Raw genomic sequence first — 57,671 nt, 5'->3', positions numbered from 1 at the left:
GAAGCCATGGGCGAGCGTCAGGTCAGTGTCGGGCGCAGCACCTATGAGTTGTCGCCGTTGTTCCTGGTGATGGCCACGCAAAACCCGATCGAGCAGGAAGGCACCTACCCGCTGCCCGAAGCGCAGCTGGACCGTTTCCTGATGCACGTGAAAATCGGGTTTCCGGACGCTGCGGTCGAACGCCGCATCCTGCAACAGGCCCGCGGCGAAGCCTTGCACGGCGAAACCAAGCCCGAGCGACGGGTCAGCCAGCAGGCGATCTTCGCCGCACGCAAGGAGATTCTCGGCCTGTACATGGCCGACGCCGTGGAGGAATACCTGGTGCAACTGGTCATGGCCACGCGCACCCCGGCCAAGTTCGACCCGGAGATGGCCGAATGGATCGCCTACGGCGCCAGCCCGCGCGGCTCGATTGCCTTGGACCGTTGCGCCCGGGCCCACGCCTGGCTGGCCGGTCGCGACTTCGTCAGCCCCGAAGACATCCAGGCCGTACTGTTCGATGTGTTGCGCCACCGCATCATTCTGTCTTTTGAAGCCGAAGCCGCCGGGATCGACCAGGACCGGGTGGTTCAGCGGATTCTCGACGCCGTAGCCGTCGCTTGACCCCGATGACTGCCATCCTGCCGACCGAACCGGGCATCCGTGTCAGCCTAGCCGAGCTGATCGAGATGCGCCATCGAGTGCGTGAAGTGCAACTGTTCTCCACGCCGAGCCAGCGCAGCCCGCTGATCGGCCTGCACCATTCGAAACTGCGTGGCCGTGGCGTGGATTTCGATCAGGTGCGGGTCTATCAGGCCGGCGACGACGTGCGCAGCATCGATTGGCGCGTCACCGCCCGCACTCAGGAACCTCACACCAAACTGTTCCACGAAGAACGCGAGCGACCGATTTTCATCATGGTCGAGCAAAGCCGTCGGCTGTTTTTCGGTTCAGGGCTGATGTTCAAATCGGTACTCGCCGCCCAGGCCGCGAGCCTGATCGGTTGGGCGGCGCTGGGCCATAACGACCGGGTCGGCGGCCTGGTGTTCGGCGACAAAGAGCACTACGAGATCAAGCCACGGCGCAGCAAGCAGAGCCTGTTGCAGTTGCTCAACCGCCTGGTGCGGGTCAATCAGTCGTTGCACACCGAAAGCGAGCCGGACCGCGACGCTTTCAACATCGCCCTGCGCCGTGCCCGGGAAGTCCTGCGTCCTGGCAGTCTGGTGATCGTGATCTGCGACGAACGCGCCCTGACCGAGGGCGCCGAACAACAGCTGAGCCTGTTGTCGCGCCATTGCGACCTGTTGCTGCTGCCGGTGTCCGACCCGCTTGATCATGCCCTGCCCGCCGCCGGGCTGTTGCGCTTCGCACAACGGGGGGCGCAACTGGAACTCGACACCCTCAATTTCGACCTGCGCCAGACTTACCGCGCCCAGGCCGAGGCACGCGTCGCGCGCTGGGAACTGCTGGCGCAGAAACTGCGGGTGCTGCTGATGCCGTTAAGCACGCAGAGCGAGATGGTCGAACAACTGCGCGAGTACCTGAACCCAGAACGTCCCGGAAAACGCCGATGAGCAGCCTCGAACAACTGCAACCGCTGATTTCGCCGCCACCGATCGAATTCTGGCCACCGGCGCCGGGTTGGTGGTTATTGCTTCTACTACTGCCCGTGTTCGGTTTCGGCATGTGGCAATTACGACGATTTCTTCCCCACAAGCGCCCCGTCGTGCGCGCCGAACAACCGCTGGACCCGGTACGCGTCGCGGCCCTGGCCGAGCTCGCACTGATGCCCAAGCCCTACGATGGCGCGCCGGCCGGTGCCTGGTTGCAGCAACTCAACGGTTTGCTCAAGCGCCTGTGCCGCAACCACTATCCGTACAGCCAGAGCCACACCCTCAACGGGCGCAAATGGCTGGCCTTTCTCGACAACCGCTGCCCGGCCGCGGGACTGACCCGCTGGATGGTGCTGGTCGAAGGCGCCTACAAACCTGAATGCAAGCTCGACGACAAGGCCATCGCCGGCCTGACTCAAGCGGTCGACACCTGGATTCGCAAGCATGTTTGAGTTCGCCTGGCCGTGGATGTTCGCCCTGCTCCCGCTTCCCTGGCTGTTGCGCGTGGTGCTGCCGGTGGCGGACAGTGGCGAGCCGGCGCTCAAAGTCAGCTTCCTCAGTGACCTCGAAGGCCTGACCCGGCGCCGCGCCCGAGCCAACCTGCCGGCCTGGCGCCAACAAGCGCCGTTCATTTTCTTGTGGTCGTTGTTGTTGATCGCCGCGGCGCGCCCGCAATGGCTCGGCGAGCCGCTGCCGATTGCCGCCAGCGGCCGCGATCTGCTGGTCGCGGTGGACGTGTCCGGCTCCATGGACTTTCCCGACATGCGCTGGCAGGACGACGAGGTCAGCCGTCTGACATTGGTCCAGCATTTGCTCGGCGACTTCCTCGAACGTCGCGAAGGCGACCGGGTCGGTCTGATCCTGTTTGGCAGCCGGGCTTACCTGCAAGCACCGCTGACCTTTGACCGGCGCACCGTGCGGGTCTGGCTCGACGAAGCGCGAATCGGCATCGCCGGCAAGAACACCGCGATCGGCGATGCCATTGGCCTGGCCCTGAAGCGGCTGCGCATGCGCCCGGCGCACAGTCGCGTGCTGATTCTGGTCACCGACGGCGCCAATAATGGCGGCGAAATCAACCCGCTGACGGCGGCGCGGCTGGCGGCAACCGAAGGGGTGAAAATCTACCCCATCGGCATCGGTGCCGATCCGGAGGACAGTGGCACCCTCGGCTTTCTCGGGATCAACCCGAGCCTGGACCTCGACGAGCCGTCCTTGAAAGCCATCGCCGAAGCCACAGGCGGCCAGTACTTCCGGGCCCGCGACGGCAAGGAGTTGCAGGCGATCAAGGACATTCTCGACACACTCGAGCCGGTGATGCAACAACCCACCCAGGCGCGTCCGGCCCAGGCCTTGTATCACTGGCCGCTGGCAATGGCGTTACTGCTGAGCATGCTGCTGGTGGTCCGCGAGCGCTGGCCGGACAACCCCTTGCAGCGCCTGTTTACCAAGGAGATGTTCTTGCAATCGCAACGGCCCGACTGGCGCCGGCGGCTCAAGCGCCTACGCCTGCGGAGGCGCCGATGAGTGCGCTCTGGCCCTTTTGGTTCCGCCCCTGGTGGCTGCTGCTGTTGCCGGTACTCGGCTGGCTGCTGTGGCAACTCTGGCACCGACAGAAACGTGCCGGGCGCTGGCAGATGATTCTGCCGCCGGCGTTTCATGCGGCATTGCTCAGTGGTGGCAGCGGTCGCGACAGCAAACTGCCATGGATCGCCCTGGGCGTGGCGTGGATGCTGACCATTCTGGCGTTGCTGGGACCGGGTTGGGAGCGTGTCGAGCAAGCCAGTCAGAAGCCGGCCGATCCGCTGGTGGTGATCCTGGAACTGACCCCCGAAATGCTCGCCACCGACGTGACGCCGAACCGCCTGGAACAGGCGCGGCGCAAGCTGTTCGACTTGCTGCAACACCGCAGCGATGCCCAGACGGCCATCGTCGTCTACGCCGGTAGCGCCCACACCTTGGTGCCGCTGTCGGATGACCTGTCCACCAGCCGCAACCTGCTGGATGCGCTCAAGCCGTCGCTGATGCCCCAGGCCGGCCATCGCGCCGATCTGGCGGTGGCCAAGGCCCTTGCCCTGCTGGATCAGGGCGCCCTTGGCGAGGGTCGGATCCTGCTCATCGGTTCGACCCTGACCGAACAGGAACGTCAAGGTATCCGTCAGGCGCTGGATGGCAAATCGACGCAGTTCCTGATGCTCGGCATCGGCACCGCCGAAGGGGCGCCGATCACGCAGGAGGACGGCAGTTTCCTCAAGGACGATCAGGGCGCGATTCTGGTGCCGCATCTGGACGAACCCAGCCTGAAAGCCTTTGCCAATGCACTGGACGGACGCTATCGCCACGCGCGCCTGGACGATGCCGACCTGCGTGCGCTAGGGCTGTTCGACGGCCCGCGCACACTGATCAATGACGGCCAGACTGTGCGCCTCGACTCCTGGGCCGATCAGGGCTACTGGCTATTATTGCCGCTGTTGCTGCTGGCAGCCTGCGCCGGTCGCCGCGGCTGGCTGCTCTGCCTGCCGCTGCTGTTGCTGCTGCCGCAACCCGGCTACGCCTTCGACTTCGAAGACCTGTGGCGCCGGCCCGATCAGCAGGGTATGCACCTGCTCAACCAGAAGCGCCCGGCCGAGGCTGCGCAGCATTTCGCCGACCCGCAATGGCAGGGCGTGGCGCTGTATGAGGCCGGCGACTACGGTGGCGCCGCTCAGCGGTTCGCCGCAGGCAACGACGCCCACGCCCACTACAATCGTGGCAATGCCCTGGCCAGGAGCGGTGAGCTGGAAGCGGCGCTGGATGCTTACGAACAGGCGCTCGAACGTCAGCCGGATTTACGCCCGGCGTTGACCAACAAGGCGCTGGTGGAACAGTTGATCAAGCAGAAAAACACCCCGCCGCAGGTAGAGCCGGAGCAAAACCCGGGCGACGAAAACCAGGCCAACCCGCAAGAACCACCGCCCGGCGCGGTCACTCAACCGTCGAGCAACGGCGAGCCGCAAACCGACGCCCAACAGGCCACGACAGATGCCGGGCAGCCGCCCGCAACGCCGCCGAAACCGGGCACCAACGAAGTCCCGGGCAGTGAGCTGGGGGATGAACAACACACCAGGCCGCCCTTGCGCCCGGCCACTGCCAGCATCGATGGCGAGCAGCGCCAGGCGTTGGAGCAATGGCTGCGCAAGATCCCGGATGACCCGGGTGAATTGCTCAGACGCAAATTCTGGTACGAACAGCAACAACATCAGGATCAGGGAAAAACTCGATGACCCGCTTCACCCTCTCCATGCTCGCCTTGCTGCCCGCCCTGTTGCTCTGCACCATCAGGGCCCAGGCCGTGGAGTTGGTCACCAGTGTGGATCGCAGTCGCCTGAACTCCGGCGAGACGGTCGAACTGACCCTGGAAACCACCGACGTCACGCAGTTCGGCAAGCCTGACCTGACGCCGCTGGAGCCACTGTTCGAAGTGCGCGGCACCCGTCAGGTCAATCAGTCCACCACCCTTGACGGCGACAACCGTGCGACCACCCGGTGGATCATCACCCTGCTGCCTCGGCAGAACGGCAGCGTGGAGATTCCGGTGCTGCAACTGGGTGAGGCGCAGAGCCAGCCGATCACCCTGCAAGTAGTCGAGAGCGAAACCCAGGACAGCAGCAAACCACGGGGCCCGGTGTTCATCGACGCCAGCCTCGACCAACACAGCGTGTACGTACAGGCCCAGGCGATCCTGACCCTGCGTATCTACCATTCGGTGTCGCTGTACGATGACAGCAGCCTGCCGCCCTTGCAGATCGCCGATGTACGCATCGAGCAACTGGGCGAGTCGCGCACCTTTGAGAAAGACATCAATGGCCTGCGCCACGGCGTGATCGAAATGCGCTACGCGATCTACCCGCAACACAGTGGTGAACTGATCATTCCGGCGCAGATCTTCAATGCCGCCCTGGTGGACGCCAGGCCGCCTCAGGACGCCACCTCCCAAGCCCCGAAATCCGGCAGACTGATGCGCGTCAGCTCCTCCGAGATCATGCTGACGGTCAAGGCCAAGCCGAGCGCTTACCCGGCCGATGTGCCCTGGCTGCCGGCTCGAAGCCTGAGCCTGAGCGAAAGCTGGAACCCGCCACCGGATCACGCTCAGGTGGGCGATTCGCTGACCCGCCGTCTGACCGTGAAGGCCGAGGGCCTGGCCAGTTCGCAATTGCCGCCGTTGCCCCTCACCGATGTCAACGGCTTGCGGCGCTATCCGGATCAGCCGGTGCTGGGCAACCAGAACAGCGAACGGGGCCTGATCGGCAGTCGCGAAGACCGCGAAGCCCTTGTGCCGACCCGTAGCGGCGCCATCGAGCTGCCTGCGGTGGAAGTGACCTGGTGGAACACCTTCGAGGATCACCTGGAACACAGCAGCCTGCCGGCCCAGACCCTGCAAGTGGCGAACAATCCTGGCCTGATGGTCGATACCCCGACCGGCGCTTCGCCAGCCATTTCCGCCGTCGACAGCGCAACCCTCTGGCGCTGGAAACTCAGCTCCCTGATCCTCGCCTGCACCACCCTCCTGGGCTTCGGTCTCTGGTGGCGCGCCCGCTGGCAACCGGCGATCCTGCGTGCCGCGCAGACCGGCCCGAGCCCGCGTACGGTGCTCGACGAGCTCAAGCGTGCCTGTCAGGCCAACTCCCCCCACGCCACTCGCCAGGCCCTCGACGCCTGGGCCCGACAACAACCGGAAACCCTCGCCGAAATGGCCGCTCGCTTCGTACCGCTGTCCAATGCCCTCGACGGGCTCAACGGCGCGCTCTATAGCGAAACCGGCCAGTATTGGCAAGGTGAGGAACTGTGGCGGGCGATCAAGGCGATCCCGATTGCCGATCGGGTGCAGGCTCCGGTGGGCGACAGTGGGTTGCCGCCGCTTTATCCGAAGTAAGATTTGCCCTGGAGCCAAGTGCGGAGCAATCACTCTGAGAATGAATGCTCCGTTGAGGCGATCAAGGATGCTTGACCCAAAGCACCTCGCTTGACTCCAGCCCCGGCGCCCAGTCGGCCGTGTACGACGTGTGTTTTTGCAAACAACGCCAGATACCGCCGTTATGACTCACGAGTTCATTGGTTTCATACAAGGCATTGAGCTTCCATGCCGGATGACCACCACCAGCGCCTTGAGTGCTGACGATCAAGACATTACTGGCTGACGACAGCCTGTCATTCACATCGCGCGCTTTCACCGTATACCTGAACTCCGTATCTGGAGTCAGGCCCGTGTCCTCAAAGGCTGTTTGGTTTGCGCTTACCGATTTTATTTGCTTTTCGTCCCGGAAAATCAAGTAGTCCACAATCGGCGCGTTACCGACGGAGCGACCCCACATCAGGCTGATGCTGTGCTCTGTCGACCCCATGCTGTGCAGGTCCGTCGGAGCGGTAGGCCCTTCCCCGCCCTCTGGCAACGTATGCACTTGAACTGGCCGGCTTGGCGCCGAGGCAGTGCCGCGATCATCGATGGCGCAGATGGCGTAGTTGTACTGGGTATCTGGCTCCACGCTGTTATCGGACCAAATGAGAAGCGGCGCATCAACCTGCACCAACAGGGCCCCGTTACGCGTAATACGGTAGGAGGCAATAGGGCGTGGACCCGTTGCCGCGTTCCATTTTAGCGACACCTGCTTGTCGGTGACGTTTTCAGCGGTAAGTCCGGTCGGCGGCTCGGGACGTTCACCTCCTCCGTCGTGGGGCAGAAAATTCAGGTCCACAACCTGATAGAACGCCATCGAAGTGTTGGCCACCTCCCAAACGGCCAGCATCACGTGGTAACCCTCACGCGTGGGCAGCGGAACCGGATGCGTGGTCGGTTTAGGGGGCATCATTTCTTCGCCATAAGACCAATGCGGTTGCAGATTGATCTGCACCGTGTAAAACGGCGCTGCTTCGAACTGATCGCGCGACAGGACCTTGTCAGGATCCCACCCCTCTTTCGTCAGGAAATAATTCCAGCGCCGGGTTTTGTGCCTGGCGCTGTAATCCCATGAAATATCCAGTGTTTCGCCGCTTCGTACATCGTGTTTTGTCCAGTGGCTACCTGGCGCATCCAGCTGTGCGCCGGTGAGTTGACCGGCACTGGCAATTTTGCCGTCAGGCGGTGGCGCGACACTTTTGTCGTCGTCTTTGGCGAAAGCATCTGTCAGCCCCCCCAAGATATGCGGAAAAAACTTCCCGGACTCGCGTTGATTCAGAGCCCCTTCATCCAGCCTGCCCGCCTCCCATTCAAACCACGCCCTGGACGCCGGTGAAAAGACATGACCATGACGTGGAGTGTTGCTTCTACTGGCAATGTTTGAATGACGCTGTGACATGATGTTTCTCCATTTTAAGTGAGCCATTGATTCCTGCGCCGTAATGGCGAAGCTCAGGAATCATTTAAGCAGCGGGCTCACCGCCACGGATACTGTCAAAACTGTCAGTTCGCATGACCGTTCGTAGGTTTTTCTCTAGTTGTGGAGGTGGAACTCGGCGTCAAGATGAATGGCCTGTAAAAAAGCGCTGTCGTGAGAGACCACGATCAATGCCCCTTGGTACTGATCAAGCATCTGTTCCAGTGCGATTCGACTGGGCAGGTCCAAATGGTTGTCCGGTTCGTCCAGCAACAGCAATTGCGGTGGCCGCTGTGCATACAACTGCGCGGTAACTGCACCACGACGTAAACCCGCCCTTCGCGGCGGACGATGCCGCCGGGGGGCCGTTGTTTGCCCGTAAGAAGCCGGCCAAGCAAGGACTTGCCACAGCCATTGGCACCTACGATGCCGGTGGCCCTGGCGCTGAAAATGCGGGATCGATCCACTCCATGGTTTGCACGGTGATGTCCGGGTGGCTGGCCAGCCATTCGAACTCGTCGATGAATACAAAACCTTGCCGCTTGTAGAAATTCGTAGCGCGTGCGTTGGAGGGAGAGACGCCCAGAACCATGCGTTCGAAGCCAAGTGACAAGGCGCGCGCCCTGAGCACCTCGACGAGGCGCTGGGCAACACCACCGCCCCGTAGTTCATGCTTGACCCACATACCGATCAGGTTGAAACGCCGCTGCCGATCAATGCCACCGCCGATCATCCCGACCGGCAGTTCCTGGTCGATGGCCAACCAGAAATACGGTGCCTGTTGCGCCGAGGCGAGGCTCCTCCAGCGCTCATCGCTGTAGTTGACAGCGTCCGCATGACTGACGCCGAAAGCGATGGGCGAATCGGACAACGCCTGCAGTCGGATCGACTTCAAATACTCCCAGTCCTGGATATCGGTTTCACGGATCATCATTCCGGCCACCTCCGAATGCAGCATGCTTGAACTCGGCTGCCATTTGGCTCTACGAGCCGATAATGGCAATACCAGATCGATGCTGAACATTACTAAATGCTGCCAACGAGCACCACCACTCTCCCGCCCACCAACTCGTGTTTTTATTCACAAAAAAAGGGATTGAACACTATTGGTCATACCGGATTGGGGCTGGAGTAATCGCAGGTGCCAAAGGTGAGCATAACGTGATGATTCAACAGAAAAAAAGAGCGGTCTAAAAGTATTAAGGTTAAACGCCAAATTGACTCGAGACCGGCTAATGGGCGCCTCGTTTTTTCGTTCTTTTAATGCAAACTTTTGACGTCCCAAGCGCACCTATCAGTTCTGCTAGTACCCAACCATTGCGAAACCTTCAATACTGAGCGCCTGCAATTCGGGCCTTCGGAGCAACCACCCGTGAAATCGCCGCGCGAAACCGTACTCTGCCAATACCGCTACGACCCCCTTGATCGACTGATCAGTCACGCCCTGCCATTTACCCCCGAGCGCCAGCGCTTTTACTGCAAAAGCAGGCTGGCCTCCGAGATACAGGGCGCGATGGGCTTTTCGATTGTCCAGCATGGCGATAAGCTGTTGGCGCAACAGCGAAGTGAGGGTGATGCGCCCGATTCCACGCTGCTGGCCACCGATCAGCAGCGTTCGGTGATGCAGTCGCTCAAGGCTGCTCATCCACCTCAGCCCATCGCCTATTCGCCCTATGGTCATCGCCCTGTTGAAAGCGGATTACTCAGCCTGCTCGGTTTCAACGGCGAACGGCCGGATCCGGTGACTGGACATTATTTGCTGGGAAATGGCTATCGGGCGTTTAATCCAGTGCTAATGCGTTTTAACAGCCCTGACAGTTTGAGTCCGTTTGATAAGGGCGGATTAAATGCGTACGTGTACTGTTTGGGCGATCCGATAAACAGACACGACCCAAATGGACAGTATTCGTTTTTCTCTCTTGTAAAATCTCTCGTAACCCGGAAAGTAACGTACAAAAGCTCCTCTTATATCGACCAAACTATAGTAAAAAGCGCAAACCCACTAAAAATAATAAAAGGCCTAAAACTTAAAGACAAATTAAAATTTAAAACCCGTGAAATAGAAAAACTGAAGAGCATCGAGCGCAAAGATAGAAGCGCACAATTCTTAAAAGATTATGAAATATCAAACGCCCCACGCGCAGATGAAAAAGAATACGCTCCACATGAAAGATTTTTGAGAAGCAAAAACGGAAAACTCATATTAGATCGGTTAACCAACCAGAACAGAACGCCTATAGAGCTAGACTACCTTGAATACGAAAAAATAAAACTTTATCGGGACCCACTCCCAGGAATACCCTCCTTTCTAGCACACAGGTATTTACATACTTTGCAGGATATACGCCCCCCAGAGTTATCCCTGCGCAGATCGGAAATAAGGAAGATCTTAGACGACATCGAAACCATCAGCCCTGGTTATTTCTTCTATAAAATCGAATGATGCAGTGCTCCCGATTTCCGTCAGGAGCTCATCATAGTACCTCCCATTGCCAGCGTCGAAAAAGTCTACCTCTACGCAAAACCGGTAGACTTTCGGAAGCCCATTGGTAGCCAGCCTGGCGGCGCTGATCAGACTGAATATCATGGTCGCGATGTTTCACCCGTGCCCTTTTTTCCTGAATCGCCACTGTAACCGCGTCAAAGAGTAGTATTGGGAGCGCAAACGGCTTGTGCCAGAAACCAGCGAGCAGTGGACATCGTGCCGATGCAGATCCGGTGGGTGACCGCAGTTTGCTGCAGCTTTATCCAAATTGACGCCTAGTTGCCGAGATGGAACTCGGCGTCCAGATGAATGGCCTGTAAAAAAGCGCTGTCGTGAGAGACCACGATCAATGCCCCTTGGTACTGATCAAGCATCTGTTCCAGTGCGATTCGACTGGGCAGGTCCAAATGGTTGTCCGGTTCGTCCAGCAACAGCAATTGCGGGGGTCGCTGTGCATATAGCTGCGCAGCCAAGGCTATTTTCAGGCGTTCGCCACCGCTTAACTGGCAAGTTTTGAGCATCGCACGGTCCGCATCAATCCCCATCTGCGCCAACCGGGTTCGCGCCTCGGCTTCGGGCAATTGCGGATTGCTCTCGTAGAGCCATTGCACCGCCGTGCGCTCGGGGTGCTGCAATCCGGCGTGTTGATCCAGCCAGCCGACCTGGCAACTGCGTATGAGCTCGCCTTCGCGCACCGGCAGGTGGCCGGCGATTACCTGCAGCAGGGTCGACTTGCCGCTGCCGTTGGCACCCAGGATCGCCATGCGCATCGGCCCCGTCAGCGTCAGGTTGATCGGCAACCTGTGACCGAACGGCAGCACGACGTCGTTGAGTTGCACTATCAGCTTGCCATGGGGCACCGCGCTTTCCGGGGACAGCATCATGCGTTGAATGTCCGGCGCACACCGCGCCCAGGCCTCGGCAATACGTTGTTGTTGCTGCTCCCGGGCCAGCTGTTGATTGAGGCGCAGTTTCCCCTGGCTGTTTTCACTGCGTTCTTTCTGGGCGTTGGTGATCAGCTTGGTCTGATTGCTGTCGCGGGCCTGACGGTCGCCGCGGGCATTACGCCGTTGCTGACGCTCCATCTGCACGATCCTCTCGCGTTGTTCGCGCCTGGCCTGTGCCCGCTCACCTTGCAATGCTGACTGGAACGACTGCTGCTCCTGCTCGCGCGCCGCCGCATACTGACTGTAGTTGCCGCCATAGGCCGCCAACCCCAGGGGCGAAAGCTCGACGATTTCGTTCATATGCTCCAGAAGGCCCCGGTCGTGGCTGATCAACACCAGGCCGTTGGGCCAGCGATCGATCTGCTGCGCGAGCTTGAGTTGCTGATCAATATCGAGGTGGTTGCTGGGCTCATCGAGAATGAGCCAGTCGGCCCGGGACAACCACGCCCCCAGCAGCGCCACCCGCTGCCGCTCGCCACCACTGAGGGTGTCGGTGCGCGAGTCGGCATTCAAATGGCCCAGACCGATCTGCTCCAGCTCTGCCTCAAGGCGTGTGGCGCAATCCCACTGGTCGACCGCCAGCGCATGGTCCTCATCGTCGACGCTACCCTGGGCAATGCGATCCAGTGCCGCCAGAACAGGTTCGACGCCAGCCAGCGCGGCAACGCTGGGATAGCGCTCGGGTTCCAGTAACTGCGCCACGGCGTAAACCTGCCCTTCGCGACGCACGGTGCCACTGGTGGGCCGTTGTTCGCCCGTCAGAAGCCGGCCAAGCAAGGACTTGCCGCAGCCATTGGCGCCCACGATGCCGGTGGCCCTGGTGCTGAAGGTGTGGTTCAAGTCATCGAACAGAACGCGCCCGTCGGGCAGGTTAAGGACACTTGATCAAGTTGAAGTAATTGTTGGGTCATGACGCGTCCTTAAACATTCAAACTCCCTGATGGTGTGCAACAGCATCCGCCTCGTCATCTCGGACTGCTGTCTACCATACTGCGACCTCACACGATCGATAGGCAATTTTTCAAAGCTTTCAGCATCCCCGGTCTTTTGCCATTAAACTCTCTGCCCTTTAGCCGCCATCATTTTCCTCGCGGCCATTACCTTATTTCCTACGGAGTACGCCTTGCGTCTGTTCCACACCTCCGACTGGCACCTTGGACAAAACCTGCACGGCCAGGACCGCGATTTCGAACACGGTTGTTTCCTCGACTGGCTGCTGCGCCAGCTCAAGCTGGATCAGCCCGATGTACTGCTGATCGCCGGCGATATCTTCGACACGGTCAACCCGCCGGTCAAAGCCCAGGAACGCCTGTACGATTTCATCGTCAGCGCCCACGAGCAGCAGCCGAAGCTGACCATCGTGATGATCGCCGGCAACCACGATTCCGGCTCGCGCATTGAACTGCCCGCGCCGTTGATGCGCCGTTTGCGCACCCATGCCCTCGGTCGGGTGCTGTGGCTGGACGATGGTCAACTCGACGCCGAGCGGCTGCTGCTGCCCTTGCCGGATGCCAAGGGCAAAACCGTCGCCTGGTGCCTGGCGTTGCCGTTCCTGCGCCCGGCGGAAGTCACCGGCGCGCATTTGGGTGACAACTACCTGCGTGGTATCGGCCAGGTTCACGAATGGCTGATCGAAGCCGCCAATGCCAAGCGCAAACCGGGCCAGGCGCTGATTGCCATCAGCCATGCGCACATGGCCGGCGGTTCGGTGTCGGAAGACTCCGAGCGCAGCCTGATCATCGGTAATGCCGAAGCGCTGCCCGCCAGCCTGTTCGGGCCGAGCATCAGCTACGTCGCCCTCGGGCATTTGCACAAGCCGCAGAAGGTCAACGGTGAAGAGCGCATTCGCTACAGCGGTTCGCCGATCCCGCTGTCGTTTTCCGAGATCGGTTATCAGCATCAGGTTCTCGACGTCATCCTCGACGGCGAAACCCTGGTCAGCGTCGAACCGAAACTGATTCCCCGCGCGGTGAATCTGCAGCGCATCGGGCCGGCGCCTTTGGCCGATATCTTGCTGCAACTGGCCGACCTGCCGGACATCGACCTGCTGGCCGACGTTCAGCGCCAGCCTTGGCTGGAAGTGCGGGTGTGTCTGGATGAGCCGCAACCCGACCTGCGCCATCAAGTCGAAAGCGCCCTGCATGGCAAAGCCGTGCGCCTGGTGCGCATCGCCGCGCAATACGCCGGCAACGGCAGCCGCGATGGCGTCGATGACGGCACGACGCTGGTCGAACTGGATCAGCTCACGCCCCAGCAATTGTTCAGCCGCGCGTGGCAGGACAGCTACGGCAGCGAGGTCGATGAGCAAACGCTGAACGACTTTGCCCAGTTGCTGCAGGACGTGCAGATGGAGAGCGAGCAACCATGAAAATTCTCGCGATCCGCCTGAAGAACCTCGCCTCGCTGGCCGGTCCGTTCGAGATCGACTTCACCGCTGAACCGCTGGCCAGCGCCGGTCTGTTCGCGATTACCGGCCCCACTGGCGCCGGTAAAAGTACCCTGCTCGATGCGTTGTGCCTGGCATTGTTCGGCGCTGTGCCGCGCTTGAGCAATGCACAGACATCGGCCAAAACGCCGGACGCCGATGGCGAAATCGGCACCGGCGACCCGCGCACCTTGCTGCGTCGCGGCACCGGTGAAGGGTATGCCGAAGTGGATTTCGTCGGCATAGACGGCCGACGTTACCGGGCACGCTGGGAAGCCAATCGCGCTCGGGAAAAAGCCGGCGGCAAACTGCAAGCCAGTCGCCAAAGCTTGCGCGATATCGATCAGGATCAGCTGCTGGCCAGCCAGAAAGTCGAATTCAAAATCCAGCTTGAATCGGTGCTGGGCCTGAATTTCGAGCAGTTCACCCGGGCGGTGCTGCTCGCCCAAAGCGAGTTCAGTGCCTTCCTCAAGGCGAACGACAACGAACGCAGCGAGCTCCTGGAAAAACTCACCGACACGGCGCTCTACACCCGTCTGGGTCGCCGCGCCTTCGACAAAACCAAGGAAGCCCGCGAAACCCACAAGCTGCTGCAGGACCAGGCCACCGGGGTCACGCCGCTGGCGCCGCAAGCCCGGGCGGAGCTGGATGAGCGATTCAACCAGGCGCAACAGCAACTCAAGACGCAGCAGGCGCAACTCAAACAGCTTGAGTTGCAACACACCTGGCTCAAGGACCTGCGTCAGTTGCAGGACGCGCAACACAGCGCCACCGAACAACTGACCGGCGCCCAACAGCATTGGCACAGTCTGGCGGGCGAACGCCTGAAATTGATGCGGCTGGAGCAACTGGCGCCGCAACGGCATCAGTTCGCGCGCAAGGCCGAACTCACCGCCCGTCTTACGCCGCTGGCCGCGCAGATCGAGCAGTACAGCCGCCAGCAAGCCGAGCTGAGTGAGCAGCAGGCGCAACTCGAACTCAGCCTTGCGGCGGCGCAGACCGCGCTGATCGAAGCCCAACGCCAGCACAGCGCCAGCGCACCGCTGCTGCGCCAGGCTTTTGAAGAGCAAAGCACCCTCGCCCGCCTGAATAAGGAAGCCGCTCAGAGTGCAGACCTCAAGCAACAGGCGGAACAGGCCTGCACGCAAGGGCAGCAAAGGATCCAGGGCCTGCTTGAGCAACAACAGCAGGTGGCCGCACGTCTGCAGCGAATCGCCGGAGAGCTTGAACAAAGCACCCATCTGGCACCGCTGAGCGAGGCCTGGAACGCCTATCGCGACCGTCTGCAGCAGCTGATGCTGGTGGGCAATCGCCTGAACCAGGGCCAGGCCGAACTGGCCGCCCTGGAACAGAACGCCACCCGCGCCGCCGAGGAACTGGCAGCGCAAAAGCAGCATCTGGAAGTGCTGTACAAAGAAGTGGGCGCCGAGCCGGAAGCCGTGGCGGAACAGATCCAGCTGCTCGGCAATCTGCTGCAGGACAACCGCAAGCAACTGCGGGCGTTTGAAGAACTGACACGACTGTGGGCCAGCCAGCAGGAACTCGACAAGCGCGGCGCCGAGCTGCAACAGCGCCAGTCGACCGCGCAGCAGGAACGCGAGCGCCTGACCCAGGACGGCGTGAACACCAAAAACCAATTGACGGTCGCCGAACAGACCCTGACCGTCACCCGCGAACTGTTGGAACGCCAGCGTCTGGCCCGCAGTGCCAGTGTCGAAGAACTGCGCGAGCAGCTGCAGGACGACCAGCCTTGCCCGGTGTGCGGCAGCCTTGAGCATCCCTACCATCAGCCTGAAGCCTTGTTGCAGAGTCTCGGTCGGCACGATGAAAGCGAACAGGCCACCGCCCAGAAAGCGGTCGACCTGCTCAAGGAAAAACTGACTGACCTGCGCGCTGAAGTCGGCGGCCTGATCGCTCAGCAAAGGGAATTTCTGCAGCAGCAGGAGCACCTCACCGCGCAGCAACAGCGCCTGACGCCCAGCCTCGAAGCGCATCCGCTCTCGACACCGTTGCTGGCCCAGGACAGGCTCAAACGCGATGCCTGGCTCGCCCGGCAAAACACTCAGCTGAACCAAAGCATCAGCCAGGACGAACAGCGCCAATCCGCCCTGCTCACCCTGCAACAGAATGCCGCGCGCCTGCAACAGCAGTTGCGCAGCGCCGAAACGGCGAGCCAGCAGGCAACCCAGCACCTGGCCAACCAACAACGTGAATTGAACAGTGATCGCCAGCGTCTGGACGAAGAGCTGACGGCATTCGGCACCCTGCTCCCGGCCGAGACCCTGGACGCCTTGCGTAACGAACCTGCCGCCACCTTCATGCAGCTCGACCGACAGATCGCCCAGCGTCTGCAGCAACTCGACCAGCAACGCGATGAACTCGGCGAGCAGCAACAGCGCCAACAAACCCTGGAGAAAGAGCAGGATCGCCAGCAGACCCGTGCCCAGCAACTGGAAGCTGCCCGACAACAATTTACCGCCCTCGCCGAGCAGCAACAGGCGTGCCAGCAGCAACTGACGCAATTACTGGGCGCGCACAGCGGCGCCGAACAATGGCAGTTGCAACTGGATCAGGCCGTGGAACAGGCGCGCACTGGCGAAGCAACGGCCAATCAGCAACTGCAAAACGTGCGCACGGGGCTGGTGCAACTGGCCGCCGAGCTCAAGGCACAGCAGGAACGCCTGCTCGCGCTGGAAACCGAAGATCGGGATTTAAGCGGCAAGATCGCCGACTGGCGCGCCCTGCACCCGGAACTGGATGAAGGCGGCCTGGAACACCTGCTGAGCGTCGACGACCAGCAGGTCAGCGAACTGCGCCAGCAACTGCAACAAAGCGAAAAAGCCATCGAGCAGGCCAGCGTCCTGTTGCAGGAGCGCGATCAGCGGCTGCTCGATCATCAGGCGCAGCACAACGGCAATCTCGACGCCGAGCAACTGGTCACGGCGCTTGCCGAACTGCAAAGCCTGTCGGCCGCCAGCGAACACCAGTGCGCCGAACTGCGTGCCGAACAGGCCGAGGATCAACGCCGACAGAACGCCAATCAGGCCCTGGCGCAGCAGATCGCCGACGCCTACACCGAATATCAGCGCTGGGCCCGCTTGAATGCACTGATCGGCTCGGCCACCGGCGACACCTTCCGCAAAATCGCCCAGGCCTACAACCTCGACCTGCTGGTGCATCATGCCAACGTCCAATTGCGCCAGCTGGTGCGGCGCTATCGCCTGAAACGCGGCGGCAGCATGCTGGGATTGCTGGTGATGGACACCGAGATGGGCGACGAACTGCGTTCGGTGCATTCGTTGTCCGGCGGCGAGACGTTCCTGGTATCGCTGGCACTGGCATTGGGCCTGGCATCGATGGCCTCGAGCACGCTGAAAATCGAATCGCTGTTCATCGATGAAGGCTTCGGCAGTCTCGATCCGGAATCCCTGCAACTGGCCATGGACGCCCTTGACGGCTTGCAGGCCCAGGGGCGCAAGGTCGCGGTGATTTCCCACGTCCAGGAAATGCATGAGCGCATTCCGGTGCAGATTCAAGTCCGGCGCCAGGGCAACGGCCTGAGTACCCTGGAGGTGAAATGAATACCCTGTATTCGTTCCGCCGTTGCCCCTACGCCATGCGGGCGCGCATGGCCCTGCGCTACTGCGGGGTTGCCGTGGACATCGTCGAGGTCAGCTTGAAGGCCAAACCCGCCGAAATGCTCGCGTTGTCGAGCAAAGGCACGGTGCCGGTGCTGAGTGTCGACGGTCAAGTGATCGATGAAAGCCTGTCGATCATGCGCTGGGCGCTGGCACAGAACGATCCGCAGGATTGGTTGCTCAAGGATGATCCTGTCGGGCAGCATTGCATCGTTGAGTTGATCGAAGAGAACGATCAGGTGTTCAAGCTGCACCTGAATCGCTACAAATACGCCGAGCGTTATCCCGAGCAGCCGATGGCGATCTATCGCGCCGAGGGTGAAGTGTTTTTGCGCCAGCTCGATGAGCTGCTGCAGGGCCGTGAGTATTTGCTGGCGAACCATCCCAGTCTGGCGGATGTGGCGCTGATGCCCTTCGTGAGGCAATTCGCCCATGTCGATCGCGAGTGGTTCGCACAGACGCCCTATGGGCGCTTGCAGGCCTGGCTGCAGCGGTTTATCGAATCAGACCTGTTCACATCAATCATGAAGAAATAACCAACCCCTGTAGGAGCGAGGCTTGCCCGCGAAGGCGTCCTCAAGTACGCCAAAAGCTTCGCGGGCAAGCCTCGCTCCTACAGGGGATGGGGGGGTGTCTGGAATATTCAGGCCAACACCGAGCACATCTGCAGCGCCGAGCAATCCACATGGAAGGGTCCAAAAAATCCTTCCTGACGCTTGATCGGCGGATTGCCCGCCAGCAACCCCAAGGCCTTCGCGGTCTCGATGTTGCGCGCCAGGTTGTGATTGGCTTCAATGGCCCGCGCCACCGCCCCCGCCGAACCTTGTCCGATCCCCAGCAGGGAAGATCCATTGGTCATGAACGCCAAAAAGGCGATGACCCAAAGCCTGTAGCCTTTCATGCTCCGGCGATCCCCGCGAGTTCAGCCTGATCGACCATCGCCTTTTGCGAATGGTATTCAAACTGGATACCGGGATGAGCGACTTGAATCGGCGCTTCAGGGGATTGACGCGACTGCGGTGAAAGGCTGACAACCAGCACCATGGCCAGGTAAAGACCGATCGCCACATAGGCGCCGCGTTTGGCAGAAGTGAGGATTGTGTGGGTCATGATGTTCTCCGCAAGCCTGTTTCGATGCCCACAGAATCGATCAAACAAACCCTGATAACCACTCAGGGTTATCCATAGTGACCATCAGCCTGGTTGATCATTAAGCCCGTCTATTTCGGTCTTTGATAAAAGCTATCAGGCGCTCGCGAGCAGCTTCTGGCTCGTCTTGAACGGGCCGGACAGGCAAAAGAATGGGGAAATGGAAAACAGACAATGAGGCGGCCCAAAACGCGTTATGCAGGAGCGACATCACTTCATGGCCTTTCGACTTGGGCGGTCGATCGGCAAGTGACTTCGCTCCTGCATAAAGTGTGCAGGGCTCGGCTTTCAGTGTTGGCTTTTGTGATCCAGGGCGGCGTAGAAGGTGGCACTCTGTTGCAGGTATTTCTGGGTGTAGCTCTGGGCGTGGGATTTTTTGTCGCTGATTTCAACGTTGGCGCTGGCGGGCAGCGCCACGGTGGCGGAGATAGCGGATGCGGCGATGACGGAGAAGAGATTGAAGTTCATGGCGGTAGTCCTCGAAGTCGGTTGGCTTGCCTGCCCGGTGGGGCCGTGGAGCAAACTTAACCTTCGAGGTTGGCGCCTTGAAATCTTTTGTAGCATTAGCAGATATCAGCGTCATTAATAGAACGATGCAGGCCCCATCAACCGGGGCCTGCGGCCTATTGACGCACCAGGAACTCGAGGTCGCTCGGGGCATCCATCGGCAGTTTCTGCACGGTTCTGCCCAGCAGACCGGTCTTGGCATCGCGCTCGACGACGACAATCTGGTTGCTCTTCTGGTTGGCGATCAACAGGAACTTGCCACTCGGATCGAGGCTGAACTCGCGCGGATGATCGCCTTCCACGGAGCGGCGCTGCAGCTCCTTGAGGTGGCCAGTCGCAGGTTCGATGGCGAACACCAGCAACTGATTGGCGGTGCCACGGTTGCTGACGTAGAGGTACTTGCCATCGGCCGAAGCATGCAGCGCCGCCGCGGCCTTGTCGGACACGGGCTGGCCCGCCGCCAGGTCGACCATCTGCGTCTGTTCCAGCCGGCCGTCCCGGTAATCGAACACCGCCACCTGCGCGCTCATTTCCATAGTCAACCACGCGTGTTTGCCATCGGCGCTGAACAGCAGGTGCCGTGGCCCGCTGCCGGGTGGCAACTGGACCGAGGCCGGTTTGGCCGCGGTCAACGGCAGGTCCGGATTGGCCTTGGGGTCGAAGCGATAGACAAAAATCCGGTCCGCCCCCAGGTCATTGGAAAATACATAGCGGCCATCCGGCGATGAGACCGTCGAATGCACATGGGCCGACATCTGCCGCTCGGGATTGACCCGGCTGGCGGGATGACTGCTCATTTGCACCACGGGCTGGAGCTTGCCGTCGGCATCCACCGGCAACACCGCCAGGGTGCCGCCCGGATCTTCGGCCACCGAATAATTGCTGACCAGCAGGTGACTGGCTTCACCGCTGAGGCTCGAATGCGTCGGCTCGTTGCCCAGGCTCTGCACCTGATTGATCAGGCTCAGCTCATGGGTCGTGGGATCGATCGCATAACTGCTGACCCGCCCTACCGGATCCGCCTGCCCCGGGCCGTTTTCATTGACCACGAACAACCGGCGTTGATCCCTGGACAGGGTCAGCCAGGACGGGTTTTCGCTGCTGACCACTTGCAAGGGTCTGGCGTCGATCTGCCCGGTCGAACTGTCGAACTTCAGGCGATAAATCCCTTGGCTCCGGGCGGCGGTGTAAGAACCGACCAGCAACTGATAATCATCAGCCGCCGCCGTCTGAACGCCCATCGCGCCAACGCTGCCGGCGATCAACAGCGGCCAGAGATTACGCATCTTCATGCGTTTCGTCCTCGTCGTCACCACCACCGATCGCATCCATCAGTACCAGCCGGTGCTCGCCGGAATCACCGGTAATGATCCAACTCTTCAAAGTGGGGTCGAAGGTCGCGGCCTGGATCTGGGCCATGCTGAACGCCCAGCGCTTGGCCGCGCGGCCGTCCATGCATTCGATGTGCAGGTTGTCGTCTTCATCGAGGGAGAAATCGAAGGCGTGCAGCCCGTCGATTTCCAGCATGTCGCACTGTTCGAGGGCGTTGAGCAAGGTGTCGGTTACGGCAGTCATGGCAGTCAATCTTTGAAGGGGAAAGTCGCAATGATAGCTCAATGCGGGAGCGGGCCTGTGCCAGTCACTCAACCCACGAACAACACCGAACAACTGTGGTAATGGGTCAACCCTTGTAATATTTGCGGTATCCCAATACTGCACGCGCGACGACGAAATGCGATTTCCTGTGCCGGACCGCTCAGTGGTCTGCTAGCCCGGCAGCCACGAAGGCACCGGATTCAACAGGAAAAAGGATTTCGTCATGCCCGCCGCCAATACCCTCGCGTTACCCACTTCCCTGAGCCCATTGCCCGCCCAGGCCGTTCATGAACGTTTCGCCCATCGCCCGGCGCTGTTTTCAGTGGTTTTCAATGCATTGCGCAGCCAAATCCTGGAACGCTATCCAACCCTGGAAATGGACCTGCGCGCTGTCAAGCTGGCCAGTCCCAGCCCATCGGGAGGCTGGACATTCCAGCTATTGAGCAATGTCGCGGTTAATCATGTCCTGAACCCGCAGCTGCTGGATTGGAGCCCACAACGGGAATTGCCGTTCTACCTGACACAAAAAATCCCCAGCCGCCTGAAGAGCCAGGCCCCGCCCTACATCATCGACATGCAGGTCATCGCCGAAATCATCGATGCGCTGCCATCAACGATCCACATCTACTTCCAGCAGGCACTGGCCGACTATTGGAGCGAAGTCGACGCCCAGGGCGGCAGTCGCTGGCAATGGCTGGGCGAGTTCCTCAACGGCCAGATGACGGCCGCTGCCGCGTCGCGCCCGAACCTGACCCAGACACAACGGGACATGCTGTCGCTCGTCGCCGCCTGGCCGGAACGGCTCAAGCGTCTGTCCCGATCCACGCCGACCACCTATGCCTATTTCATCGAGACCACGCTCACCAGGGACGGGCAGCAAGCGCGCCTTCTGACCCCCGATCTGCTGCTGATCCGCGACAAACAGGTGCTGCTGTACAGCGTGGCCGGGGCTATCGAGTCGTTTGAGTCCATCGATGCCTTCGGCGATGCCTGGGGAGCGAGGATGCAGCGTCAGTTCCAGTTCGACAGCATCACCTGGCGGCGCAACGAACCCGATGGCAATGTCTTCGAGCAGCAAGCCGGGCTGATCCTCAATCAGCAGCTTGAAGACCTGGGGACATTGACGTTTCAGGGTCACAGCGAAAGAGCGCTTGAGCGACGTCTGGAACAAATCACCGATCCCTCTGTGCTTTTTTCCAACATCCCCGAGGGTCCCCCCGCCCTTCTCCAAAAGGTCAGCGACCAGCTGCCCGAGTGGCTCAGGCATGCCGATGTCGGCGACCGTTTCGCCTACCACCGTCATCTGCAGGATATGGCTCAGGTGATCAGGCAAAACCAGGGGCGCTCATTCAACGAAGGCATTACAACCCTCCACAGCTTCAGCCGCGACGCATTGCGCCAGCAGATGCAGACCGATCATGCCGATTACGACCCCGACGATGTGGTTTTGGACTTTGCCGTGGCCGCCGGCTACCCGGGCGGCGCAGGCATTATCGAGCATGTGCGGATGTCGCTGACGGAACTGGCCCTGAAAAATCTTGCCGGCAAACCCAGGGGCACTTTGAAGCTCTCCTCCGCGCGCGGCGGGACACTCCCCCAGTGGCTGAGCGAGGATTATGTGTTGGGCAGCAATGGGTTGATCCAGCGCGTCGACATCGGCACCACCTATTCGCAGAAAATCAAGGACCTGTTGCTGTCCGACACTGCCGACGCCCGGCGACGGGAGTCGCTGTTTACCCGTGAACTCAAGGTCCGGCTGCCGATGCAGGCGCTGGAATGCAAGATCAGGCTCCAGCACGGGGTCTCCACCAAAGGTTACCGTTGTGTGGCGGCGTTGATGGGTGAAACTCCCTCGGACAGAATCGTCGACGGCCAGGAAATCGTCCTGCGGCCGCTGGCCCTGTGCCGAAAACCCGGTGCAGCGCCCGATGAAGTCAATAATATGTTCATTATCGAGCCCCGGGACTCAAGCACTGGCCCGCACCTGCTCTATCGGCCGCTGTACGCCGCCCCCCTGCATCAATACCCGACACGCCAGGCCTTGCTGGATGCGATCGCCACGCCCGGCGAACTGCAAGACAGCGTGCTGACCTGGCTGACGGACAAGGCCCGCCCCGTCTATGACCATGGCGGAATCAGGGAACCGCACATCCTTCACTTCCTCACCGGGGACGAATTCTCATCCTATGAAAAACCGGCACCCGCGACCCTGGCCGTCGACGAGGGTGCCGAAGAATGGCTGCAATCACAAGTCGACGGCAAGCTGCTCCAGCATGTGTTCGGCAGTACTGCACGGGCGCTGGTCGACCTGGCCGATCGCGAGTCGGTGTCCAACAGCGAAAGTCGCTGGGCCATTGTGATGGAAGGTGCGTGGCTGCTGTTCAACACCCTGCTGTTGCCGCTGGTCCGGGGACCGGCCATGTTGGCCGGCTGGCTCCTGGTGTTGGTCAGCAGTCTGGAACAGGATTTGACCGGCCTGGACAGCGACGACCCGACCACCCGCGAGCTGGCGTTGATCGACCTGCTGCTCAATACCGCGATGGTGTTGCTGCATGCGGCCACGCCCTCCAACAGAAGCCGCCAGCCGCTGGCCGATCCGGCCCCGGAAGACAGCGGCCTGCACTTGGCCTCCTGGCGGCGCCCCGCAGGCCTGCCGCACCCGCAAGGCACGCCGGACATCCGACACGGGACGGTAGCCTTGCCTGGGGAGCCTCCGGCCGCAGGACACACGACGCTGGACTTCACTCGCTCGATTCCCAGCCCCAAGGCCAGCGCCAGATTGCTCAATGCGTTGCTCGCTGTCCGCGTGCCTTGGCCCGAATCCCTGCCGCCCCCGGAGGCCGGCGGTTCCTTAAAGGGTCTGTACCGAATCGGCGACACCTGGCACGCCAGCGTCGGCGGGCTGCTGTTTCAGGTCAGCGTCGAGCCCGGCTTCGCCGAGGTCTACCTGATCGATCCAAAGCACCCTGATCATCCCGGCTTCAAGCTGGCCAGCGACGGCCAAGGGCACTGGCGACTGGATCGCAGGGCCCGGCTGGAGGGCGGCATGCCCAAGGAGAGGTTCCAGGCTTGGCACCAAGAGCACTCGAATCGCCTTGAGGTGCTAGGTGCAGAAGTCCAGAGGATGCGTTTGGAGACCATCCCTCTGTACGAGGCCACTCACCGCGCAGAATTGGTAATGGACAGTGCCGGAATCGCCATGGAGGAGCAGCACAAAAAACTGAGGCAGCTTTTTGTATTACGCGCCAATGCGATCGAGGCGCTGAGAGAAACGATCACGGCACGTCATGAACAGCAACAGTCGATTACAGCGCAGTCCAAGGTGCAATGGGATATCGCATTCGATAACTTCAATAAAGCGTTTCAGGCCGAGTTACCTTCGGAGCGCAGGCTCATCGACAAACAAACCGAACTGGTGATGGCCGACAGGACAAACGCGTTAAACCGCCAGCATCGCGATGAAAGAGCCCAGCTCCTCTTCACGTATTGGGGACTGATCTATAACTGTCTGGAGGATGAAGGCCGCTACGTGAGTCAGTCCGAGCGTGGCGAAAGCTACGCTGAGCTTCAGTCCCGTGCCGATGAGCAGCTGAACGCCGGCATCAAAACCGCCTATGAGGAGGTCATCCAAAAGACAAAGGCGCGGTATGAGATAGAAAAAAAGAAAACCGAACCCGCCCAAGAAATAGAAAGACTCCTTCATGAGGCGGACCCCATCCAGCGTAAAAAGCTATTGAGCTATGCACCTTCCGACCAATACATATCCGCCGCAACCGTGAAACAGCAGGAGCTGCTCTTGCTTATCGAGCTGGTGCTGGATCATGCCTGTGTTTCTCAAGAGCCGTCAGAGCTTCACTTCGTTCAACAGGTCTCCAACCAACACCTGTATCGAAGCATCCTTGGGCATTTGGAAATGCGCTCCAGCTCAGGTTACTCGGTGGATGAGCAGAGGGTCGTCCTCAAGGATGTTCTGACGCACTACGAGCGTATGGAGAACGCCATCAATTCATTAACTGAAATGGGTTCCGGTTTCGTGCGGGACGACTATCGAGCAGCTTTTTTGCAGCTGCTTGGTGAGGCCCGTACCAGCCTCGAAACACAACTGGCTGACCTGATCCTCATTGACGAAGGGTTCGCCCTTGCGCCAGCACCCGACAAACCCACTCGGGAAAAACGACCCAGCCGAAAAGTCATCAAGACCCGCAACCAGGGCAGCCTGGTGGGTGACTTGCGTGCGCTCGACCCTCAAGCCCCGGGCAGTTTCGTCGACATCAAGGACCCGGTCACCGGGCAGGCCGTCGCTACCTACCTTGAACATGCCGATGAAGGGGTTTGGGTCGAGGTGGTTACAGCGAGACCGTCGGCACCGGCTCCAGTGCCTGGGGTTCGTTCGTTGAACACGATCAAAAGACAGGCAGAAACCGTAATGGCCGAGCGCGCCGGTATCGAACGCAGGATACGCGACCAACAGAAAAAACTTCTGGATCCCATGCGTCGTGAAACCCTCAGTCCGCTGGATTGGGAGGACATGCTGACGCAGCATGCGAAGAAACTCGAAACCCTGGCCGAGGAAATCCGGCGCGACCACAGCACCGATGCAAACGCCGCCGCGTTGAGCAATACCTACCTTGAGGAAGCGACCGCCGTGACGAAACTGGCCCGCGAAGTTTGCAGCGAGGGGTACAAGCTACAGCTCCCCAAAGCCTCCAATATCGCCTATCTGTGGAAACACGGCTTTGTCGATCTCAATCTGGTCAGCTCGCGCGTTCTCACCAAAGCGGGTGATTATCTGACCGAGTATTCGGTGCGTGAAAAAAACAAACCCGACGTCCTCTGGTATGCGCATTTCCACTACCCCGCCGTCGATACGCCGATATCGCAACATAACTTCGGCCATTTGAAGCGGCCGCAGGAGCGCTTCCAGACGCGTAGACAACTGATCGAAAAAGCCCTCGCAGATCACCGCGCCGTGGTCAATCTGGATAAAGCCGTCATCAAACCGCCCCTGGATCAGGAGCTGTTCCTCAATCTGTAAACGAATTGATACGGAGCCGCTTGTAGGAGCAAGCTTGCTCACGATGGACGTCAACGATAACGCGTTTATTCAGGATAAACGCGTCGCCCTTAAGACCATCGCGAGCAAGCTTGCTCCTACAGTGACCGGCATCAAGCCCGGGCGGGATTGTTTCCAGCATTTGAATCAGTGAGCAAACAACGAATTGCCCTTCTGCCCCGCCAGCTTTTCCGGCTTGATCAGGAATCGCGCCAGCGCAGGCAGCAGCCACAGTGCGCCAAACATGTTCCACAGCAGCATGAAGGTCAGCATCAGGCCCATGTCGGCCTGGAACTTGATGGCCGAGAAGATCCAGGTGCACACGCCGATGGCCAGGCACAGGCCGGTGAACAATACGGCTTTACCGGTGGATTTCAGCGTCTGGTAATAGGCTTCCTGCAACGGCAGGCCGGCACGCAGGAAGCTTTCCAGACGGCTATAGATGTAGATCCCGTAGTCCACGCCGATCCCCACGCCCAGCGCCACTACCGGCAAGGTCGCGACTTTCACGCCGATGCCCATGAACGCCATCAGCGCGTTACCGAGTACCGAGGTCAGGACCAGCGGCAGCACGATGCACAGGGTCGCCGCCCAGGAACGGAAGGTGATCATGCACATGGTCGCGACGCAGAGGTAGACGAGGATCAGGATGGTCAGCTCGGATTCCTTGATCACTTCGTTGGTGGCTGCCTCGATCCCGGCGTTGCCGGCGGCGAGGATGAATTCCAGGCCATCCTTGTTGTTCTCCTTGGCGAATTCCTGCACCGCATGCACCGCGCGGTCCAGGGTTTCGGCCTTGTGGTCATTGAGGAATACAAGCACCGGCGCCAGGGAGCAGTTGTTGTTGTACAGGCCGTCAGCGCGGGCGATGGAGTTGTTCAGCACGTCCGGGTTGCGTGACAGGGTTTCCCATTTCAGGTTGCCCTCGTTCATGCCCTTGATCATCTGCTTGGATACGGTCACCAGCGAGATCGCCGACTGCACGCCCTCGGTGTTCTGCATCTTCCACATCAGCTCGTCGATCGGCGCCATCGCTTCGTAGCGCGAGCAGCCTTCGGACCTGGTCTTGACCATCACCACCAACACGTCGGAACTGGTGGAGTAATTGCTGATGATGAAGTTGTTGTCCTGGTTGTAGCGCGAGTCCGGACGCAGTTCCGGCGCACCCTGGTCGAGGTCACCGATTTTCAGGTTCTGGCTGTACCAGAGGCCGCCACCGAAGGCGATCAGCGCCAGGGCAATGGAGACCGGGGCGACTTTCGGACTGGCAAAGTTCGACAGCAGGCGCCAGAACGGATGTTCGCGATGCGCGTCTTTCTTGCTGCGCTCGACCGCACGTTTGCTGATGCCGACGTAGGAAATCGCCACCGGCAGCAGGATCAGGTTGGTGAAGACAATCACCGCGACGCCGATGGAGGCGCCGATTGCCAGTTCACGGATCACGCCGATATCGATGATCAGCAGCGTGATGAAACCCACCGCATCCGCCAGGATCGCAATCATCCCCGGCAGGAACAGTTGACGGAAGGTTCGCCGCGCGGCCGTCAGGGCGTTGTCCGCTCCGCTGGACTGCAGGGCGATGCCGTTGATCTTCTGTACGCCGTGGGAAATACCGATGGCGAAGATCAGGAACGGCACCAGCATCGAGTACGGATCGAGCCCGAAGCCGAAAAAGTGCATCAGGCCCAGCTGCCAGACCACTGCCACCAGCGTCGTACTCAACACCGCCACGGTGCTGCGCATGCAGTTGGTGAACCAGTAAAGCAGGACCAGGGTAATGACGAACGCCACGCCGAAGAACATCACCACCATGACCAGGCCATCGATCAGGTCGCCGACTTTCTTGGCAAAACCGACGATGTGGATCTGCACGTTGGGGTTCTGGGCTTCGAACTTGTCGCGGATCTTGTCTTCGAGTTCGTGGGAGAACTTGCGATAGTCCAGCGCCAGCAACTTGCCCTGGTCCTGCGGGTCCGGGTAGGACTCCAGCAGCGGGATGTCAACGATGCTCGACTTGAAATCGTTGGCCACCAGGCGCCCGACCTGCCCGGACTTGAGCACGTTGTTGCGCAGCAGGTCGAGGCTTTGCTGGGACCCGTTATAGCTATGGGGAATCACTTCACCACCGGCGAAGCCCTCCTCCGTCACTTCGGTCCAGCGCACACTCGGACTCCACAGCGACTTGAGGCCGGAACGGTCGACGCCGGAGATGTAGAACACCTCGTCGTTGATCTGACGCAGGGTCTCCATGTACTCCTTGGAGAAGATGTCGCCATCGGTGGCTTCAACCGAGATCCGCACGGTGTTGCCCAGGTTCGCCAGATCGTTGCGGTGCTCCATCATCTTTTGAATGAACGGATGATCGAGCGGGATCATTTTTTCGAAACTGGTGGACGGCCGGATCAGCGTCGCCTGCCAGAACAGGAAAACACTGACCAGCAGGCAGATGAAGATCACTGCCGGGCGGTTGTTGAAAATCAGGCGCTCGAGAAACGTCGCCTTGTCGTGATGATGACTGCTCAAGGATGTCATAGACCCGCCTTCTTATTATGTGCCAGGCTCATTTGGACGACCCGTTTTTTCCATTCTCTGCGCCGGCGCCGGTTGGCGAGGTGACGCGAACGCCGCCCTGTCCTGCCAGAATCAGATTGCCGTTGCCCGCCGCGGTGACTGCGGAAACGGAAATGCGATCCGGGCGATTGAACACGCTGAAGGTTTCGCCGTTGTCGTTGCTGCGGATCACCGAACCGCCATTGCCGACGATCACGATCGATCCGTCGTCGAGCAACGTGGCGCCGGACAGGCCGAACTCGAGCGCACCGCGAGCAGCCTTCAACTCGACCTGATCCCAGGTGCTGCCGAAATCCGTGGAGCGATACAGATTGCCCCGCAACCCGTAGACCAGCAGGGTGTTGGCCTGGACGGTGCCGATCACCCCGAACAACGAGCCTTCATATGGACCTTCAAGTTTCTCCCAGGTCTGGCCCCCATCGGCAGAGCGGAACATGCTGCCCTGCTCGCCAACGATGAACAGTCCGGCATCCTTGACGGCCGCGATCGCGTTGAGGTGGAACTGGTCTTCGTTGTCCAGGCGGTCGCTGACGTTTTCCCAGTGCTTGCCACCGTCGGTGGTTGCCATCAAGGCACCGTAGGCGCCCACGGCAAAGCCGCTGTCGACGTCCTGGAACCAGACGTCGAGCAGCGGCGATTCGCGTGTGAGGTCTTCAAACTGCTTGGTCCAGCTGACGCCGCCATCTTCGCTGGCGAGGATCTGCGCGTCATGGCCGACAGCCCAGCCGTGCTTGTCGTCGACGAAGAATACCGAGGTCAGCAGTTGCCGGGTGGGCACCTTGGCCTGGGTCCAGGTTGCGCCCTGGTCATCGGAATACAGGACGTGCCCGCGATCCCCGACCGCCACCAGTCGAGAGCCTGCGCGCACGACGTCGAGCATCAGGCTTTTGCCGGCCTTGGCAGACTCAACGGAATAAACCACATCGGACGCCGGCGCCGCAGCGGCCAGCACAGGTGCCGACAGCACGGCACAGCCCAACAGCGAGAGCGCTGTAGCCAGCAACGCGAATTTGCGTAGTGCCGGCGGGCGGCAGATACCCACACCCATGACAGGCTCACTCATAGACCTTCCCCCATTATTATTGTCAGGTCGTTCAACCTTTTTGGGCGCCGTAAGGGGTGCATCGGGATTGCCTGTTCTGGAACATAGTCCTGAAACCCGCAATCCAGAGCCCCTTCGGAAGCTGGCTTTATCCTATCGGGGTTTGGAAAGGTCTGACAATCGACGCCACGTTATGTTTTGTTAACCAGGGGGGGTTGGGGGGAGGATGAATGATGGGGTATCAGGCGGGGTGATTGGCCTGTAGGAGCCAGGCTTGCCGTCGAACGCGTTCTCAAGTACGCCTTCGCCGGCAAGCCTGGCTCCTACAGTTCTGCGCGAATATCCGCAGAATGGGTCGGCTGTCAGGCCAGGCTCTTGCTCACGACCTCAAACACATCGCTGGACAATTGACCCGAAGCACGAATCCGCTCCAGCTCACCTTTCATCAACGCCTGACGCGCAACGTCGTATTTGCGCCAGCGAGTCAGCGGGGCCAATTGCCGGGAGGCGATCTGCGGGTTGAACCCGTCCAACTCGATCACCAGATCCGTCAGGAACCGATACCCGGAACCGTCCGCCGCATGGAAGTTGATCAGGTTCTGCCCGGCAAACGCGCCGACCAGCGCCCGTACCTTGTTCGGGTTCTTGATGTTGAACGCAGGATGCTGCATCAACTGACGAACCCGCTCCAGACCACCTGGCAAAGTACTGCCGGCCTGGACGCTGAACCACTGATCCATGACCAGCGGATTGTCCTTGAAGTGCTCGGCAAAACTCGCCAGGGCCGTCGCCTTCTGCTCCTCGAACGGCGAATTCACCAGCACCGCCAGCGCCGTCAGGCGCTCGGTCATGTTGTCGCTGGTTTCAAATTGCTCGAGCGTCGCCGCCAACACTTGCGGCTTGCCGCTCAACATCAGGTACGACAGCGCAATGTTCTGCAGCGCGCGACGGGCGAAGTGCTCGGCCTCGGCCACATAGGGGGTCTGCTTGGAGAGATCGCGATTCGCCTGATAACGCAGCCACAGCGCCTCGAACAATCCTTCTGCCAATTGTTGACGGGCAAACTCGCGAGCGATGTGGATGGCGTCGACGTCGGCCACTTCACTGATCTCGGTCAGATACGCTTCGCCCGGCAGCGAGAGCATTTCGGCGACCATCGCCTGGTCCAGCGTCTCGTCCGCCAGCACGGTGCGCAAGGCAGAAATCAGACGCTGGTCGAGCACCAGCTTCTCGCCCTTCTGATGATCGGCAATCAGCTCCTGCAAGACCTGAACCGACAATTGCTGACCGGCATCCCAGCGATTGAAGCCGTCGCTGTCATGCTGCATCAAAAACATCAGTTGGTCGCGGTCGTACGGGAAGCTCAGTTTCACCGGGGCCGAGAAGCCGCGCAGCAACGAAGGCAGTGGTTTTTCGGCGATGTCGATGAAGGTAAAGGTCTGCTCGGCTTCGGTCACCGAAATAACCCGCGAAGTGCCTTGAGCGGCGGCTTCTCCAGAAAGACGCAAGGCAATCTCACCGCCCTTGCTGTCCAGCAGGCCCAGTTCCACCGGAATCACGAACGGCAGTTTTTCAACCTTGTCCGGGGTCGCCGGGCAGCTCTGGCGGAAGGTCAGGCTGTAGGTTTTGGCCGCAGCATCATAGGACTCGCTCACCGCCAAACGCGGGGTGCCGGCCTGGCTGTACCAGCGCTTGAACTGGGTCAGGTCGACACCGTTGGCGTCTTCCATGGCCTTGATGAAATCGTCGCAGGTCACGGCCTGGCCATCGTGGCGTTCGAAGTACAGGTCGCTGCCTTTGCGAAAGCCTTCGGCGCCAAGCAAGGTGTGGATCATGCCCACCACTTCCGAACCCTTTTCGTACACGGTCAGGGTGTAGAAGTTGGAGATCTCGATGAAACTGTCCGGGCGCACGGCGTGAGCCATGGGACCGGCGTCTTCGGCGAACTGGTGGGTGCGCAGGTAGGCCACGTCCTGGATACGCTTGACCGTGGCCGAGTTCATGTCGGCGGAGAAGCCCGAATCGCGGAACACGGTGAAGCCTTCCTTGAGCGACAGCTGGAACCAGTCGCGGCAGGTCACGCGGTTGCCCGACCAGTTGTGGAAGTATTCGTGGGCAACGATCGCTTCCACGCGCTGGTGCGCCGCGTCGGTGGCGGTTTCGGCCTTCGCCAGCACGGCGCTGGAGTTAAAGATGTTGAGGCCCTTGTTCTCCATGGCGCCCATGTTGAAGTCATTGACCGCGACGATCATGAAGATGTCCAGGTCGTACTCGCGACCGTAGACCTCTTCGTCCCAGCGCATCGACTTTTTCAGGCTGTTCATGGCGTGCTGGCACTTGTCGATGTTTTCCGGCTCGACGTAGATGCGCAGCGCCACGGAGCGCTCGGTCATGGTGGTGAAACTGTCTTCGACGCACCACAGATCACCGGCCACCAGCGCGAACAGGTAGGCCGGTTTCTTGAACGGGTCTTCCCAGGTCGCCCAGTGCCGGCCCTCTTCACCGGGACCCGAGGCAATCGGGTTACCGTTCGACAGCAGCACCGGATAGCTGTGCTGCTCGGCAACCACAGTCGTGGTGAACGTGCTCATCACGTCCGGGCGGTCGAGGTAATAGGTGATCTTGCGGAAGCCTTCGGCCTCGCACTGGGTGCAGAACATCGTGCCGGACTTGTACAGGCCTTCCAGCGCGGTGTTGGTTTCCGGATGGATCCTGACGCTGGTGTCGACCGTGAAGGTGGTGCCGGTCGGGTGCAGGGTCAGGTGATTTTCAGTCAGCTGGTAGTCCGCAATGCTCAGCTCACGATCGGCCAGCGTCACCGACAACAACTCCAGTTGCTGGCCGTCCAGCACCAGCGGCGGCAGGCCCGGGCCACGCTCGGGATTGCGGCGCATCACCAGTTGCGCATGGACCAGGCTGTGGTCCTCGAACAACTCGAAGGTCAGGTGCGTCTCGTCGATCAGGTATTCGGGGGCCTGATAGTCCTTCAGGTAGATCATCTTCGGTTGTTCGGTGCGCATGCTGGAGTCCTTACTGATGCACGGCGAGCTGATAGGCCGTGTATTTACGAATATTGATCACGCCGGTGTCGAAAATCAGGTACTGGCCCTTGATCCCCAACAGCGTGCCTTCGGCAATCGGGTTCTTGTCCAGGTTGAAGCTGACAATCTTCGCCGGGTATTGCTCGATCGGATAGCGGATTTCGAGCGGTTCGACATCGGTAATGGTCTGGATCGCCTGCAGGCCGAATCGTTCCTGCAGACCTTGCAACCCTTCGGCACAGCTTTCAAACAGCTGATCGCGAACCTGGGCCAGATCCACCGCAATCGCGTCGCCCTTGAGTAAAGCACGCCAATTGGTCTTGTCCGCCACCTGGCTGCGAAACAGGTCTTCGACAAAGCCCGATTGCTGACGGGTCGAGACGCGCATGATGGGCAGGGCCTGACTGGCACCCTGATCGATCCAGCGAGTCGGCAGCTGGGTGGCCCGGGTAATGCCGACCTTCACCCCCGACGAGTTGGACAGGTACACGATGTGATCGGTCATGCAGAACTGCTCGCCCCACTCAGGCTCCCGGCAGGTGCCGGCGTCGTAGTGGCAACGCTCCGGGCTCATGATGCACAGGTCGCACTGCGCCAGTTTGGTCATGCACGGGTAGCAATAACCCTGGCTGAAACTGGTTTTGGTCTTGCGTCCGCAATGGGAGCAAAAGATCGCCCCCAGGTATTCCAGGCGCACCGTGGTGCCGATCAAGGGATTGACCGGTACCTCGACGTCATCCAGGCGAAACGCGTATTGCACGTCCGGCCCGTCCAGGCGCGCCGACATTTTGCTGATTGCACCGCGGCCAATCTCGATCAATGGATGGCATCCGACTTGAACAGGATGTTCGGTACGGTGAGCGACTTGGAGCTGCATTCCTGCGGGCCCATGTAGCCGGTACGTTCTTCCTCGGGCAGGTTCTGGATTTCCCAGGCGATCATCGCTTGCAACGACAGCTCCCGCTGTTCGGCGGTGAGTTTGCCACCGTCGGACCATTTGCCGATTTCCACCGCCAGTTTCAGGCTCCGGTAGATATCGGGGGTGATGTTTTTGATCATTTCGTTAAAAGAGGACATCAGGTCTCCGCACTCTTTGTTACATAGCTTGTTTAGATGGCCAGTTTACGGCGGTTGTACAAACCACCCAACAGACCGGTGAAGCATCCGATGAGTAACCCGCTGACGTGGGCCGCGTTGGCGATTTCACCGAAGCCGATCATCGAGACCAGCCCGGACAGGCAGAGCAGCAGCCACACCAGCATCATCACCAGCACGCCACGCGGCAGGCGATAGGCCGGGTTCGGCGCCAGGATCTGGAAAATCCAGCAATGCCCCAGCAGGCCGTATAGCACCCCGGACAACCCGCCAAACAGGGTCGGGCCGCTGAAAACGAACTGGGTATAGTTGGACACCAGGCTGAACAGCAAGGTCAGGCCGATCAGGTTGATACTGCCCTGGCGCGACTCGATGCGCCGCCCCAGCTCCCAGTACCACATGCCGTTCATGGCCAGGTGCAGGATGCCGAAATGGATCAGCATCGGCGTCACCAGGCGCCACCATTGCCCTGCCGCCAGACTGTCGGCCAACGGCACGAAATGGATGTAGTCGCCGACGATGCGGAAATCGAGAAAGGTCAGCCAGCGCATCGTGGTGAAGTTTTCGCCCAACAGCGTCACCGCGCCGACCAGCAGGCTCAGCACCAGCACCAGTGCAGTCGCCTTGGCGTAGCGCAATTGCTCGACAAAACCGGGGCGACCGGTGCTCGGTGCCACGGGGATGTCGAGCTGTTGATCGGGATCGCCCGCGGGGAAACGTTCGTACAACGAACGCACGTCTTCACTGATGTTCGCCGGCACCCACAGCACCTGCTCGCCCGCCTCTTCACTGACCCGATGCGGCACCTGCATGCGCTGCAGCAACTTGACGAAGCCACTCAGGTCCACCGCCAGGGGCAGGCGCAATACTGCAACGGCACTCATTGCAACACCTGCGGCCGCTCGACATCGACCCAGACGAACTTATGCGGATCGAGACGGGTTTCCTGATCCAGGCGATAGGCCACCAGTTTGCCGTAAAGCACCGCGCTGTAGTCCAGGCAGGCCAGGTTCGGCCGGATCGGTGCCGGTTTGCCGCTGCGCCAGTAATGACCGACGAACAGCAGAGGCTCATCGACGCCATAGCGCAGCAAGGTGTCTTTCTCTGTGGACGACAAAGGCGTTTGCGCCACGGGCTCTGGCAATGCATCGGGCTGGAACACAATGTCTCCGTAGGTTTGCGGATCTTCTTCCCAGAACTTGGTGCGGAAGAACGAACGTATCAGGCCATCGCCGCTGGTCATGGTCAGCCCATGGGGCAAACGCATGTCGGTGCCGCGCAGCAAGCGATCGAATACGGTGCAGGCAAAGCTGCCGGGCACCGCCGAGGCCTGGAGAAAATGCTCATCGACGCAACCGTCGCGAAATAGCGCCCGCAACGGTTCGATCAGTCCGGCATCCCAGCAGGCATGCACGACCCGGAAGCGCCCGGCATCGACGAACAAGGGCAATTCATAGAACCATTGCAGGAAGTCGTGCCAGTCAGCCGGATGGTGTTCGAACTGGGTCAGGGTTTCTTTGAGCAGACGGGCATGGCGCGGCGAGTGTTCACGGACGAATTGCTTGCCGCTCCCCGCAAGCGCAGGGGTGCTCCAGCCCAAGGCGTTGAATTCATGGTTGCCCATGATGCATAGCGCCTGGCCGGCCTCGACCATGTCGTGGACAATGTGCAGCGCCTCGCGAATCCGCGGGCCGCGGTCGATGATGTCGCCGACGAACACCGCCATACGCGACGGATGCCGCCAGACGCCGCCCTGTTTTTGATAACCGAGTCGGTCGAGCAAGTGCTCAAGGGTCAGAGCGCAACCGTGCACGTCACCGATGAGGTCGTAGCTACGCGCGGGATCGAGCATCAGTCGCCTCCACCACCCAACCGACTGCCCCAGCCGAGTTTGGTCCGGCACACTTCATAGTAGTTGTGGTCGAGTGGATGAATCAGCCGCAACTTCTGCGCCTTCTTGCTGATGGTGATGGTGTCGCCGGGCGCGCAGGTGAAATGGTTCTGCCCGTCACAGGAGACTTGCGGGTAGATCTGCATATCCTTGGACACGACGATTTTCAGCTCACTGTTGCCTTCGACCACAATTGGCCGGCCCGATAAGGTATGGGGGTACATCGGCACAATCACGATAGCGTCGAGCTTGGGGTGCATGATCGGTCCGCCCGCCGACAGTGCGTAGGCCGTCGAGCCGGTGGGCGTGGAGACGATCAGGCCGTCGGCCTTCTGGCTGCAGACGAACTGGCCGTCGATGTACAGCTCGAACTCGATCATCCGCGTCGATTTGCCAGGGTGCAGCACCACATCGTTCAGCGCATCGCCCTGGCCAATGGCCTCGGCGTGACGCCGGACTTCGGCCTGCAGCAGGAAGCGGTTTTCCACCAGATAATGGCCGTCGAGCACTTCGGCGACTTTCACTTCCAGTTCATCGGGGCGAATATCGGTCAGGAAACCCAGGCTGCCGCGGTTGATGCCCAGCACCGGAACATTGTGTCGGGCCAACGCACGAGCAGCCCCCAGCAGGCTGCCGTCACCGCCGACCACAATCACCATGTCACAGACTTCGCCGAGCATCTTGCGTGACGAGGTTTGCAGGCCATGACCGGGCAAGACTTCGGCAATGGTGTCTTCGAGGATCACGTGCAGGTGACGGTCGAGCAGAAACCGTTTCAGTCGGCGGACGGTATCCAGCACCTGGGAACTGCCCAGGCGACCGATGATGCCGATATTACGAAATTGCTCCATGGGGTTCCTGCGAGGACGGCGAAAAACACGATTATGGGCGAAAGCGCGGGATAGACAAAATCCTTTCAGCCACAACGGTGCACTCATGATTGAGGCTATGCTCGCAAGATGATCCTATTTCCTGATTTGCTGCAGTTGCCCCATCAGTTGCGCCACCCGGAAGTGCGCGACCTGGCCTGGGTCATCCTCGCGCCGCCCATGCTCAGCGATACGCCGTGGCCCCAACGCCATCCGCTGGCCGGCAGTGACTGGGTTCAGGCGCCGCAACGGCTGGAGTTGTGGCTGCGGCAACTCGATCGCGACAGTTATGACTTGCTGCACTGGCTGGCCCAGGCCCGGACCCGGCGCCTGGGTTTGTATTACGAACGTCTATGGCAGTACGCGGTGCGCCACGCACCGGGCATCGAGCTGATTGCCGCTAACATGCCGATCCGCCGCGGGGGGCACACCCTGGGTGAACTGGACATGTTGCTGCGCGATCGTGACGGCGTGCACCACCTGGAACTGGCGATCAAACTCTACCTCGGCCCGCAGAACGGCAACGGACACGACACGGCGCAGTGGCTCGGCCCGGGCTGCCACGATCGGCTGGACCGCAAGCTCGCCCACCTCAGCCAGCATCAATTGCCGATTTCCGCCCGCCCGGAGAGTCGTGAAGTGCTGGCGGCGCTGGATATCCGGCAGTTCAGTGCGCATTTGTGGCTCGGCGGCTATCTGCTGTATCCGTGGCCGGGGCCGTCCGCACCACCCGACGGTGCGCATGCGCAGCATTTGCGTGGCAGCTGGTTGCATCAAAAGGACTGGGCCGACTTTGTCGTGCAGCGCCCGTTCGGCCGCTGGCAACCCCTGCCCCGCCACGCCTGGCTGGCGCCAGCGCATTATCCGGTGGAGCAGACCTGGAATACCGGGCAGCTGGATGCGTGGCTCAGCGATCTGGAGCCGCTGGCCCCGGCACAGTTGCTGGTGCGGCTGGCAGAGAATGGCGATGGGGATTGGGAGGAAGCGGAGCGGTTGTTTCTGGTGGCGGATCTTTGGCCGAATGTGCCGGGTAGTGGTTGAACCTCGTATTGGCAGGACTGGCCGCTTCGCGGGCAAGCCTCGCTACTACAGGGCTTGTGTCGTTACTGCATTCTGTGATCCACACAATTCCTGTAGGAGCGAGGCTTGCCCGCGAAGAGGCCGACGCGGTCTAAAGGGACAACCGCAACGCCAACGCCGCCAACGTCACCAACAACACCGGCACCGTCAACACAATCCCGACCTTGAAGTAATACCCCCAGCCGATCCGGATGTTCTTGCGCTGCAGCACATGCAGCCACAACAACGTCGCCAGGCTGCCGATCGGCGTGATTTTCGGCCCCAGATCACTGCCGATGACGTTGGCATAGATCATCGCCTCCTTCACCACCCCCGTTGCCTGACTGGCCTCGATCGACAGCAACCCGATCAGCACTGTCGGCAAATTATTCATCATCGACGACAGCAGCGCCGTCAACAGCCCGGTGCCCATGGCCGCGCCCCAGACACCGTAACCGGCAAAGCCGTCCAGCCAGCCGGCCAGATAGCCGGTGAGCCCGGCGTTGCGCAGGCCGTAGACCACCAGGTACATACCCAGTGAGAAGATAACGATCTGCCATGGCGCTTCCTTGATCACCTTGCGCGTGGAAATCTTGTGGCCACGGGCAGCGATGGCCAACAGCAACGCGGCGCACACCGCCGAAATGGCACTGATCGGAATGCCCAGCGGTTCCAGGGCGAAGCAGCCGAGCAACAGAATCGCCAAGACCCCCCAGCCGGCAAAAAACGTCGCCTTGTCATGGATCGCGCACGCCGGATGTTCCAGCTGTTCGGGATCGTAGTCCTCGGGAATGTCGCGCCGGAAAAACCACATCAACATCCCAAGGGTCGCTGCAACGCTCACCAGGTTGACCGGGATCATGACGGCCGCATAACGATTGAACGTGATGTTGAAGAAGTCGGCGGACACGATGTTCACCAGGTTCGACACCACCAGCGGCAGACTCGCGGTGTCGGCAATAAAACCGGCGCCCATGACGAATGCCAGGGTGGCCGCCGGAGAAAAACGCAGGGCCAGCAGCATGGAAATCACGATCGGTGTAAGAATCAACGCCGCGCCGTCATTGGCAAACAACGCCGAGACCAGGGCTCCGAGCAGCACCATGTAAGCAAACAATTTGCGTCCGCTGCCCCTGCCCCAGCGCGCCACATGCAGTGCCGCCCAGGCGAAGAACCCCGCCTCGTCCAGCAGCAGGCTGATGATGATCAGTGCGACAAAGGTGCCGGTGGCATTCCAGATGATCTGCCACACAATCGGGATATCGCCCAAGTGCACCACACCGAAAATCAACGCCAGCACGGCGCCCAATACCGCACTCCAACCGACGCCGAGGCCTTTGGGTTGCCAGATCACCAGGGTGATGGTCAGCAGGAAAATCAACGACGCAATGAGCATGCACAGCAGCCTTCAAACAGGGGGCGGAACGAAGATCAGGGTTCAACAGCAGCGTTCAGGTCGATCGCTCATGGCGTGCAGTCGCGCGACATCCGCCGCCAGCCAGCCTTGATGATCGGCCAGCGCGCCCTGCATTAGCGTGATCACCCAGGGCGACAAGTCCGGGTGCAGGCGATAAAACACCCATTGCCCCTGGCGCCGGTCCGTCAACAGGCCATTGCTGCGCAATAGCGCCAGATGACGGGAAATCTTCGGCTGGCTGAGGTCCAGCCCGGCGGTCAACTCGCACACGCACAACTCGCCTTCGCGGGCAATCAGCAAGGCGATTCGACTGCGGGTGTCATCGGCCAGGGCCTTGAAAATATCGACGGGACTGCGGGAGTCGGACATGAGGAGCACGCATCTGGGCAAACGAAGCGTGAATATATGGAATTTCGAATATGCAGTAAAGCGCAGATTCCCGGGCGAGCGCTAATGCCCAGTCAGTCAGCGCGGAACCCTGTGGGAGCGGGCTTGCTCGCGAAAGCGGTGTGTCAGGCGACATCAATATTGACTGTGCCACGGTCTTCGCGAGCAAGCCCGCTCCCACAGGTCCCGCGCTGACTGGCTGGTATTGGGGCTCGCCCCCTCGCCACAGGCAAGCTCGCTCCTACAAGGCTCTTCACATTTTCTTGTGCTGCTCGACCCATTTTCCGTAGGCATTGATGAATTTCTGCAGGAACGGCCTGACCGTCTCGGACAATTTGCCAGCCTCATCGAACGCCGAACCCGCGCCGTTCAGGTAGGCTTCCGGTTGCTGCATGCAGGGTACATCGAGGAACACCATGGACTGGCGCAGGTGATGGTTGGCGCCGAATCCGCCCACCGCACCCGGCGAAACGCTGATCACCGCCCCCGGCTTCCCGCCCCAGGCACTCTGGCCATAGGGGCGTGAACCGACGTCGATCGCATTCTTCAATGGCGCCGGCACCGAACGGTTGTATTCGGGGGTCACGAACAGCAATGCGTCGGATGAGCTCACTTGTTGTCGGAAAGTGCTGTAGGCTGCCGGCGGTGAAGCGCCATCGATGTCTTCGTTGTAGAGCGGCAGGTCGCCGATTTCGATGATGTTCAGCTTGAGATTCGCCGGCGCCAGATCGGCCAGGGCCAGAGCGACCTTGCGATTGATCGATTCCTTTCTCAAGCTGCCGACCAGTACGGCGATCGTGTAGACATTGCTCATGGAAGACTCTCGACTGTCCGATAGAAAGAGCTAGTAGTTATAGATGACGATTCAAGCAGTGGGCGACTAAAACATCGCCCTTGACTATTTTTTTCCAGCAGGAAAACTTACCTCGCCCAACCACGGTCCACAAACCCGCAAATTGGGTGATTTATCTCCAGAGGTTTTAAGCAGATGGCAGCAGTACGCATCGGTCAGTTCCATGCAAGAGACGCAGAAGGCCGCGTTTATCTAGTGCATGAGTTCCAGGACTCCACCCCGTCGGAAGACGGTCTTACCGGCTCGGTGCCTGTCACTACCTACAAGCTGGCCATTGGCGATCGAATGAGAAAAATCGATGACAACCGGTTTCAGCTGATTCAATCGGACGTCACTATCACGCGCGAACCTGACACTTATGTCGGACAGCTGCCGGAAACCACCGTCGCCTCATAACTTGCCGTTATGAGCAGAAGTCATATGCGCGCACTTGGGTTAGGATTCATTCACTGACTCCCTCATCTGCCGAACATGGACTTCACGCATGCGTTTACGTCATATCGAAGTGATCCAGGCGCTCTTGCAGACCGGTCACCTGGGCACCGCCGCCGAATGGCTGCAGTTGCCGGTGGCCGAGGTTGAACGCATTCTGCGCGATGCCGAGGATCAGTTGGGTTTCATGCTGTTTTCCAGCGTGCGTGGACGCCTGCAGGCTACGCGGGAGGCACGGGCGTTGCAGGTGCAAATCGCCCATGTCTATGACGCGCTCGAGCCGGTCCAGCGTCTGGCCAGCAGCCTCAAGCACTATCAAGCCCCGCCCCTGCGCATTATCTGCACCCCGCCCCTGGCCCAACAGCTGTTGCCGCAGAGCATCGCGACCTTGCGTCGACGTCTGCCCGACGCGCCTTGCAGCCTGCTAAGCCAGCCCACCCGCGAGATCGTCAGAAGCCTGTTGCTGCGCGAAAGCGACCTGGGCCTGAGCCTGCACGACCCCGATCACGCCGACCTCCATTGCCAGGTGATCGCCCAGGGTAAGCTTCAGCTGCTCGCCCCCCATGGCTGGTTGCAACCGAAACAGAAGTACATCTCGCTGCAAGACCTGGCGGGACAATCGATGGTGGGGCTGGAAGGTCATGATCCGTTGAGCACGGCGCTCGACCACAAACTGCACGCGTTACGCCCGGCCCCGGTGATCCATACCCGGGTTCAGACCTATCAGATGATGCGCAGCATGGTCGAAGCCGGCGAAGGCCTGGCGATCGTCGACCCGTTTACCGCGCTCGGGGCCAGATCGACCGGGCTCGACGCTTGCCCGCTGGCGCCCGCGGTGCCGATCAGCCTCTATGCCCTGACCCTGAAAAACGGCGAACCCTCGCTGGCCGTTCAGGCATTACTGGACATCGTCACGGAACAAGCCGCGGCGATGCTGGCGAGCTGAGCGGTTTTCCAGCGGGTTATCGAACAATCGATACCAGAACAATGCCACTTCGGCGGTGTTCGGGTCGATGCCGCGATAGCGCAAATGATCGATCCCGCCCACCACGAAGCCGCAACGCTCATAGAGCCGGCAGGCGCCCAGGTTATTGTTCTGGGTTTCGAGCATGATGCCCGGCAGTTTTTTCTTGCGACTCCAGAACTGCGCCACCTCCAGCAGCGCCTTGGCCACGCCATGCCGGCGCGCTGGCGCGTGCACCGCCAACTCATCGATGTGGGCAAAGCCGTTCCAGTTGGTGCTGACCACCAGGTGACCCACCGGCTCGTCATCCAGATAAGCCATGAAAATGTCGCAGTCGGGCGCCTCGCGGAAACTGCTGAATTCCTCGGGATCGATGCCGTAGCACTTGCGGTAAGGCGTGATCGACGTCACCGGCCAGCGCTGCACCGGCTTGCCGATTTGCGCGGCGCCATAGGCCGCGACTTCAAAACTGAAATCACTGCCCCAGATATAAGCGGCGAAACCATCGTCGGCAACCCGCACCGACAGCCCTGGGTATTGCGGATTCATGACCGGTTGCATACTGGGAAAAGTCCTCATTCCTTGATGCAATCGACGGTGTAATGCCGTCCATTGCCCTCGTCTTCGTGTTGCAAGCCGTGCACATCGACGACAAATCCCGGGAAGCTGCTGTCGAACGTACGGGCAAACGCCAGGTAATCGATGATCGAGCGCGTCGACTCGGTAAAACGTTCGCCGGGCATGATCAACGGTATCCCCGGTGGGTACGGCACCAGCATCACCGCGGCGATCCGCCCATCCAGAGCATCGATGGCCACCGCTTCAACGTCGCCACGCACCAGTTGATCATAGGCGTCAGATGGCTTCATGGCGATTTCCGGCAGCACGGTGTACATGCGTTTGAGGTGTTTGGCCGTGGCGTTGCTGCGGTAGCAGGCGTGCAATTGATCGCACAGATCGCGCAGCCCCATGCCCTGATAGCGCGCGACATTCGCTTGCGCCACGCACGGCAGGCAGCTGGCGAGACTGACGTTGGCATCGTAGCTGCGCTTGAATTCCAGCAACTCGGTCAGCAGCGTGCTCCATTTGCCCTTGGTGATGCCCATGGAAAACAGCACCAGGAATGAATACAGCCCGGTCTTTTCGACGACCAGGCCACGTTCCCAGAGGAATTTGCTGACCACCGCCGCCGGAATTCCGCGCTCGCTAAGCGCTCCGCCTGCGGTCAGGCCCGGCATCACCAGGGTGACCTTGATCGGATCGAGCAATACGTAGTCATCGGTCACGCCGCCAAAACCGTGCCAGTCGGCCTCGGGTTGCAGCAACCAGTCTTCGGTGACCACACGGTCGATGCCTTCCACCGACGGTGGCTGCCAGATGGAGAACCACCAGTCATCGGCCGCAATGTGCTGGCGCAGATTGGCCAGGGCCCGGCGAAAACTCAGGGCCTCGTCGAACATTTCCTGCAACAGCGAACGTCCTGCCGGGCCCTCCATCATGGCCGATGCCACGTCCAGGGACGCGATGATGCTGTACTGCGGCGAGGTGGAGATGTGCATCATGAACGCTTCGTTGAAGCGATCCCGGTCCAGTTGTCGCGCGCCGCCGTCCTGGACGTGAATCATCGAGGCCTGGCTGAACGCGGCCAACAGCTTGTGGGTGGAATGGGTGGTGAACACCAACGGGCCGTCTTCACTGCGGGAAGTGCCCATGCCGTAGCGTCCGGCAAAAAATTCATGAAATGCCGCATAAGCGTACCAGGCCTCATCGAAGTGCAAGACCTCGACGCTGTTGCCCAGGTTTTGCTTGATCAGCTCGGCGTTGTAACAGAGGCCGTCGTAGGTGGAGTTGGTAATCACCGCGAGTTTGACTTTGGGCGCCCGCCCCTTGGTCAGCGGGCTGGCGTCGATCTTGGCCTGGATCGATTCGCGACTGAATTCGCTCAAGGGAATCGGACCGATGATCCCCAGCTCATTGCGCTCCGGGCACAGGTACAGCGGGATGGCGCCGGTCATGATGATCGAATGCAGCACCGACTTGTGACAGTTGCGATCCACCAGCACCAGGTCATCCCGGGCGACCATCGAATGCCAGACGATCTTGTTCGCGGTCGAGGTGCCGTTGATGACGAAGAAGGTATGGTCGGCGCCGAAGTTGCGGGCGGCACGGGCCTCCGCTTCTGCCAGGGGGCCGGTGTGATCGAGCAGCGAGCCCAGTTCCGGCACCGACACCGACAGGTCCGAGCGCAGGGTGTTTTCGCCGAAGAACTGGTGAAACGCCTGCCCGACCGGACTCTTGTGATACGCCACGCCACCGCCATGACCGGGCGTGTGCCAGGAATAATTGGAGTCGGCGGTGTGTTGCACCAGGGCTTTGAAGAACGGTGGCAGCAGGCCATCCAGGTACTTGCGCGCGGCGCGGGCCACCTGACGAGCGAGGAATGGCACGGTGTCTTCGAACAGGTACAGAATGCCGCGCAACTGATTGAGTTCGGCCATGGCATCGGCCGGGGCGTTCTCCAGGGTCACCTGTTCGCCCAGGGCGAAAATCGGCAGGTCCGGCGCACGCACCCGCGCCAGGCCGATCAGCTCGGCCATGTTGTGCAGCAGGTGCGAGTTGGTGCTGGCGTCCTCGGCGGCGATCAACATGCACGAGAGACCGTGATGGGTCGAGGCGACGAGGCGTCCTTCGGTGTAATCCACGGCGCCGAGAATACTGAAGCCTTCCTGCTCCAGCTCCCGGGCAATACCCCGCACACGGTCACCGGCGACGGTGTCGGCCTTGATGTCGCGATGAACGATCAGGACCGGAAATTTCAGATCTTTATACATGAGGCTCAGTGTCCCGAGGCGGCGGGTCGTGGCCTGCCAATCACCTCAGGGTAGAGGGTTCGAGCGCTGGTGGCGAGTGCGGTGCCCTGAATGAGGTCAGCGAGTGCACCATCATGTCGCCAGCAAATTCAATGCTTGCGCAGACTAGCTCCCTCGCCATACCAGCTCTTCCAGACAAATACCGATAATCAGGCCTGCGCCTTGGCCTCCGCCAGTTGCTGCCACAGCGACGGCGCGCCAGCGGACTTGGCGATGGCTTCCAGACGCGCGATGTGCTGGGCCAGGTCGTCTTCACTGGCGCGAATGATGCGCGTCGATTGACGGTCGACCGGCAAGCGACGGATTTCAGTGGCCGAGTTGTCTGCGCCTTCACCGGAACCGTTGCCATCGGACGCATTACCGGCCAGGGACAGGCTGGTCTGGCCGCCGGTCATGGTCAGGTAAACGTCGGCAAGGATCTCGGAGTCGAGCAAGGCGCCGTGGAGTTCACGGCCGGAGTTATCGACGCCGTAACGTTTGCACAAGGCATCGAGGCTGTTGCGCTGCCCGGGGTGACGCTCCCGGGCCATCATCAAGGTATCGAGGATCGAGCAGTGCTGCGTGATGTCCGCGCGATCGTGCTGGCCCATCAGGGCGAATTCGTTGTTGATGAAGCCAACGTCGAACGCCGCGTTATGGATGATCAGTTGCGCGCCCTTGATGAACTCGAAGAATTCGTCGGCCACTTCGGTGAAGCGCGGCTTGCCCACCAGGAATTCGTTGGTGATGCCGTGGACGCCGATGGCGCCTTCATCACTCTCGCGATCCGGTTGCAGGTAAACATGGAAATGCCGACCCGTCAGGCGCCGACCGAGCAACTCGACACAACCGATTTCGATAATCCGGTGGCCATCGGTCACCGGCATGCCGGTGGTTTCGGTATCGAGTACAACGGATCTGGTGGCCATCAGTGCTCAGCTCTCAACGGGTCATTCGTGCAAAAGCGGCAATGTTAACACGCTCGCCTGGGTCTTTCAGATACACCGTGCTGCCGCCATTCGCGAGCAGGCTCCCACATGATCAGCAGTGCACACAGAGATTGTGTTCAATGGAAATCAAGGTGGGAGCCGGGCTTGCCCGCGATGCAGACGCCGCGGACTTTCAGCAAAACCGCGTCATCGTTCATCGCGGGCAAGCCCGGCTCCCACAGGGGATTGGCGAGTCCTCAGGCCTGCTTGTACCCACGCACTTCATCCACCCCACGGTTGGCCAGTTGGTCGGCCCGTTCGTTGCCATGGTGGCCGATGTGCCCGCGCACCCATTTCCAGGTGACGTTGTGCCGGTTGACCTGCTCATCCAGCAGCTTCCACAGATCGGCATTTTTCACCGGCTCCTTCGCCGCGGTCTTCCACCCGCGCTTCTTCCAGTTGTCCATCCACTCGTTGATGCCTTTCATCACGTACTGGGAGTCGGTGACCAGCAGCACGTCGCAGGAACGCTTGAGTTCCTCCAGGCCGCGGATCGCCCCCATCAGCTCCATGCGGTTGTTGGTGGTGTTGGCTTCGCCACCCCAGAGTTCTTTTTCAACGCCCTTGCACACCAGCAATGCGCCCCAGCCGCCTGGGCCAGGATTGCCTTTGCAGGCGCCGTCGGTGAAGAGTTCTACGCTATCGCTCATGCCAATCTATCCAGAAAATGCGGTTGGCCCGCCGATCCATGACCGACGATGCCCGAGGCCGGGACAAACCCGGCCGGGAATATGAATGTGTATTACGGTTCGAGGCGGCGACGGTTGACCTTGGCCATCGGCAACGGAATCAATTTGCCCATCGGCTCGCGCCGCTCCTGGCGCACCGGCCGCAGGCCCACCACGATCTTGCGCGCCACCAATAAATAGAAGCCGCCACCCGACAGTTGCCAGTCACCGGCCTTGCGCTCCCAACCGGCCAGGCGGGCCTGCCAGGCGGGGGACGCCAGCGGCGGACGATAGCACCCGAAGCGGCGTTTCTCCAGCGCAAAGCCCAGCAGGTTCAGCCAGTCGCCGACCCTGAACGGGGAAATGCAGCGCGCCTTGCGCAAGCCGTCGTGAGCGAACATATGGCGCAAGCCCCAGGTGCTCCAGGGGTTGATCCCGATGATCAGCAGATGACCGCCAGGCCGCACGCTGCTGGCCGCTTCGCGCAGCAAACCGTGAGGCGACAGGCAGAAATCCAGCCCGTGCTGCAGCACCACCACATCGGCGGCATGCTCGCTCAATGGCCAGGCCTGCTCCTCGCAGACGATCTCGACACCCGGCAACGGCGCGCCGAGCCGCACATTACGCTGCACCTGCGGCGCCGACGGCGGTGTCTGGGCCGACGGACCGTAATGCACCAGGTAGCCGCCGAAAAAGCGCCCCAACTCGTCTTCGAGCATGCGGCGTTCTTCGTCCAGCAGAAATTGCCCGATGGGGCCGGATAGCCATTCACGGGCCGCGCTGATCAACGTCAGCCACTCAGGATCGGCCTGAGCGAACGCTTTATCGGTCATTGCATTTCTCCAACGCGCCAGGAAGTTCTAAGATGCGCCATTGTTTTCCGCTTGGCGAATCCGACGATGATACAGATCAGTGCCCTGCCCGCCTTCACCGACAACTACATCTGGTTGTTACAAGACCACCCCACCCGGCGCTGTGCAGTCGTCGACCCGGGCGATGCCGGGCCGGTCCAGGCCTGGCTCGCGGCGCATCCGGAATGGGTCCTGAGCGATATTCTGATCACTCACCATCATCATGACCATGTCGGCGGCGTCGAGCAGCTGAAAAAAGCGACGGACGCGACCGTCTACGGACCGGCCAATGAACACATCCCGGCCCGGGACGTCGCCCTCAAGGACAACGACCGCTTCAGCGTGCTGGGTTGCGACTTCGAGGTCATCGCAATCCCTGGCCATACGCTGGGGCACATAGCCCTTTATCACCAAGGTCTGCTGTTTTGCGGTGACACCCTGTTCGCCGCCGGATGCGGGCGCCTGTTCGAAGGAACGCCTGAGCAAATGCACAGCTCGCTGACACGCCTGGCGGCCCTTCCCGAGGATACGCGGGTCTACTGCGGTCATGAATACACCCTGAGCAATCTGCGCTTCGCCATCGCGGTCGAACCGGGCAACCCGGATATCGCCGAACGGCTGGCCACAGTCACTCGACAACGGGAAGCAGGCATCATCACGCTGCCGTCGACGCTGGCCCTGGAAAAGCGGACCAATCCGTTTTTACGCGCCGACGAAACATCCGTTAAACAAAAAGTGGACGAACGGGACGGAACTCATAACCGGGCTCCGAGTGCGGTCTTTGCTGCTCTTCGGGCTTGGAAAGATAAGTTCTAAGCCGTGTTGCCGATGGTACAAAAATTCTGAATGGTTGACCGCAGGGGGTACGCTTTCTAGAATCCCCCGACATTTTTGCCCGGAACTTACTTCCAGCCAATGTCGTCATCCATTCGTAAAGCCATCAATAAAGACGCATTGACCCGCCTGGCTCAAGCCATCGCGGTGGCTGTGTCCGCCACTCTGGCGGGCTGTTCCAGCCATGTGCCGCAGACCGAAACGACACACGTTCCGAACCTCGCCGCTCGAGCCAAGCCAAAACCTGTGCTGCTCAGCGTGAAACCGGCCCCGCAAATACCCCAGGATGTCTGGGAGCGCATGCGTCAGGGCTACCAGCTGCAGGACACCGCCGGCGTCAACCCGCGCATCGAGCAACAGCGCCTGTGGTTCGCCAGCAACCCGTCCTTCCTGGAAAACGCCGGCGAGCGCGGCAGCCTGTATATCCATTACATCGTCGAACGCCTCGAAGAACGCAACATGCCGCTGGAGCTGGCGCTGCTGCCAGTGATTGAAAGCGCCTACAACCCGATGGCCTATTCCCGGGCCAACGCGGTGGGTCTCTGGCAATTCATCCCTTCCACCGGCCGCTACTTCAACCTGCGTCAGACCCGCTTCTACGATGGCCGTCGAGACATCACCGCCTCGACCACGGCGGCGATGGATTACCTGACCCGCCTGCATGACATGTTCAACGGTGACTGGTTGCTGGCCCTGGCGGCCTACAACGCCGGCGAAGGCACCGTCAGCCGGGCCATCGAGCGCAACGAAAAGCTTGGCCTGCCGACCGATTACTGGAACCTGCCACTGCCGGCCGAAACCCAGGCCTACGTGCCGAAGCTGCTGGCCCTGTCGCAAGTGGTGCTGGCGCCGGAAGCCTACGGCGTGAACCTCAACCCGATCGCCAACGAACCCTACTTCCAGGTCGTCGAAATCAACCAGCGCATGGACCTGTCCAAGGTGGCCGCGGTGGCCAACATCGACGAGGACGAACTGTTCCAGCTCAACCCGGCGTTCAAACAACGCACCACCATCGATGGCCCCCAGCATTTGCTGGTGCCGACGTCCAAGGCGCAGCTGCTGACCACCAGCCTGTCGACGATGCGGCCTGACGAGTTGATCAGCAAGAAGCCGCTCAAGCCGGTCTTCGAAGGGGCCGACACCCCCGCGGTTGCCGGCGTCAAGCGTTCTTACCGGGTCAAGCGCGGCGACAACCTGACCACCATCGCCAAGGCCAACAAGGTCGACGTCAAGGACCTGCAGCGCTGGAACAAATTGACCGGCAAGAATCTCAAGGCCGGTCAGACCCTGGTCATGCAGGACACCAGGCGCAGCTCCGGGCGCGTCAACACCGTGGTGGCGGCCACCAGCAAGAAGCAGCAGACCCGGTACAAGGTCAAGCAAGGCGACTCGCTGTACATGGTGGCCAAGCGTTTCAATGTTGAAATGCAGCACCTCAAGCGCTGGAACCCCCGGATTGGCCAGGCGCTGAAGCCCGGGCAGATGTTGACGGTGGCTTCGCCGCGTTAAAACTGCAGGAGCAGCTTGCTCCGCGCGGCGTTCCACGATGGACTCAAGAGCGCCGCGTTCTGTAGGAGCCAGGCTTGCCGGCGAACCAGGCGCCGCGGTGTAACTGGAATACCGCGTTATCGTTCTTCGCGGGCAAGCCTCGCTCCTACATCGGCAATTAACCGCGCATCAAATCCCCGTCTTTTTCCTGCCCATACAAGCTGTTACTGTACGATCCACAAAGCCCAAGCCGCCTGGATCGGATCTCTGACTTGAAGCGTCCCCTCCTCCTGTTCCTGATCAGCCTGGCCTTGAACTCCCCCGCAAGCGCGACGATCAGCGAAAGCCATGGTTATGCGCAGTTCGGCACGCTCAAGTACCCGGCCAGATTTACCCACTTCGACTGGGTCAACCCGCAAGCGCCCAAGGGCGGTACCTTGCGGGTGATGGCGTTTGGCACCTTCGATACGCTCAACCCCTACACCTTCAAGGGTTCGAGCCCGGTTTCCACCCCCAATTTCCTGCAGTACGGCATCAACGAGCTCAACGAACCCTTGATGGTCGGCACCGGCCAGTACGCACCGTCCGGCGACGAGCCGACGTCCAGTTATGGCCTGATCGCCCAATCGGTGGAGTACAGCGAGGACCGCAGTTGGGTGGTGTTCAACCTGCGTCCGCAAGCGCGGTTCCACGATGGCTCGCCGATTACCGCCTACGACGTGGCGTTTTCCTACCGTCTGCTGCTCAAGGAAGGCCACCCGCAGTACCGCACCAATCTCCAGGAAGTGTTGCGGGTCGACATCCTCAACCCGCAGCGCATCCGCTTCGTCTTCAAGCGCGCCGGCAATCCCTTGCTGATTCTGCGCCTGGGCGAATTACCGGTACTGCCGCAGCATTACTGGAAAGGACGGGACTTCAAGGCCACCACCTTCGAACCGCCCCTGGGCAGCGGGCCGTATCGCGTTACCTCGGTAACGCCCGGACGGCAGATCGTTTTCGAGCGGGTCAAGGATTACTGGGGCAAGGATCTGCCGGTCAATCGCGGCAAGTACAATGTCGACCGCATGGAAGTCGAGTTCTACCGTGACAGCGACGTCGCCTTCGAAGCCTTCAAGGCCGGCGAATTCGACATCTACATCGAACACCAGGCGAAAAACTGGGAAAACGGCTACAACTTCCCGGCAGTGCGCCGCGGCGACGTGATCAAGTTGCAGATCCCGCACCAGATCCCGACCCAGACCCAAGGCCTGTTCATGAACAGCCGGCGTCCGACCTTCTCCGAGGCCAGGGTCCGTGAAGCCTTGGGGATGATGTTCGACTTCGAGTGGACCAACCGCACGCTGTTCAGCGGTGCCTACCAGCGCGCGCTGAGCTACTACCCCAACAGCGAATTCTCGGCCACGGGCCTGCCGGTCGGCCATGAATGGCTGATGCTCAAGCCGTATCGCGAGCTGTTACCGGCCAGGCTGCTCACCGAGCCGTTCAGCCTGCCGCAGACCCAAGGCCGCGGCATTCCCCGGGACACCCTGCGCAAGGCCCTGGGCTTGCTGGCCGAGGCCGGCTGGAAGCTCAATGGCCAACGGCTGCAGAACGCCGCCGGGCAACCGTTGCGCCTGGAGATCCTGCTGGTCAACCCGAACCTGGAGCGCATCCTTCAACCCTACGTGGAAAACCTCGCCAGCATCGGCATCGACGCCCGGCTGCGCACGGTCGATCGCGCCCAGTACAAGCAACGCCTCGATCAGTTCGATTTCGACATGATCCTGATGACCCTCAACCAGACCCTCAGTCCGGGCCTTGAGCAATGGCAGTACTTCCACTCCAGTCAGGCCGAGGTCAGGGGCAGCAAAAACTACGCGGGCATCGCCAACCCGGTGGTCGACCACTTGCTCGAACACTTGCTCGCCGCAAAGAACCGCGACGAACAGGTCGCCGCCGGCAAGGCGCTGGACCGGGTGCTGCTGTGGCAGCACTACATCATTCCCAACTGGTACCTCAATTATCACCGCCTGGCCTACCGCAACCGGTTCGCCTTTGTCACCACGCCGCCCTACACCCTGGGCCTGAGCGCGTGGTGGCTGAAATCTTCGGAGAAGGATCGATGAAACCCGTCCGTGCCCTGCTGTTGCACGCCAGCGGCCTGTTGTTCGCCGGGCTGGCCTGCGCCGCCCCGCAACATGCCCTGACCTTGTACAACGAGCCGCCGAAATACCCGGCCGACTTCCAGCATTTCGATTACGTGAACCCCGAAGCGCCCAAGGGCGGGATTTTCCGCCAGGCCGGTTTCGGCGGCTTTGACAGCCTCAATCCCTTCATCAACAAGGGTGTCGCGGCCGACGACATCAGCATGATCTACGACACCCTGGCCAAACAGGGCCTGGATGAACCGTTCACTGAGTACGGCCTGGTGGCCGGCAAGATTGAAAAAGCCCCGGACAACAGTTGGGTGCGTTTCTACCTGCGCCCCGAAGCGCGCTTCCACGACGGGCATCCGATGCGCGCCGAGGATGTGGTGTTTAGCTTCCAGACCCTGATCAAGGACGGCGCGCCGCTGTTCCGCGGTTACTACAGCGATGTTGAGGAAGTGGTCGCCGAAGACCCGCTGACGGTGCTGTTCAAGTTCAAACACAACAACAACCGTGAGCTGCCGCTGATCCTCGGCCAGTTGCCGGTGTTGCCCAAGCATTGGTGGGCGACGCGCGATTTCACCAAGGGCAACCTGGAAATACCGTTGGGCAGCGGCCCGTACAAGGTCAGCGAAGTCAAGGCCGGGCGTTCGGTGCGTTATGAGCGGGTCAAGGATTACTGGGCCAAGGACCTGCCGGCCAACCGCGGGTTCTACAACTTCGACGTGATGACCACCGACTATTACCGCGACAACACCGTGGCCCTGGAAGCACTCAAGGCCGGGCAGTTCGATTACTGGCTGGAGATGGCTGCGAAGAACTGGGCCAACGCCTACAACATCCCGGCCGTCACCGAGGGCCGGTTGATCAAGGAACAGATCCCCAACGGCAACCCCACCGGCATGCAAGGCTTTGTGTTCAACCTGCGGCGCCCGGTGTTCCAGGACCTGCGCGTGCGCCAGGCCCTGACGCTGTTGCTGGACTTCGAATGGACCAACAAACAACTGTTCAACGGTGCCTACGCGCGCACCCGCAGTTATTTCGAGAATTCGGAAATGGCCGCCAGCGGCCTGCCGGACGCCGATCAGCTGGCGATACTCGATCCGTTCCGCGGCAAGGTCCCCGAGCAGGTGTTCACCGAGGCGTTCCAGAACCCGGTCACCGATGGCAGCGGCATGATCCGCGCCCAGCAACGCAAGGCCTATCAACTGCTGCAAGAAGCCGGCTGGCGCATCGTCGACGACAAGATGGTCGACGCCACCGGCAAACCGGTGTCCCTTGAATTCCTGCTGGCCCAGACCGAATTCGAGCGGGTGCTGCTGCCGTTCAAGCGCAACCTGAGCGATCTGGGCATCGAGCTGGTGATCCGCCGGGTCGATGTCTCGCAGTACATCAACCGTGTTCGCTCACGGGACTTCGACATGATCGTCGGCAGCTTCCCGCAATCCAACTCACCGGGCAACGAACAGCGCGAGTTCTGGATGTCCGCCGCCGCCGACAAACCCGGCAGCCGCAACTCCATGGGCCTGAAAGATCCGGTGGTGGACCAATTGGTCGAGCAACTGATCAACGCGGACTCGCGGCAAAGCCTGGTGGCCCACGCCCGGGCACTGGACCGGGTGCTGCAATGGGGCTACTACGTGATCCCCAACTGGCACATCAAGACCTGGCGCGTGGCCTACTGGAACCACATCGGCCACCCGGACATCTCCCCCAAGTACGACGTCGGCATCACCACCTGGTGGATCAAGCCCGACGCTACACCTGCGGTAGAAGTCGAAACCAAACTGCAAGCCGACCCTGCGGGCACGGAGTAATCAGATGCTGGCGTATATTTTTCGGCGACTGCTGCTGATCATCCCGACCTTGCTGGGCATTTTGCTGATCAACTTCGTGATCATCCAGGCCGCCCCCGGCGGGCCGGTGGAACAGATGATCGCCAAGCTCGAAGGCTTCGAAGGCGCCACCAGCCGCATCGCCGGCGGTGGTGCCGAAGTCTCGGTGGCCGGTTCCGCCTATCGCGGCGCTCAGGGCCTGGACCCGGCGCTGGTCAAGGAAATCGAGCACATGTACGGCTTCGACAAGTCGGCGCCGGAACGCTTATGGATCATGATCAAGAACTACGCCACCCTGGATTTCGGCGACAGCTTCTTCCGCGACGCCAAGGTCATCGACCTGATCAAGGAAAAAATGCCGGTGTCGATCTCCCTCGGGCTGTGGAGCACGCTGATCATGTACCTGGTGTCGATCCCGCTGGGGATCGCCAAGGCCACGCGCCACGGCAGCCACTTCGACGTCTGGACCAGCTCATTGATCATCGTCGGCTACGCGATCCCGGCGTTCCTGTTCGCCATCCTGCTGATCGTGCTGTTCGCCGGCGGCAGCTACCTTGACTGGTTCCCGTTGCGCGGGCTGACCTCCAACCATTTCGACGAGTTGAGCATGGGCGGCAAGATTCTAGATTACTTCTGGCACCTGGCCTTGCCGGTGACCGCATTGGTGATCGGCAACTTCGCGACCATGACCCTGCTGACCAAAAACAGCTTCCTCGACGAAATCAACAAGCAGTACGTAGTCACTGCGAAAGCCAAGGGCCTGACCAACCACCGCGTGCTCTACGGCCATGTGTTCCGCAATGCCATGCTGCTGGTGATCGCCGGTTTCCCGTCGGCGTTCATCGGCATCTTCTTCACGGGCTCGTTGCTGGTGGAAGTGATCTTCTCCCTCGACGGCCTCGGGCTGATGAGTTTTGAAGCGGCGATCAATCGCGACTACCCGGTGGTCTTCGGCACGCTGTTCATCTTCACCCTGCTGGGACTGGTGGTGAAGCTGATCGGCGACCTTACGTACACCTTCGTCGATCCGCGCATCGACTTCGAAAGCCGGGAGCATTGAGATGAACCTGTCCCCGCTCAATCGCCGACGTTTCGAACTGTTCAAGGCCAACAAGCGTGGCTGGTGGTCCCTGTGGCTGTTTCTGCTGCTGTTCGGCCTGAGCCTCGGTGCCGAGCTGATCGCCAACGACAAACCGCTGGTGGTGCACTACGACGACGGCTGGTATTTCCCGGCACTCAAACGCTACCCGGAAACCGCGTTCGGCGGCGAGTTCCCGCTGGAAGCCAACTACAAGAGCCCGTACATCCGCGAACTGCTCAAGGCCAAGGACGCCTGGGTGCTATGGGCGCCGATCCCCTACAGCTACCAGAGCATCAACTACGACCTGAAAGTCCCGGCTCCGGCACCGCCCTCCACCGATAACCTGCTGGGCACCGACGACCAGGGCCGCGACGTGTTGGCCCGGGTGATCTATGGCTTCCGGATTTCAGTGCTGTTCGCCCTGACCCTGACGATCTTGAGCTCGATCATCGGTGTGATTGCCGGTGCGCTGCAGGGTTTCTATGGCGGCTGGGTCGACCTGGCCGGGCAGCGTTTCCTGGAGATCTGGTCCGGGTTGCCGGTGCTGTACCTGCTGATCATCCTCGCCAGTTTCGTCCAGCCTAACTTCTGGTGGCTGCTGGGGATCATGTTGCTGTTCTCGTGGATGAGCCTGGTGGATGTGGTGCGCGCCGAGTTCCTGCGCGGGCGCAACCTTGAATATGTACGCGCGGCCCGGGCGCTGGGGATGCAAAATGGTGCGATCATGTTCCGCCACATCCTGCCCAATGCCATGGTCTCGACCATGACCTTCATGCCGTTCATCCTGACCGGCGCCATCGGCACGCTGACCGCCCTCGACTTCCTGGGCTTCGGTTTGCCGCCGGGCGCGCCGTCCCTGGGTGAACTGGTGGCCCAGGGCAAATCCAACCTGCAGGCGCCCTGGCTGGGCATGAGCGCGTTTGCGGTGCTGGCGTTGATGTTGAGTTTGCTGGTGTTTATCGGCGAGTCCGCTCGCGATGCCTTCGACCCGAGGAAGTGAAATGAATCAGGACAATCTGATCGAAGTGCGCGACCTGGCCGTCGAATTCGTCGTCGGCGAGCGCGTCCAGCGGGTGGTCGAAGGCGTCAGCTTCGACATCAAGCGCGGCGAAACCCTGGCCCTGGTCGGCGAAAGCGGCTCCGGCAAATCGGTGACCGCGCACTCGATCCTGCGCCTGCTGCCCTACCCGCTGGCCCGGCATCCGTCCGGCACCATCGAGTATTCGGGGCAAAATCTGCTAAGCCTGAAAGAAAAAACCATCCGCCACATCCGCGGCAACCGGATCGCGATGATCTTCCAGGAGCCGATGACCTCGCTCAATCCGCTGCACTCGATCGAGAAGCAGATCAACGAGGTGCTGGGCATCCACAAGGGCCTGATCGGCAAAGTGGCGACCAGACGCACCCTGCAATTGCTGGAGATGGTCGGTATCCCGGAGCCCGAGAAGCGCCTCAAGGCCCTGCCCCATGAATTGTCCGGCGGCCAGCGCCAACGGGTGATGATCGCCATGGCCCTGGCCAACGAGCCGGAACTGTTGATCGCCGACGAACCGACCACCGCGCTGGACGTGACGGTTCAACTGAAAATCCTCGAATTGCTCAAGGAACTGCAGACCCGTCTGGGCATGGCGCTGCTACTGATCAGTCATGATTTGAACCTTGTACAAAGAATTGCGCATCGCGTATGTGTCATGCAGCGCGGTTGCATCGTCGAACAGGCATCGTGCGAAGAGTTGTTCCGCGCGCCGCAGCATCCGTACACTCGGGAACTGCTGGCAGCGGAGCCCAGCGGGACGCCGGCGACCAATGTGATTGGCCCGCCCTTGCTGCAAGTCGAGGACCTGAAAGTCTGGTTCCCGATCAAGAAAGGCTTGCTGAAAAAGACCGTGGATCACATCAAGGCGGTGGACGGGATCAATTTCAGCCTGCCCCAGGGCCAGACCCTGGGGATTGTGGGAGAAAGCGGTTCCGGTAAATCGACGCTCGGCCTGGCGATTCTGCGGCTGATCGGCAGCAAAGGCACCATCCGCTTTGAAGGCAAGCAGCTAGACTGCCTGACGCAACAACAGGTCAGGCCGCTACGCCGGGAGATGCAGGTGGTGTTCCAGGACCCCTTCGGCAGCCTGAGCCCGCGGATGTGCGTGAGCCAGATCGTTGGCGAAGGCCTGCGAATCCACAAGATGGGCACTGAGGCAGAACAGGAACAAGCGATTATTGCGGCACTCAAGGAGGTAGGTCTGGACCCGGAAACCCGGAACCGCTACCCCCACGAATTTTCCGGCGGGCAACGGCAGAGAATCGCCATTGCCCGGGCATTGGTGTTAAAACCGGCGTTGATTTTGCTGGACGAGCCGACCTCGGCCCTCGACCGGACCGTGCAACGCCAGGTGGTGGAGCTTTTACGATCACTGCAAACCAAGTACAACCTGACGTATCTGTTTATCAGCCATGACCTGGCTGTCGTCAAAGCGCTGAGCCACCAGCTGATGGTGGTCAAGCAAGGCCAAGTGGTCGAACAGGGAGACGCGCAAAGTATTTTTGCCGCCCCCCGACATCCGTATACACAGCAGTTGCTGGAAGCCGCCTTCCTGGTACCAGCCACTGCGCAATAACCTGAAAAGAGAGGAGCAACACATGGGTTTTCTCGCCGGTAAGCGCGTACTGATCGTCGGTGTCGCCAGCAAGCTGTCCATCGCATCCGGCATCGCTGCCGCCATGCATCGCGAGGGCGCTGAGCTTGCCTTCACTTATCAGAACGACAAACTCAAGGGTCGTGTCGAAGAGTTCGCACAGAGCTGGGGTTCCAACCCGGACCTGTGCTTCCCGTGCGACGTGGCCAGCGATGAAGAAATCGCCAAGGTCTTCGAAGCGCTGAGCAAGAAGTGGGACGGCCTGGACTGCATCGTGCACTCCGTCGGCTTCGCCCCGGGCGACCAACTGGACGGCGACTTCACCGAAGCCACCACCCGTGAAGGTTTCCGCATCGCTCACGACATCAGCGCCTACAGCTTCGTGGCCCTGGCCAAGGCTGGCCGGGAAATGATGAAAGGCCGCAACGGCAGCCTGCTGACCCTGTCGTACCTGGGCGCCGAGCGCACCATGCCCAACTACAACGTGATGGGCATGGCCAAGGCGTCCCTGGAAGCTGGCGTACGTTACCTGGCCGGCTCCCTGGGCCCGGACGGCACCCGCGTCAACTGTGTATCGGCTGGCCCGATCCGCACCCTCGCCGCTTCCGGCATCAAGAACTTCCGCAAGATGCTGGCCGCCAACGAAGCGCAAACCCCGCTGCGTCGCAACGTCACCATCGAAGAAGTCGGCAACGCCGGCGCCTTCCTGTGTTCCGACCTGGCGTCGGGCATCAGCGGTGAAATCATGTACGTGGACGGTGGTTTCAACACCACGGCCATGGGCAGCCTCGAAGAGTAATCTTCGGCGCCCCCAATAAAAAACCCGCCGCTTCAGGCGGGTTAATGAGATGGTCACCCCCAACACCCTGCGAGGGCTACGCTTTCGCAGGGTGTTTTGTTTTCGGAGGCCATCATCATGAGCGAGTCAGCATTAATCGGTATCGATCTCGGCAAACACAA

At 60.7% G+C, this 57,671-nt stretch carries 45 protein-coding genes and 3 pseudogenes (1 of these 48 running past the window's edge); 23 read left to right on the top strand and 25 right to left on the bottom strand.

Annotated elements, in window-relative coordinates:
• The 6 genes in view from F8N80_RS27310 to F8N80_RS27285 are tightly spaced (at most 5 nt apart) and all read left to right on the top strand, a layout consistent with a single transcriptional unit that may run on beyond the window.
• A protein-coding gene (locus tag F8N80_RS27310) for an AAA family ATPase (RefSeq protein ID WP_150747084.1) crosses the window boundary here: on the top strand, nt 1-603 show its 3' portion. 357 nt of this gene lie to the left of the window's left edge; 603 of the gene's 960 nt are visible here — the last part of the coding sequence; its start codon lies beyond the left edge, outside the window; its stop codon occupies nt 601-603.
• A 5-nt stretch (nt 604-608) separates the two neighbouring features.
• The gene (locus F8N80_RS27305; RefSeq protein WP_150747083.1) at nt 609-1,553 is read left to right on the top strand and encodes a DUF58 domain-containing protein; all 945 of its coding nucleotides are present in this window, start codon (nt 609-611) and stop codon (nt 1,551-1,553) included.
• Nucleotides 1,550-2,044 carry a DUF4381 domain-containing protein gene (locus F8N80_RS27300; protein ID WP_150747082.1) on the top strand — a complete coding sequence of 165 codons (495 nt, stop codon included), beginning with the start codon at nt 1,550-1,552 and terminating at the stop codon, nt 2,042-2,044. Before F8N80_RS27305 ends, F8N80_RS27300 begins: the two co-directional genes overlap by 4 nt.
• Nucleotides 2,037-3,116 carry a vWA domain-containing protein gene (locus F8N80_RS27295; protein ID WP_150747081.1) on the top strand — a complete coding sequence of 360 codons (1,080 nt, stop codon included), beginning with the start codon at nt 2,037-2,039 and terminating at the stop codon, nt 3,114-3,116. Before F8N80_RS27300 ends, F8N80_RS27295 begins: the two co-directional genes overlap by 8 nt.
• Nucleotides 3,113-4,852 carry a tetratricopeptide repeat protein gene (locus F8N80_RS27290; RefSeq protein ID WP_150747080.1) on the top strand — a complete coding sequence of 580 codons (1,740 nt, stop codon included), beginning with the start codon at nt 3,113-3,115 and terminating at the stop codon, nt 4,850-4,852. Before F8N80_RS27295 ends, F8N80_RS27290 begins: the two co-directional genes overlap by 4 nt.
• Nucleotides 4,849-6,501, top strand: coding sequence for a BatD family protein (locus F8N80_RS27285; protein ID WP_150747079.1), 1,653 nt, complete (start codon nt 4,849-4,851; stop codon nt 6,499-6,501). The genes F8N80_RS27290 and F8N80_RS27285 overlap by 4 nt, the downstream gene beginning before the upstream one ends.
• A gap of 61 nt (nt 6,502-6,562) precedes the next feature.
• Here the strand turns inward: F8N80_RS27285 and F8N80_RS27280 are convergent, their stop codons facing one another.
• From F8N80_RS27280 to F8N80_RS27265, 3 genes and pseudogenes are all read right to left on the bottom strand, one after another.
• A complete protein-coding gene (locus tag F8N80_RS27280) occupies nt 6,563-7,921 on the bottom strand; it encodes a lytic polysaccharide monooxygenase (protein WP_224790770.1) in 1,359 nt (452 codons plus the stop codon).
• A gap of 135 nt (nt 7,922-8,056) precedes the next feature.
• A pseudogene (locus F8N80_RS31925) lies at nt 8,057-8,263 on the bottom strand (ABC transporter ATP-binding protein); the annotation flags it as partial.
• 97 nt (nt 8,264-8,360) lie between these two features.
• Nucleotides 8,361-8,897 carry a GNAT family N-acetyltransferase gene (locus F8N80_RS27265; protein ID WP_318186275.1) on the bottom strand — a complete coding sequence of 179 codons (537 nt, stop codon included), beginning with the start codon at nt 8,895-8,897 and terminating at the stop codon, nt 8,361-8,363.
• A 414-nt stretch (nt 8,898-9,311) separates the two neighbouring features.
• Here F8N80_RS27265 and F8N80_RS27260 point away from each other — a divergent pair, with 414 nt between their 5' ends.
• Nucleotides 9,312-10,382, top strand: coding sequence for an RHS repeat-associated core domain-containing protein (locus F8N80_RS27260; protein WP_150785105.1), 1,071 nt, complete (start codon nt 9,312-9,314; stop codon nt 10,380-10,382).
• A gap of 317 nt (nt 10,383-10,699) precedes the next feature.
• Here F8N80_RS27260 and F8N80_RS27255 read toward each other — a convergent pair.
• Nucleotides 10,700-12,282, bottom strand: a pseudogene (locus F8N80_RS27255) (ABC-F family ATP-binding cassette domain-containing protein).
• Nucleotides 12,283-12,494: 212 nt separating this feature from the next.
• Here F8N80_RS27255 and F8N80_RS27250 point away from each other — a divergent pair.
• Genes F8N80_RS27250 through F8N80_RS27240 form a run of 3 tightly spaced genes read left to right on the top strand, consistent with a single transcriptional unit; the run spans nt 12,495 to nt 17,970 of the window.
• The gene (locus F8N80_RS27250) at nt 12,495-13,739 is read left to right on the top strand and encodes an exonuclease SbcCD subunit D C-terminal domain-containing protein (protein WP_150785103.1); all 1,245 of its coding nucleotides are present in this window, start codon (nt 12,495-12,497) and stop codon (nt 13,737-13,739) included.
• Nucleotides 13,736-17,377, top strand: a complete 3,642-nt coding sequence (locus F8N80_RS27245) for an SbcC/MukB-like Walker B domain-containing protein (RefSeq protein WP_150747077.1) — start codon at nt 13,736-13,738, stop codon at nt 17,375-17,377. Before F8N80_RS27250 ends, F8N80_RS27245 begins: the two co-directional genes overlap by 4 nt.
• On the top strand, nt 17,374-17,970 hold the full coding sequence (locus tag F8N80_RS27240; RefSeq protein ID WP_150747076.1) for a glutathione S-transferase: 597 nt from the start codon (nt 17,374-17,376) through the stop codon (nt 17,968-17,970). Before F8N80_RS27245 ends, F8N80_RS27240 begins: the two co-directional genes overlap by 4 nt.
• 107 nt (nt 17,971-18,077) lie before the next feature.
• Here the strand turns inward: F8N80_RS27240 and F8N80_RS27235 are convergent, their stop codons facing one another.
• The 5 genes from F8N80_RS27235 to F8N80_RS27215 all read right to left on the bottom strand — a co-directional run bounded on the left by F8N80_RS27235 (nt 18,078) and on the right by F8N80_RS27215 (nt 20,665).
• Nucleotides 18,078-18,335 carry a hypothetical protein gene (locus F8N80_RS27235; protein WP_150747075.1) on the bottom strand — a complete coding sequence of 86 codons (258 nt, stop codon included), beginning with the start codon at nt 18,333-18,335 and terminating at the stop codon, nt 18,078-18,080.
• Nucleotides 18,332-18,544, bottom strand: coding sequence for a hypothetical protein (locus F8N80_RS27230; protein WP_150747074.1), 213 nt, complete (start codon nt 18,542-18,544; stop codon nt 18,332-18,334). The genes F8N80_RS27235 and F8N80_RS27230 overlap by 4 nt, the downstream gene beginning before the upstream one ends.
• A gap of 327 nt (nt 18,545-18,871) precedes the next feature.
• Nucleotides 18,872-19,051: a hypothetical protein gene (locus F8N80_RS27225; RefSeq protein WP_150747073.1), complete on the bottom strand. Its 180-nt coding sequence runs from the start codon at nt 19,049-19,051 to the stop codon at nt 18,872-18,874.
• A 155-nt stretch (nt 19,052-19,206) separates the two neighbouring features.
• Nucleotides 19,207-20,376 carry a lactonase family protein gene (locus F8N80_RS27220; protein WP_150785109.1) on the bottom strand — a complete coding sequence of 390 codons (1,170 nt, stop codon included), beginning with the start codon at nt 20,374-20,376 and terminating at the stop codon, nt 19,207-19,209.
• Complete coding sequence (locus F8N80_RS27215; protein ID WP_150785102.1) at nt 20,369-20,665, bottom strand: DUF5629 family protein; 297 nt, start codon at nt 20,663-20,665, stop codon at nt 20,369-20,371. Before F8N80_RS27215 ends, F8N80_RS27220 begins: the two co-directional genes overlap by 8 nt.
• Nucleotides 20,666-20,909: 244 nt before the next feature.
• On the opposite strand from F8N80_RS27215, the gene F8N80_RS27210 reads away from it, so the two are divergent.
• Nucleotides 20,910-25,721: a dermonecrotic toxin domain-containing protein gene (locus F8N80_RS27210; protein ID WP_150785101.1), complete on the top strand. Its 4,812-nt coding sequence runs from the start codon at nt 20,910-20,912 to the stop codon at nt 25,719-25,721.
• A 34-nt stretch (nt 25,722-25,755) separates the two neighbouring features.
• Nucleotides 25,756-25,893, top strand: a complete 138-nt coding sequence (locus F8N80_RS31285; RefSeq protein WP_191632996.1) for a hypothetical protein — start codon at nt 25,756-25,758, stop codon at nt 25,891-25,893.
• Here F8N80_RS31285 and F8N80_RS27205 read toward each other — a convergent pair.
• The 8 genes from F8N80_RS27205 to F8N80_RS27170 form a co-directional block, all read right to left on the bottom strand.
• Complete coding sequence (locus F8N80_RS27205) at nt 25,887-28,271, bottom strand: efflux RND transporter permease subunit (protein WP_150785100.1); 2,385 nt, start codon at nt 28,269-28,271, stop codon at nt 25,887-25,889. The two genes, F8N80_RS31285 and F8N80_RS27205, sit on opposite strands and share 7 nt — an antisense overlap.
• Before the next feature lie 28 nt (nt 28,272-28,299).
• The gene (locus F8N80_RS27200) at nt 28,300-29,373 is read right to left on the bottom strand and encodes a WD40/YVTN/BNR-like repeat-containing protein (RefSeq protein ID WP_150785099.1); all 1,074 of its coding nucleotides are present in this window, start codon (nt 29,371-29,373) and stop codon (nt 28,300-28,302) included.
• Between the two features lie 341 nt (nt 29,374-29,714).
• A complete protein-coding gene (gene pepN, locus F8N80_RS27195; RefSeq protein ID WP_150785098.1) occupies nt 29,715-32,372 on the bottom strand; it encodes an aminopeptidase N in 2,658 nt (885 codons plus the stop codon).
• A gap of 10 nt (nt 32,373-32,382) precedes the next feature.
• Nucleotides 32,383-33,213, bottom strand: coding sequence for a DUF2797 domain-containing protein (locus F8N80_RS27190; protein ID WP_150785097.1), 831 nt, complete (start codon nt 33,211-33,213; stop codon nt 32,383-32,385).
• Nucleotides 33,210-33,470, bottom strand: coding sequence for a YeaC family protein (locus F8N80_RS27185; RefSeq protein ID WP_150747065.1), 261 nt, complete (start codon nt 33,468-33,470; stop codon nt 33,210-33,212). The genes F8N80_RS27190 and F8N80_RS27185 overlap by 4 nt, the downstream gene beginning before the upstream one ends.
• A 32-nt stretch (nt 33,471-33,502) precedes the next feature.
• Nucleotides 33,503-34,372: a rhomboid family intramembrane serine protease gene (locus tag F8N80_RS27180; protein ID WP_150785096.1), complete on the bottom strand. Its 870-nt coding sequence runs from the start codon at nt 34,370-34,372 to the stop codon at nt 33,503-33,505.
• Nucleotides 34,369-35,343 carry a metallophosphoesterase gene (locus F8N80_RS27175; protein ID WP_440131198.1) on the bottom strand — a complete coding sequence of 325 codons (975 nt, stop codon included), beginning with the start codon at nt 35,341-35,343 and terminating at the stop codon, nt 34,369-34,371. Before F8N80_RS27175 ends, F8N80_RS27180 begins: the two co-directional genes overlap by 4 nt.
• Nucleotides 35,340-36,230 carry an NAD(+) kinase gene (locus F8N80_RS27170; RefSeq protein WP_150747062.1) on the bottom strand — a complete coding sequence of 297 codons (891 nt, stop codon included), beginning with the start codon at nt 36,228-36,230 and terminating at the stop codon, nt 35,340-35,342. The genes F8N80_RS27175 and F8N80_RS27170 overlap by 4 nt, the downstream gene beginning before the upstream one ends.
• Before the next feature lie 108 nt (nt 36,231-36,338).
• On the opposite strand from F8N80_RS27170, the gene F8N80_RS27165 reads away from it, so the two are divergent.
• Complete coding sequence (locus F8N80_RS27165; protein WP_150785094.1) at nt 36,339-37,289, top strand: DUF1853 family protein; 951 nt, start codon at nt 36,339-36,341, stop codon at nt 37,287-37,289.
• Between the two features lie 130 nt (nt 37,290-37,419).
• On the opposite strand, the gene F8N80_RS27160 is transcribed toward F8N80_RS27165, so the two are convergent.
• From F8N80_RS27160 to F8N80_RS27150, 3 genes are all read right to left on the bottom strand, one after another.
• Nucleotides 37,420-38,703, bottom strand: coding sequence for an arsenic transporter (locus tag F8N80_RS27160; protein WP_150785093.1), 1,284 nt, complete (start codon nt 38,701-38,703; stop codon nt 37,420-37,422).
• 42 nt (nt 38,704-38,745) lie between these two features.
• Nucleotides 38,746-39,093 (bottom strand): metalloregulator ArsR/SmtB family transcription factor, encoded by a 348-nt coding sequence (locus tag F8N80_RS27155; protein ID WP_150747059.1) that lies wholly within the window; start codon nt 39,091-39,093, stop codon nt 38,746-38,748.
• A 271-nt stretch (nt 39,094-39,364) separates the two neighbouring features.
• Nucleotides 39,365-39,925 carry an NADPH-dependent FMN reductase gene (locus F8N80_RS27150; RefSeq protein ID WP_150747058.1) on the bottom strand — a complete coding sequence of 187 codons (561 nt, stop codon included), beginning with the start codon at nt 39,923-39,925 and terminating at the stop codon, nt 39,365-39,367.
• A gap of 174 nt (nt 39,926-40,099) precedes the next feature.
• Here F8N80_RS27150 and F8N80_RS27145 point away from each other — a divergent pair, with 174 nt between their 5' ends.
• Together F8N80_RS27145 and F8N80_RS27140 are read left to right on the top strand one after the other, a co-directional pair.
• A complete protein-coding gene (locus tag F8N80_RS27145) occupies nt 40,100-40,360 on the top strand; it encodes a hypothetical protein (RefSeq protein WP_150747057.1) in 261 nt (86 codons plus the stop codon).
• 88 nt (nt 40,361-40,448) lie between these two features.
• Nucleotides 40,449-41,342 (top strand): LysR family transcriptional regulator, encoded by an 894-nt coding sequence (locus tag F8N80_RS27140; protein WP_150747056.1) that lies wholly within the window; start codon nt 40,449-40,451, stop codon nt 41,340-41,342.
• Here F8N80_RS27140 and F8N80_RS27135 read toward each other — a convergent pair.
• From F8N80_RS27135 to F8N80_RS27115, 5 genes and pseudogenes are all read right to left on the bottom strand, one after another.
• Nucleotides 41,308-41,921: pseudogene (locus F8N80_RS27135) on the bottom strand (GNAT family N-acetyltransferase). The gene F8N80_RS27140 and the pseudogene F8N80_RS27135 sit on opposite strands and share 35 nt — an antisense overlap.
• A gap of 14 nt (nt 41,922-41,935) precedes the next feature.
• Entirely contained in the window at nt 41,936-44,191 is a 2,256-nt protein-coding gene (locus tag F8N80_RS27130) for an Orn/Lys/Arg decarboxylase N-terminal domain-containing protein (protein ID WP_150747054.1), read from the bottom strand.
• A 188-nt stretch (nt 44,192-44,379) separates the two neighbouring features.
• Entirely contained in the window at nt 44,380-45,138 is a 759-nt protein-coding gene (gene dnaQ, locus F8N80_RS27125; protein WP_150749202.1) for a DNA polymerase III subunit epsilon, read from the bottom strand.
• Nucleotides 45,139-45,395: 257 nt separating this feature from the next.
• Nucleotides 45,396-45,848, bottom strand: a complete 453-nt coding sequence (gene rnhA / locus F8N80_RS27120; protein WP_008028618.1) for a ribonuclease HI — start codon at nt 45,846-45,848, stop codon at nt 45,396-45,398.
• A gap of 92 nt (nt 45,849-45,940) precedes the next feature.
• On the bottom strand, nt 45,941-46,699 hold the full coding sequence (locus F8N80_RS27115) for a class I SAM-dependent methyltransferase (protein WP_150748996.1): 759 nt from the start codon (nt 46,697-46,699) through the stop codon (nt 45,941-45,943).
• Between the two features lie 66 nt (nt 46,700-46,765).
• On the opposite strand from F8N80_RS27115, the gene gloB reads away from it, so the two are divergent.
• From gloB to fabI, 8 genes are all read left to right on the top strand, one after another.
• Nucleotides 46,766-47,533 carry a hydroxyacylglutathione hydrolase gene (gene gloB, locus F8N80_RS27110; protein WP_150785091.1) on the top strand — a complete coding sequence of 256 codons (768 nt, stop codon included), beginning with the start codon at nt 46,766-46,768 and terminating at the stop codon, nt 47,531-47,533.
• A 99-nt stretch (nt 47,534-47,632) separates the two neighbouring features.
• Nucleotides 47,633-49,060 (top strand): transglycosylase SLT domain-containing protein, encoded by a 1,428-nt coding sequence (locus tag F8N80_RS27105; protein WP_150748998.1) that lies wholly within the window; start codon nt 47,633-47,635, stop codon nt 49,058-49,060.
• 269 nt (nt 49,061-49,329) lie between these two features.
• Complete coding sequence (locus F8N80_RS27100; RefSeq protein WP_412071198.1) at nt 49,330-51,144, top strand: extracellular solute-binding protein; 1,815 nt, start codon at nt 49,330-49,332, stop codon at nt 51,142-51,144.
• Entirely contained in the window at nt 51,141-52,982 is a 1,842-nt protein-coding gene (locus F8N80_RS27095; RefSeq protein WP_150785090.1) for an extracellular solute-binding protein, read from the top strand. The genes F8N80_RS27100 and F8N80_RS27095 overlap by 4 nt, the downstream gene beginning before the upstream one ends.
• Nucleotides 52,983-52,986: 4 nt before the next feature.
• The gene (locus F8N80_RS27090; protein WP_150749001.1) at nt 52,987-54,060 is read left to right on the top strand and encodes a microcin C ABC transporter permease YejB; all 1,074 of its coding nucleotides are present in this window, start codon (nt 52,987-52,989) and stop codon (nt 54,058-54,060) included.
• Nucleotide 54,061: 1 nt separating this feature from the next.
• Complete coding sequence (locus F8N80_RS27085; protein WP_150749002.1) at nt 54,062-55,081, top strand: ABC transporter permease; 1,020 nt, start codon at nt 54,062-54,064, stop codon at nt 55,079-55,081.
• A gap of 1 nt (nt 55,082) precedes the next feature.
• On the top strand, nt 55,083-56,693 hold the full coding sequence (locus F8N80_RS27080) for an ABC transporter ATP-binding protein (RefSeq protein ID WP_150749003.1): 1,611 nt from the start codon (nt 55,083-55,085) through the stop codon (nt 56,691-56,693).
• Nucleotides 56,694-56,715: 22 nt separating this feature from the next.
• Nucleotides 56,716-57,510 carry an enoyl-ACP reductase FabI gene (gene fabI, locus F8N80_RS27075; RefSeq protein ID WP_084320830.1) on the top strand — a complete coding sequence of 265 codons (795 nt, stop codon included), beginning with the start codon at nt 56,716-56,718 and terminating at the stop codon, nt 57,508-57,510.
• Nucleotides 57,511-57,671: the final 161 nt, after the last annotated feature.

This window comes from Pseudomonas fluorescens, from assembly GCF_902497995.1.
GTDB lineage: Bacteria > Pseudomonadota > Gammaproteobacteria > Pseudomonadales > Pseudomonadaceae > Aquipseudomonas > Aquipseudomonas fluorescens_BK.
Note: the sequence above shows the minus strand (reverse complement) of the source record. Positions and strands in the feature narration are given on the sequence as shown.

Coding starts and splice junctions, on each gene's coding strand:
- F8N80_RS27240 (WP_150747076.1), top strand. CDS start 17,374: ATGAATACCCTGTATTCGTTCCGCCGTTGCCCCTACGCCATGCGGGCG.
- F8N80_RS27280 (WP_224790770.1), bottom strand. CDS start 7,921: ATGTCACAGCGTCATTCAAACATTGCCAGTAGAAGCAACACTCCACGT.
- F8N80_RS27265 (WP_318186275.1), bottom strand. CDS start 8,897: ATGCTGCATTCGGAGGTGGCCGGAATGATGATCCGTGAAACCGATATC.
- F8N80_RS27245 (WP_150747077.1), top strand. CDS start 13,736: ATGAAAATTCTCGCGATCCGCCTGAAGAACCTCGCCTCGCTGGCCGGT.
- F8N80_RS27205 (WP_150785100.1), bottom strand. CDS start 28,271: ATGACATCCTTGAGCAGTCATCATCACGACAAGGCGACGTTTCTCGAG.
- F8N80_RS27095 (WP_150785090.1), top strand. CDS start 51,141: ATGAAACCCGTCCGTGCCCTGCTGTTGCACGCCAGCGGCCTGTTGTTC.
- F8N80_RS27130 (WP_150747054.1), bottom strand. CDS start 44,191: ATGTATAAAGATCTGAAATTTCCGGTCCTGATCGTTCATCGCGACATC.
- F8N80_RS27215 (WP_150785102.1), bottom strand. CDS start 20,665: ATGACTGCCGTAACCGACACCTTGCTCAACGCCCTCGAACAGTGCGAC.
- F8N80_RS27145 (WP_150747057.1), top strand. CDS start 40,100: ATGGCAGCAGTACGCATCGGTCAGTTCCATGCAAGAGACGCAGAAGGC.
- F8N80_RS27180 (WP_150785096.1), bottom strand. CDS start 34,372: ATGAGTGCCGTTGCAGTATTGCGCCTGCCCCTGGCGGTGGACCTGAGT.
- F8N80_RS27185 (WP_150747065.1), bottom strand. CDS start 33,470: ATGTCCTCTTTTAACGAAATGATCAAAAACATCACCCCCGATATCTAC.
- F8N80_RS27080 (WP_150749003.1), top strand. CDS start 55,083: ATGAATCAGGACAATCTGATCGAAGTGCGCGACCTGGCCGTCGAATTC.
- rnhA (WP_008028618.1), bottom strand. CDS start 45,848: ATGAGCGATAGCGTAGAACTCTTCACCGACGGCGCCTGCAAAGGCAAT.
- fabI (WP_084320830.1), top strand. CDS start 56,716: ATGGGTTTTCTCGCCGGTAAGCGCGTACTGATCGTCGGTGTCGCCAGC.
- dnaQ (WP_150749202.1), bottom strand. CDS start 45,138: ATGGCCACCAGATCCGTTGTACTCGATACCGAAACCACCGGCATGCCG.
- F8N80_RS27115 (WP_150748996.1), bottom strand. CDS start 46,699: ATGACCGATAAAGCGTTCGCTCAGGCCGATCCTGAGTGGCTGACGTTG.
- F8N80_RS27295 (WP_150747081.1), top strand. CDS start 2,037: ATGTTTGAGTTCGCCTGGCCGTGGATGTTCGCCCTGCTCCCGCTTCCC.
- pepN (WP_150785098.1), bottom strand. CDS start 32,372: ATGCGCACCGAACAACCGAAGATGATCTACCTGAAGGACTATCAGGCC.
- F8N80_RS27235 (WP_150747075.1), bottom strand. CDS start 18,335: ATGAAAGGCTACAGGCTTTGGGTCATCGCCTTTTTGGCGTTCATGACC.
- F8N80_RS27155 (WP_150747059.1), bottom strand. CDS start 39,093: ATGTCCGACTCCCGCAGTCCCGTCGATATTTTCAAGGCCCTGGCCGAT.
- F8N80_RS27170 (WP_150747062.1), bottom strand. CDS start 36,230: ATGGAGCAATTTCGTAATATCGGCATCATCGGTCGCCTGGGCAGTTCC.
- F8N80_RS27150 (WP_150747058.1), bottom strand. CDS start 39,925: ATGAGCAATGTCTACACGATCGCCGTACTGGTCGGCAGCTTGAGAAAG.
- F8N80_RS27160 (WP_150785093.1), bottom strand. CDS start 38,703: ATGCTCATTGCGTCGTTGATTTTCCTGCTGACCATCACCCTGGTGATC.
- F8N80_RS27085 (WP_150749002.1), top strand. CDS start 54,062: ATGAACCTGTCCCCGCTCAATCGCCGACGTTTCGAACTGTTCAAGGCC.
- F8N80_RS27200 (WP_150785099.1), bottom strand. CDS start 29,373: ATGAGTGAGCCTGTCATGGGTGTGGGTATCTGCCGCCCGCCGGCACTA.
- F8N80_RS27230 (WP_150747074.1), bottom strand. CDS start 18,544: ATGACCCACACAATCCTCACTTCTGCCAAACGCGGCGCCTATGTGGCG.
- F8N80_RS27165 (WP_150785094.1), top strand. CDS start 36,339: ATGATCCTATTTCCTGATTTGCTGCAGTTGCCCCATCAGTTGCGCCAC.
- F8N80_RS27225 (WP_150747073.1), bottom strand. CDS start 19,051: ATGAACTTCAATCTCTTCTCCGTCATCGCCGCATCCGCTATCTCCGCC.
- F8N80_RS27090 (WP_150749001.1), top strand. CDS start 52,987: ATGCTGGCGTATATTTTTCGGCGACTGCTGCTGATCATCCCGACCTTG.
- F8N80_RS27300 (WP_150747082.1), top strand. CDS start 1,550: ATGAGCAGCCTCGAACAACTGCAACCGCTGATTTCGCCGCCACCGATC.
- gloB (WP_150785091.1), top strand. CDS start 46,766: ATGATACAGATCAGTGCCCTGCCCGCCTTCACCGACAACTACATCTGG.
- F8N80_RS27210 (WP_150785101.1), top strand. CDS start 20,910: ATGCCCGCCGCCAATACCCTCGCGTTACCCACTTCCCTGAGCCCATTG.
- F8N80_RS27105 (WP_150748998.1), top strand. CDS start 47,633: ATGTCGTCATCCATTCGTAAAGCCATCAATAAAGACGCATTGACCCGC.
- F8N80_RS27220 (WP_150785109.1), bottom strand. CDS start 20,376: ATGCGTAATCTCTGGCCGCTGTTGATCGCCGGCAGCGTTGGCGCGATG.
- F8N80_RS27285 (WP_150747079.1), top strand. CDS start 4,849: ATGACCCGCTTCACCCTCTCCATGCTCGCCTTGCTGCCCGCCCTGTTG.
- F8N80_RS27140 (WP_150747056.1), top strand. CDS start 40,449: ATGCGTTTACGTCATATCGAAGTGATCCAGGCGCTCTTGCAGACCGGT.
- F8N80_RS27305 (WP_150747083.1), top strand. CDS start 609: ATGACTGCCATCCTGCCGACCGAACCGGGCATCCGTGTCAGCCTAGCC.
- F8N80_RS27290 (WP_150747080.1), top strand. CDS start 3,113: ATGAGTGCGCTCTGGCCCTTTTGGTTCCGCCCCTGGTGGCTGCTGCTG.